Source organism: Agrobacterium sp. a22-2 (assembly GCF_012276985.1).
GTDB lineage: Bacteria > Pseudomonadota > Alphaproteobacteria > Rhizobiales > Rhizobiaceae > Allorhizobium.
The window spans coordinates 1-55325 of record NZ_JAAXMM010000012.1; the positions used below are offsets into that span (position 1 = coordinate 1).

A 55325-nucleotide genomic window follows, 5' to 3' on the forward strand; every position below is an offset into this window, starting at 1 on the left:
CCCCTCATCCCCCTGCCGGGACCTTCTCCCCGTTCTGACGGGGAGAAGGAGGATGGAGCGCCGACTGTGCCACTTGCACCTTCTCCTCGCTTGCGGGGAGAAGGTGGCGGCAGCTCAGGCGCAACGCGTTGCGCTGGGGATGAGGGGCGAAGGCGGACGATAAGGGCGGTCTGTTGACCTCACCCGACCCTGGCAAGCTTCACGGCCTCCGGATCATAGGCACGGCCAAAGCGGTTTTCGAGGAAGGCGGGGAGGGTGATCTGTTCCTGGCGGATGAAGCCTTCTTGCGGAAGGGTGCCGTTGGCGAGCAGGTCGAGGGTGGCGCAGATGCCGGCGGCGGTGGTGATCTGGATGGCGCTCATCTTCTTGCCCGCGATCACGCCGGCATAGACCTTGTTGGCATAGGTGTCCTGCAGGTAGCGGCCGTCCTTCCAGCCGCAGACGGTGACGAAGATCACCACGACATCCTGCATGGTGGCGGGCAGGGCGTTTTCGAACAGGTCCTTCAGGACATCGCGGCGGTTCTTCAGGTTGAAGTCGTTGAGGAGCGCCTTGACGATCGCCTGGTGGCCCGGATAGCGGATGGTGCGGTAGTTCATGGTGCGCACCTTGCCTTCCAGCGTCTTCGCCAGCGTGCCGAGGCCGCCCGAGGTGTTGAAGGCCTCGTAGGTGACGCCGTCGAGCGAGAATTCCTCGCGCTCTTCCATGGCCGGCACGGTGATCAGTCTGCCCTCGACGATCGCCTCGCAGGGCTCGATATATTCGTTGATCAGCCCGTCGGTCGACCAGGTCAGGTTGTAGTTCAGCGCATTGGAGGGATATTGCGGCAGGGCGCCGACCCGCATGCGCACGCTGTCGAGCGTGTCGAAGTGGCTCGCCAGGTCGTGGGCGACGATGGAGATGAAACCCGGCGCCAGGCCGCATTGCGGAATGAAGGCTGAAGGAGCGCCCTCGGCCAGCGCTTCCACCTTGCGGGTGGTGGCGACGTCTTCGGTCAGGTCGAGATAATGGGTGCCGACCTTGGCGGCGGCTTCGGCAATCGTGCCGGTCAGGTGGAAGGGGGCGGCCGACAGCACGGCGAATTTGCCGGTCAGCAGGGCTTCGAGCGCTGCACGGTCCGAGATGTCGACGGTGACGCCCGAGATCGAAGCGTGGCGGTCGAGGGCGGCGATCTGTGCGGCGCTGCGATCGGCCACCGTGACCCGGTAATCGCCGCTGTCGGCCAGCATCAGTGCAATCGCTCCGCCAATCTTGCCGGCGCCCATCACCACGATATCCTTCATGCCCGTCCCCTTTTTGCATTTTGTCAGAGTGGCCATTGTGCGGAGGGCGTATGTCGATTGCTAGTGACGAACTGTGCGGAACGGTTTATCATAATGGACATATAGACGATGGGATTGATCATTATGCAGCTGACGGAGAAGGATCTGGCACTTCTGGCGCTGCTCGGCGAAAACGCCCGGGCGCCGGTGGCGGTGCTGGCGCGCAAGCTCGGCCTGTCGCGCACCACGGTACAGGCGCGCATCGAGCGGCTGGAGCGCGACGGGGTGATATCCGGCTACGGGCTGCGGCTGTCGGAGGCCTATCAGAGCGGGCTGATCCGCGCCCATGTGCTGATCACCATCACGCCGAAGACATTGCCGTCGGTCAGCGCTGAACTGTCGGCGATCCGCGAGGTGACCACGCTGCATTCGGTCAACGGCTCCTTCGACCTGATCGCCATCATTGCCGCTCCGTCGATTGCCGACCTCGACAGGATCATCGACCATATCGGCGCGCTGTCGGGGGTGGAGCGCACGCTGTCGTCGATCATCCTGTCGACGCGGATCGCGCGGTAGGGGCGTAGGTTTCGCCGGTGCAAGCTGGCTTCGTTGGAGCCAGATCGCCCCCCTCTGCCCTGCCGGGCATCTCCCCCACACGGGGGGAGATCGGCAAGACGCACCCGCCCGCCCTGCCAGAAAACCGCATACTTTTCTGGGCAGACTTTCCGCGAAAAATCGTATCAGCGCTGTCAATGTCATCCGACTGGGTGAGTGCGGTCCACGAGTCGATCTCCCCACCTGTGGGGGAGATGCCCGGCAGGGCTGAGGGGGGCGATCTGGCACGATCGGGAGAGGCGGAGCATCGGAAGACCCCACCGCCTCAGAGCGGGGGCCTCAGGTCAAGGCCTCACGCCGCCGCCAGGTCGGCCTTGGCGAGCGCCCGTTGCAGCGCCTCGATACAGGCGGGGTCGTGGCTTTTGTTGGCGCCGTCCCAGAGGATGGCGAGCGCCTTTGCGACCGGCATGGCGGCGCGGTAGGGGCGGTCGGCGGTCAGCGCGTCGAAGACGTCGGCGGTCGAGACGATGCGGGTTTCAAGGCCGATCTGGTGGCCGGTCAGGCCGCGCGGATAGCCCCGGCCGTCGAGGCGTTCGTGATGGGCGCCGCCGATCTTCGCCAGATCGGCAAAGGCTTTGATGCGCGACAGGATGGTTTCGGAATATTCGGCATGGCGCTGCATGGCCAGCCATTCCTCGCCCTCCAGCTTGCCGGGCTTGTCGAGCACGCTGTTGGAGACGCCGAGCTTGCCGATATCGTGCAGCAGGGCGCCGCGCTTCAGCCAGCGCCGGGTGGCGGGGTCGAGGCCCATTTCCTCGGCGATCATGTCGGTGAACAGTGCGACGCGGTCGCTATGGCCCGATGTATAGGGGCTCTTGGCGTCGATCACCCGGGCAAAACCGGCGGCGATATCGTCGAGATAATCGTCATCGGCGAGGATCGCCTGGCGGCCCGGTTCGCTGTCGAGCACGATGCGCTCCAGGTCCGGGCCTCCGAGCGCCTCCCAGAAGCGGGCGTCGGTAGCGATCTGCAGGAAGGCATCGGTCAGAAAGGGGTCGAACCAGGTGCCGGCGCGTTTTTCGATTTCGGCGATGGCCGATGGCGGGCCGGCGCTCATGAAGAAGACGTCGGCCACCTGGGCCAAGAGGGCGATGCGGGCAAACAGCGAGATCTCCTCGCCCTTGCGACCGAGCGGCTTGCCGCCGCCGTCGAAGTGTTCGTCGAGATCGAGAATACCCCTGGCGACCGCTTCGGAAAAGCGCATCTGGCGGGCAATCTCGGCGCCGCGCTCGCAGCGGGTGCGGATCAGGTCGGTGGCGATCTCGCCGCCGTTTTTCAAAATGGTGATGATGCTGCGGAAACGCTCGGCGAGCCCCGCCTGCATGCCGGTATGGGAGAGCACGAAGCGCAGCACCTGCGGCAGGCTGCCGTCGACCAGCTTGAAGTCCTGCTTGAACTTCAGGTCGTCGGCAATATAGAGCTTACAGATGCGGGCGGCATTGCTGGAACAGCCGAGATCTTTGAGGAGCAGGGTGTAATAGAGATCCTGCAACTGCTCGTCGGCCAGGCCGATGGCGCGGCCGATGGCGGTGCCGATATGGCAGCAGCGGATGCAATGGCCCGGCGGCTGGCCCTCGGTCATGTCGAGCGCCCGGCTCAGAGCCTCGATGATTTCCGCAAGCCTGATCCTGGTTGGCATATCCGTTTCCCCGTGCCCGACCTTTATAAGCTGGGACTGTTAATAGCCGGTGTCAGGAACAGGCCGGACGGGGCAATCTTGGGGGACGGTCGGAAAACAGGGCTGGCGGCTATGGGTTCATCAGCTGTTCACCGGTTCCATGCCTTGTCTTTTTATCGCATTGTTTTACGACGTGAGTCGCACTATGTGCGGGTGAGCTAAACGCAAGTGGAGAATTGCCGGATGAACGAAGACGAAGACGACAAGAGCAAGGAACTGCCGCTTGGCAAGGAAACGGAAGCGAACCTTTTCAAGTCGCGTTCGATCTTCATCTATGGTGGCATCACCATGGAACTGGCCCAGAAGGTCTGCACGCAGCTGGTGGCGCTGGCGGCTGCCAGCGACGAGGACATTCGCGTTTACGTGAATTCGCCGGGCGGTCATGTGGAATCGGGCGACAGCATCCATGACATGATCAAGTTCATCAAGCCGAAGGTGTGGATCATCGGTACCGGCTGGGTCGCCTCCGCCGGCGCGCTGATCTATGTCTCGGTGCCGAAGGAACGGCGCCTTTGCCTGCCCAATACCCGCTTCCTGCTGCATCAACCTTCGGGCGGCACCCGCGGCATGGCATCGGATATCGAGATCCAGGCCCGCGAGATCATCAAGATGAACCAGCGGCTGATCAAGATCTTCTCCAAGGCCACCGGCCAGACGGAAGAGAAGATCGCCAAGGACATCGACCGCGACTATTGGCTGTCGGCCGAAGAAGCCAAGGCCTATGGCCTGGTCTCCAAGATCATCGAAAGCCAATCGGACATCTGAGCCGTGGCTGCAGAGACGACCGACATGAAAACCCTCGCCGGACCAAACCGGCGGGGGTTTCTTCGTTACGGGCTGGGCGCGATCGGGGCGGCGCTCGTCGACCCTGTCCTTGCCGGTCCCGCGCCCGGCGCTGCCGGTGATTTGCCCGACGATCGCCGCCAGGCCCTTGCCCCGTTGCCGGAATCGGGGAAGAACTTGCCCATGAGTACCAAGATGAAGCACAATTTTCCCTTCGATCCGAGCTATGGCCTGACGCTGGAGGGCCTGCGGGCGATCGAGCCGCCGCCGGCGCCCCCAGGGTTCGACGATTTCTGGCAGGCGCGCTATAAAAAGGCGCTGGCGGTCGAACCAAAGCCCGTCGTGCGTGCAGCCAAAGCCAGCCATCCGGACTGGCTGGTGCAGGACATCACCTTTACCTCGACCGATGGCGTGACCATCGGCGGCTGGCTGCTTGTGCCGCGGCATGGCAGGATCCGGCGCGGGCTGGTGGTCGGCCATGGCTATGGCGGACGGATTGCTCCGGATTTCGACCTGCCGGTTACGGAGACGGCCGTGCTTTTCCCTTGTTTTCGCGGTATTTCGCGCAGCCTGCATCCGCCGATTTCACCGGAGCCGGCCTTTCACGTGCTGCACGATATCGACCGGCCGGAGCGCTATGTGATCGGCGGATGCGTCGAGGATCTGTGGGGGGCGGTTTCGGCGCTGATCGCACTTTTTCCCGATCTCGGCGGGCGGATCGGTTATAGCGGCATCAGCTTCGGCGGCGGCATCGGCGCGCTGGCGATCCCGTTCGATCCGCGCATTGCCCGCGGTTTTCTGGAAGTGCCGACGTTCGGCAACCGTCCGCTATGGCTCAACCTGCCGACGACCGGCAGCGCCGATGCGGTGCAGCGCTATCGCCGCACCCATCCCGGCGTTCTCGACCATCTCCGGCTGTTCGATGCGGCCAGTGCCGCGACGCGGATCACCGTGCCGATGTTGGTGGCGGTGGCGCTGTTCGACCCGGCGGTGGCGCCGCCTTGCCAGTTCTCCGTCGCCAATGCTTTGCCCCACTCGAAATTTAACGAAATCTTCATTCTTGACGCCGGGCATTTCGACTATCCTACGGACTCAGTACAGCAGGCAGCACTTTCTGAGAGAAACAGGCGGTTTTTCGAGGTGACATGAACCGGGAATATCTACGCTGGTACAGTCCGCGATTGCATCGCGACATGGAGCTGCTGGTGTTCGGCCATGCCGGCGCCAAGGTGTTGATGTTTCCGACCCGCGAAGGGCGGTTTTTCGAATATGAACAGCTCGGCATCGTCGGAAGCCTCGCCGACAAGGTCAATGCCGGCCAGCTGCAGCTCTACTGCATCGAGGGGTTGGCGGAGGAAAGCTTTTACGACCGTCGCCGGCATCCCGCCGACCGCATGGCCCGGCATGCGGCATTCGAAGATTATGTCCTGAACGAAGTTCTGCCGCTGATGGCGGCGAAAAACGACAATGACTGCACGATCGTGCACGGCTGCAGCCTCGGGGCGTTCCAGGCGGCGAGCCTGGTGTTCCGCCATCCGCACCTGTTTCGCAAGCTGGTCGCCTTTTCCGGGCGCTACGACCTGACGATGCAGGTCGAATCCTTCGGCGACCTGCTGGACGGCTATTACGACGACCAGGTCTATTTCCACACGCCGACGCATTTCCTGCCCGGTCTTGACGGCGACTGGCGGCTGGAGAAACTGCGCCAGCTCGATATCGTGCTGGCCATCGGCAATGCCGATCCCTTCCTCGACAACAATCTCCAGCTCAGCCAGTTGCTCGGCCAGAAGGGCGTCCGGCACAGCCTACATCTCTGGGACGGCCGCGCCCACCGGGCCGGCGCCTGGCGCAAGATGGCGGCACTCTATATTTGAGTTACGGTGCCTGGCGCATGTTCAGGCTGCGTGGCCAACTGCCGGGAAGCTCGGTGGGTCGGTTACGGTTGGCAATGTCATCGCCTGATCCGGGTCAAATTGTTCTACGCGGTTTCTTCCGTGCCGCTTGGCCTGATAGAGCGCCATATCGGCGGCGCGCATCAGGTCCTTCATCGGCTGTCCCGGGGTTGCCGTGGCAAGGCCGGCGCTGATCGTGACAGGGATCCTGGCGTCGGCGTGATTGATTTCCAGGGACTGTACGGCATCGCGCAGGGCTTCGGCGACGGCTTGGGCCGATCGGCCGTGCCGGGCAGGGAGGTACAGACCGAATTCCTCGCCGCCTAACCGCGCAAACGCATCCTGTTTCTGCAATCGGCCGGACATTTCTGCAGCGACCCGCACGAGGACTTCATCGCCGGCGGCATGACCGAGTGTATCATTGACGCGCTTGAAATGATCGATGTCGATGATCACGAAGGCATCGCCGATGCTGGGTGCTGGCCGCAATTGCTGGAAGAACCAATGCCGGTTGCGGATCTGGGTGAGCGGATCGGTTTGCAGAAGCGCGGTCAGCCGTGCCTCGGCCCGTTCCTTGACAAAGATCAGGGCGAACAGGGCCACGGCGAACTGCGACAGGATCATCGGGAAAAAGATGTCGGCGATATCGAACGGCGAGCGCTCGGGTGCGATGAGGCTGACAATGACGAGCGCGTGCAGCAGGGCCGAGATGCCGAAAGATGCAGCAAGGGGGTATCGGGCCGGCAACCTTTCCTTCCGGCAATCATGGATTGCCGTGTGGGCATAGGCCAGCATGAACAACCCCGCCGAGGATTGAAAGACCACGGCGCGATAGAGATTGACCAGATGGAAATCCGTGAGGACCGCCACTGCCGAAAGCACAGCGGGATAGACCAGGACCAGCCAATCCCGCCGCCGCGGTGTGCCGCTGCTGAGGCGCCGCAGGCCGATCCAGAACAGACTGTAGGCGAGCTGGCCGAGGCTGAAGGTGGACAGGGTCCAGGCGTAGAGGGGAAATGCCTGGCGTTCGCCCTGACCGGCAATCGTCGAGCCAATCGCCAGCAGGATGAAGGACATGGCCATCAGGCCAAGTCCTTCGCTCTTGCCGGACTGGAACCGTACATAGAGGAAACAGGCCCCGCCGATCAGCAAAGAGGATTTGTGAAGAAGCAGTACGGTGGCAAGTTCCAAAAGAAAGTCATCCCATGCAATCGCGGTTCGATAGGCCATCCTCATACCATTCCCGGCTTACTGAATTCTGAAGTGCCGTGATGTTGGGAAACGTGAAAGGTCACCTTTCGCTTGACCGGGCGTACTGATCCGCGGCGAGCCCGCCTTGCCAAGCCGTTGGCTTTCTGATGTGGGATGGCGATCCTCGTCACTCCTGAGAGATGCCTCATGCTGAAAGATCTTTCCGCGCAAAGCCTGTTCATGGGCGTGCTGACCGCCTTTGTCGGCTTTGCCAGTTCGTTTGCCGTGGTGTTGCAGGGGCTGAAGGGGGTGGGGGCGACGGATATCCAGGCGGCCTCGGGACTGATGGCGCTGTCGGTGTCGATGGGCGTCTGCGCCATTGCGTTCAGCACCTGGACGCGGCTGCCGATCTCGATTGCCTGGTCGACGCCGGGTGCGGCGCTGATGGCGACGGCCGGTGCCGTCGAGGGTGGCTTTCCGGCGGCGGTCGGCGCCTTTGTGGTCTGTGGGCTGCTGATCGTCTTTGCCGGGCTGTTCCGGCCGCTCGGCCGGGCGGTGGCCGCCATTCCGGCGCCGCTGGCCAATGCCATGCTGGCCGGGGTGATCATCACCTTGTGCTTCGCGCCGTTCAAGGCGGTGGCCTTCGATCCGCTGCTCGGCCTGCCAATCGTGCTTGCCTGGGTGGTGGTCGGCGCCTTCCGGCGATTGTTCGCGGTGCCCGCCGCCCTGGCGGCCTTTGTCGGGGTCATGGTGTTCGGGGTCGACATGCCGGATGGCGCCATAGCGCAATGGTCGCAGTCGCTGCTGCCGCCGGTTGAATTCGTGGTGCCGAGTTTCACGCTGCCGGCGCTGATCTCGATCGCCCTGCCGTTGTTCATCGTCACCATGGCCTCGCAGAACATTCCCGGCATCGCCGTGCTGAAGGTCAACGGCTATCAGCCGAACCCCGGTCCGCTGTTTGCCGTGACCGGTTTCTTTTCGCTGCTGTCGGCGCCATTCGGCGGGCATGCGGTCAACCTGGCGGCGATCACCGCGGCGATGTGCGCCGGCGCAGACGCCCATCCCGACCCTGAGCGGCGTTACTGGTCGGCGATCATCGGCGGCATCGGCTATATCGTGCTGGGACTGCTGGCCGGGGCGGTGACGGCTTTCGTGGCGCTGGCGCCGCCGATCCTCATTCAGGCGGTGGCCGGCCTGGCGCTGATCGGCGCCTTTTCCGGCTCGGCCGTGGCAGCCTTCCAGGCAATCGAAAGCCGCGAGGCGGCGGCCGTCACCTTCCTGATCACCGCATCGGGCATATCCATCGGCGGCATTTCCGGCGCCTTCTGGGGCCTGATCGCTGGCGGGCTGATGATGGGGCTGCTGAAGGTCGCGCGCAAGGGGTGAATCCGTGGAAAACGGCCATATTCCGTGCTACAAGACGTCATGGAGTTCGAATTCGATCCCGCCAAGAGCGCCATGAAAAAGGAGAAGCACGGGATCGATTTCGTGCGATCTCAAGATTTGTGGTATGATGATTACGGCGTTGATATAGATGTCGATCATCTGTTTGAGCCGAGGCGTATCAGGGTTGGGCTGATCGACGGAAAGTTGTGGGCCGGTGTCTATACCTTGCGTGGAGAAGCTGTGCGGATCATTTCCGTCCGTCGTGCGAGAATTCAGGAAAGGCGTCGTTATGAAGACAATCAGCGCTGAAGAATTCGACCGAAAGTTCGATGATGGCGAAGACATCAGCGACCATCTCGACTGGAGCAAAGCGACGCGGCCCAATCTGGAGCCGGTTTCGATGGCCGTTGTCGTGACACGCGGGACGATGCTGAGACTGGAAAAGCGCGCCAAGGACCTCGGGCTGTCGCGCGACGCCCTGGTGGAAGCGTGGCTTCGCGAAAAATTGGATAAAGCTTCGGCCGCTGCCGCCGAATAACCCCCTTGCGCGACGCAAAGCTGCGCGCTATCTATCGCCTCATGAAGATTTCGGGCAACCCAAATTCGACGTCCTTTGCCGCTGGCCGCATGCGCGCCGGCGCGATGTCGTTTGCCCCACTCTCGCTTCTTCTCCTCGACCTTACGCGCGGTTGCCGGGTCCATTGAGGAGCGCCCGGCGGCCGGATAGCCGCTCGGCCATAGCTCCTCGCACAATCATTCAAGACCGATAGCGCCCGACAAGGGCAGTATTTGCCATCGCCAAAGCAGGCGCGATGCGCTATGCGCGGGGCAAATGCGGAGAGAGGAAGCCAAGACGATGATCGTAAAGACCCATTCCGTGAAGCAGGGCATGCCGGATGCTTCGCAGAAGTACCGTGCCTATCCGCAGATCGATATTTCCGACCGCACCTGGCCGTCGAAGACCATTACCAAGGCGCCGATCTGGTGTTCGGTCGACCTGCGCGACGGCAATCAGTCGCTGGTCAACCCGATGGGCCACGACCGCAAGGCGCGCATGTTCCAGCTGTTGCTCGACATGGGTTTCAAGGAAATCGAGATCGGTTTCCCGTCGGCCTCGCAGACCGATTTCGATTTTGCCCGCTGGTGCGTGGAAGAGGGCAATGTGCCGGCCGACGTGTCGTTGCAGGTGCTGGTGCAGTGCCGGCCGGAACTGATCACGCGGACCTTCGAGGCGCTGGAAGGGGCCAAGCGGCCGATCATCCATTTCTACAATTCGACCTCCGAGCTGCAGCGCCGCGTGGTGTTCGGCAAGGATGTGCCCGGCATCAAGCAGATTGCCGTCGATGCCGCCAAGATGATCACCGAGATGGCGGCGAAGGCCGCGACGAAGGACAATGGCGGCTTCCGCTTCGAATATTCCCCGGAAAGCTTTACCGGCACGGAACTGGACGTGGCATTGGAGATTTCCAATGCGGTGATCGAGATCATCCAGCCGACGCCTGACAACAAGCTGATCCTCAACCTGCCCTCGACGGTCGAGATGGCGACGCCGAACATCTATGCCGACCAGATCGAATGGATGTGCCGCAATATTCACAACCGCGAAAACGTCATCATCTCGCTGCATCCCCACAACGACCGCGGCACCGGAATCGCGGCGACCGAGCTGGCGCTGATGGCCGGCGCCGACCGGGTCGAAGGCACGCTGTTCGGCAATGGCGAGCGCACCGGCAATGTCGACGTGGTGACGCTGGCGCTCAACATGTATACGCAGGGCATCGACCCGAAGCTGGACTGCTCGGATATCGAGCGGATCAAGGCGGTCTATGAATATTCCAACGAGATGACCATTCCGGAGCGCCACCCTTACGTCGGCGAATTGGTCTATACGGCCTTTTCCGGCTCGCATCAGGACGCGATCAACAAGGGCATGAAGGCGATCCGCAAGGCCAATTCGCCGCTGTGGGAAGTGCCGTATCTGCCGATCGACCCCCAGGATGTCGGACGCTCCTACGAGGCGATCATCCGCATCAATTCGCAGTCGGGCAAGGGCGGCATTGCCTATATCCTGCAGGAGGATTACGGCATCAACCTGCCGCGCGCCCTGCAGGTGGAGTTCCGCGAGGAGATCCAGCGCATTACCGACGACGAGGGCGTGGAGCTGCCATCGAAGCGGATCTACGAGCAGTTCATCCGCTCCTATGTCGACCAGCCCGACGCCCGCCTGAAATATGTCGACCACCACACCTATCCCGATACCGAGCATCGCGGCATGCGGATCGTGGCGGCCGAGATCACCGACCGGGGCGAGACCAAGCGCATCGAGGGCAGGGGCACCGGCCCGATCGACGGCTTCATCAACGCGCTGTCGACCTATCTCGGCGTCGAGATGTCGGTGCGGGATTATTCCGAGCATTCGCTGCAGCACGGCTCGAACGCGGCGGCGATCGCCTATGTCGAGATCGACCATCCGGGCGGCAAGCTGTTCGGCGCGGGGATCAACACCAATATCGTCGCGGCTTCTCTCGAGGCCATCGTCTCGGCGGCCAACCGGGTGCTCGAGACGCGTAACGCCAAGGCTTGAACCGGTGGCGCTTGCCGCGATCATGCGGGGTGACAGCCAGGCGGCAGCGCCTCTGGTGCTGCTGCATGGCTTTGGCGGCGGGGCTCACGTCTGGCGCGAGGTGATGGCCGGATTGCCTAGAGGTGCTCCGGTCATCGCCTATGATCTTCCGGGCCATGGCGGTTCGCTGCGTGAGGACGGTATCGGCGGTGCCGGGCGCATGGCCAAGGCGGTGCTCATCGATCTCGAGCGGCGCGGCGTGGCACGGTGTCATGTCGCCGGCCATTCGCTGGGCGGTGCGACCGCGGCGCTGATGGCGCTTCGCGAACCACAGCGGGTGAAAAGCCTTACTCTGTTGGCGCCGGGCGGCTTTGGACCTGATATCCACCATCGGGCGCTTGCCGATTATGCCTTTGCCGACAGCGCGGCGGCGCTTCAAACGGCGCTGCAGGCCATGACCGATCCCGGCTTTCGCTTTGGCGAGGAGGCGGTGCGGACCCTGTGGGCGGCACGGCAGGTGCCGGGCGCCCGTGAGGCACTTCGGCAGGTATTCGAGGCAATCCTTGCCGGCTCGCCGCCTGACGACCGGCGGCAGGGCACGCTGCCGCTCGCCGAGCTCGGCCGGCTCTCCATGCCCTGCCATATCCTCTGGGGTCTTAAGGATGGCATCCTGCCGGTGGCACAGGCCGACGGCCTGCCGGAGGCCATCACCGTCGAGCGCATCGCCGGCGCTGGCCATATGCTGATCGACGAATGCCCTGATCGGGTCACGCAGATCCTGCGCGCTGCGCTGGCCGTAGGCGACTGATCAGCCGAGGAGCAACTGGTGATGCTGGCGGCTCATGTTGGCGGCCGCATCCATGCCGAAACGCTCCCAGTCCAGCTTCCAAGCATCGGCGTGGCCGGAGATCGAGAACAGGTTGTAGGCGGCGGGAGGCTTGTGGCCGCCGGGTCCCTGCGAGGCCGAGGCGATGCCGACGATTGGAACGCGCTTGCCGTGGCTTTCCAGCCAGTAGAGCGTGTTCAGGTGGGTATGGCCGTGCAGGACCAGTTCGGCGCCGCCGGTCGAGATGGCGGCGGCAAAGCGGCGGATGCCGATCATGCGCTTGTGGCTCGAAGCGGCGCCGCGGATCGGCGGATGATGGATCATCACGACGCGAAACAGGCCTTCCTTGCCGGCGGCCTTCAGCAGTTCGGCGGTCTCGCGGGCCTGGCGGGCGCCGAAATAGCCGCTGGCCGAAAAGGGCGGGGTGGCGATCGAGGTGGAACAGCCGATCATCGCCACGGGCCCGCGCCGGCGGATGGTCGGGAAGAGCTTGAAGTCTTTTTCCCAGATCAGCGGATCGTCGTCGCCGCGCACGAAATCGTACCAGGCGCTCATCGCCTTGTCGTGGGCACCGGGCACATAGGCGTCGTGATTGCCGGGCACCACGGATGTCTGCAAGGGCCCGCCGGTATCCTGCAGCCATTTCGCCGCCATGCGGATCTCGATCCCGGAGGCGAGGTTGACGAGATCGCCGGTAATGGCCAAATGGTCAGGTTCGCGGGCCCGCATGTCGGCGATCAGCAGGTCGAGCGTGTTGGTGATCATGTGCTTGGCGCGATTGCGGTGCCAGTTGACGTAGCCGGTGATGCGCTTGGAAGCCAGTTCGCGGAAGGTCAGGCTGGGGAGAGGCCCGAGGTGGATATCGGATATATGCGCGAGCTTGAACATGGCGCCAGTCTTAAAGATGTGTCCGATGGGGGGCAAGCACAATGAGTGACGACAATCGGAACGACGAGGTCCGCGGCCGCGGCTCGCGCCTTCTGATGGGCGTGCTGCATCGCTATTTCGCCCTGTCGCGCGGCATGACGATGGGGGTGCGTGCCGCCTGTTTCGACGCCGAAGGCCGGGTGTTTCTGGTGCGCCATACCTATGTGCCGGGCTGGTATCTGCCCGGCGGCGGCATCGAGCGGCACGAGACGGCGGGGCAGGCTTTGTCCAAGGAATTGCGGGAAGAGGGTAACCTGGAAATGACCGCCGTGCCCGAACTCTTCCACATTTATTACAACAGCCGCGTCAGCAAACGCGACCATGTGCTGCTCTACCGGGTCAATGTCATCCAGACCGCGCCGCGCCCGCCGGACCGCGAAATCGCCGAATGCGGCTTCTTCGATCCGCTCGACCTGCCGGACGGGGCGACGACCGCGACGCGCAAGCGCCTTGCCGAATTGCGCGGCGAGATCACGCGCTCCGAGATCTGGTAAGCGTCAAGCGGCTGTGCGGCCGATCAAGGTCCAGCAGCGGGCCGGCGGGCACCACACCGGTCGGGTTGATGGTCTTGTGGCTGCGGTAATAGTGATCCTTGATGTGCTGCATGTTGACCGTGCCGGCGACGCCGGGCGTCTGGTAGAGGTCGCGCAGATAGGCCTGCAGGGCCGGATAGTCGGCGATGCGGCGCAGATTGCACTTGAAATGCCCGACATAGACCGGATCGAAGCGCACCAGCGTGGTGAACAGCCGCCAGTCGGCTTCCGTCAGGGCGTCGCCGAACAGGTAACGCTGCGTGGAGAGCCGCTGTTCCAGCCAGTCCAGCGTCTCGAACAGCGGGTAGACCGCGCTCTCATAGGCGGCCTGGGTGGTGGCGAAACCCGCCTTGTAGACGCCGTTGTTGACGGTGTCGTAGATGCGGGTGTTGATCGCATCGATCTCAGCATGCAATGCCTGCGGGTGGAAATCGGCGGTCGATCCGGTGATGCCATCAAAGGCGCTGTTGAACATGCGGATGATGTCGGCGGATTCGTTGGAGACGATGGTATTGGTCTGCTTGTCCCACAGAACAGGCACGGTGACGCGGCCGGAATAGGATGGGTCGGCCTTCACATAGACCTGCCAGAGCGTGGATGAGCCGAACAGATGGTCGACGGTGCCGCCATCGCGCTCGTGGAATTCCCAACCGTTTTCGAGCATCAGCGGATCGACAACCGAGACCGAAACCAGGTCTTCGAGGCCTTTCAGCTTGCGGAAGATCAGGGTGCGATGCGCCCAGGGACAGGCCAGCGAGACATAGAGGTGATAGCGTCCGGCCTCGGCCTTGAAACCGCCCTTGCCGGTCGGCCCCGGCTCGCCATTGGCGGTGACCCAGTTGCGGAAGATCGAGGCGCCGCGGCGGAAATGGCCTTCGGTCGATTTCGTGTCATACCAGACGTCGTGCCAGACGCCTTCCACCAACATGCCCATGGCGCTGTCCTTCGGTTGGTTGTTTTCGTTGCATCTTACATACGGCGGCCAGCGCAGATTGCGAGACGCCAAAGGATGAACAGTGCGTTTTTCCATTGGACGCCAGCGGAATTAGTTGCTATTCGCATCGACGCAAATTTGGAATCCTAGACCGATGCTCGACAACCGGAACCCGCGACGACGCTGAAGCTGCTTGAACGCCTGTCACAACGGCGCTTTCGAGACCCATCCTTCCTGTCCGCATTTCTGGTTCCGGTCCTTTCATGAACAATCACGCGCTTGTCTACCTCACCGAGGATGCGTCCCATGACGCCATCATCGAGCATATCAACGAAGAAGCCTTTGGCCCTGGCCGGCTGGCGCGGGCAGCCGCCCGCATTCGCGAGCAGGGACCGCATGACCGCTCGCTGTCCTTCATCTGTGCCGACGACGGGGAAACCATCGCCTCGGTGCGCATGACGGCCGTCGATGCCGGCGGGGTCAAGGGGCATCTGCTGGGGCCGCTGGCGGTCCGCCCGTCCCACAAGAACCAGGGCATCGGCCGCGAACTGGTGCGCATCGCCGTCGACGCGGCACGTCGCGCCGGCTCCGAGGCGGTGATCCTGGTCGGCGACCCGCCCTATTACATGCCGCTCGGCTTTGAAAAGGTCGCCTATGCGGCGCTGGATTTCCCAGGCCCCGTCGATCCGGCCCGGGTTCTGGTCGTGCCGCTTACCGGCGATGTGCATATCAGGCTGAAGGGCAAGATCGCCTGGCGGCAGCGGTGAGAGTTGAGATAAGCCGGGCGGCCGCGAAGGGCCGCCCGGATTGTCGTTTCAGAGCGTCGAGTCGTAGTTGATCGGCACCCAGTCGAACTGGATGTCGTCGCGCCTGACATGGCCGATGCCGGGAAAGGCGAGATGGGCGCCGGCGACGAGGTAGCCCTCCGCCACTGCCTCATCGAAGGCCTTGGCCCGTGCGGCAATCGCGGCGTCCTTGTCGTGATCGAATTCGATGGCCACATCCGGCTGGTCGAACTGCAGGACGTCGCCATGGGTGATGTCGCCCCAGAAGACGATCTTGCTGCCCTTACTTTCCACGACGATGGCGCTGTGGCCCGCCGTATGGCCGGCCCTGAGGATCGATCCGAAGCCCGGCAGGACATCGCCGTCGTCGGCGAAGGTCTCGAAGCGGCCCGCCTCGATATAGGGCGTCAGGGCGGCATGGGCTTCGGCGAACTGCGTCTTGATCGCGTCCGGCGCCTTCTGCCGTTCGGCAGGATCCTGCCAGAAGGCTGCCTCGCGCTTGTTGACGTGCAGGGTGGCATTCTCAAAGACGCGCTTGCCATCGATGGCCAGACCGCCGGAATGGTCGGTGTGGACATGGGTGAGGATGACGTCATCGATGTCGGCGGCGCGATAGCCGGAGGCCTCGATATTGGCGACGAGATGGCCGAGCGAAGGTCCAAAATAGTTGCCGGTGCCGGCGTCGATCAGGACAAGCTTCTCGCCTGTGTTGACCAGGAAGGCATTGACGGAGGTCTCGGTGGGGCTGCCCTGGAAGGCGGCGGCAAGGGCGGCTGTGGCCTCCTTCTCGGTGGTGTTTTTGTAAAGCTTGGCCAGCGGCAGGGAAATGGTGCCGTCGGACAGGGCCGTCACTTCGACCGCGCCGAGGTTGAGGCGATAGAAGGCCGGCGCCTGGCGCGCCGCAAACGGTGCCTTGGCATGGGCCGACAGGGGCAGGCTGGTCGCGGCGCCGGCGGCCAGCACCGCAGTGCCGGCGGTTTTGAGAATGGATCGACGTGTGTGCATGGTGGCACTCCCGATTGTTCGATGTGACGAGGCGGCCTTGCAAGAACCTTGCAAACAGGTATCTATGACTGGGTCAGCAATCAAATCGATACGGCTCATGGACACTATCGATCATTTCAATCTTCGTTCCTTCGACCTCAACCTGCTGGTCGCCTTCGACGCCCTGATGGCCGAGGGCAGCGTGACCAAGGCGGCGCGGCGGCTGAAGATCCAGCAGCCGGCGATGAGCCATGCGCTCTCCACGTTACGAGTGCTGTTCCAGGACGAATTGTTCCTGCGCAATGGCCAGACCATGCAGCCGACGGCGCGGGCGCGCAGCCTGTCCGGACCGATCCGCCAGGCGCTGAAGCAGGCGCAGACGGCGCTGACAGCGGCGGACATTTTCGATCCGGCGACCGAGCAGCGTGTCGTGCGGATCGGCATGTCGGCGGAGGTCGAGCTGCTGCTTTTGCCGGACCTGACGGCGCGGCTGCGCCGGCTGGCGCCGGGGATCAAGATCCTGGCGCGCGGTTGCCAGCCGGACGAGGTGGATGCGATGCTCGACGGCGGTGCCATCGATCTTGCCGTTGGCTGCACCTATGCCCAGGCGAACCGGCGGATCTGCGAGATGCTGTTCGATGCCGAGGTGGCCTGCTGCTACAATCCTCAACTGCTGGCGCTGGATAATCCCGTGCCGTTCGACGCCTATCTGGCGGCCGACCATGCCGTCATCTCGCAAACGGAAAGCCTGCACGGCTGCATCAAGGAAGCGCTGGAATTTGCCGGCGTGGAGCTGAACATCGTCACGGCGGCGCCCGATTTCATGTCGGTTCTGGTCACGGCGCGCATCAGCCCGGTGATCGCCACGGTCTCGGCGCGCATCGCCCAGCGCTACGGGCCGCTGCTGGGACTTGTCACGAGCCCGGTGCCGCTGACGTTGCGGTTCCGGCCGGTCGCCATGGTCTGGCCGATCCATTCCGACAATGACCTTGCCGGGCGCTGGCTGCGCCAGCAGATCCGCGAGGTGATGAGCGAGACTTTGACCGTGACGCCGGCCATGGGCCTTAAAATCGCTTCATGAGCCAGGTGATGCCGTAGTCGCCGCTGAAATTGTCGATACTCCCGAAGGCCTTGTAGCCTTGCCGCTCATAGGCCCGGCGCGCGGCGGGATTGATGGTGTCGATATAGGCGCCCGTGCAGCCGCGGGCCTTTGCCTCGTCCTCGGCCATTTGCAACAGTTTGCCGGCCATGCCGCGGCCCCGGTAGCGGGCCGGCACGAACAGCATTTCGACGCAGAGCCAGCCGCGGCCGGTATAGCCGATCAGCCCGCCTTCGGTTTTTCCATCACCGTCGCGGATCGGGATGCTGAGATCGCGGCGGTCGGTGGGGCCGAGCATCTGGTTGTTATGGGCGCGCAAGGCGGACAGCACCGCCCGCTCGTCCTCGGGCGGCGTCTGGTCCAGCACTTCGAGTTTGGGATCGTCGTCGGTCATGAGTCTACCTGCCTTCGCGCCACCACATGGCCGAGACCGCGAAGAGCAGGGCGGCTAGCCCGGCGAAGCCGGCAAAGAGCGGCAGGGTGTCGATGCCTTTCAGCACGGTTTCGTCGGTGAGCCTTATCGTCATGCGGCGGTCGTCGGCGACGCGCACCTGGCCGCGAACGGGCAGGATATCCGGCAGGCGTACGCCGCCATTGCCGTTGTCGAGCCTTGCCACCAGACCGCGGCTGGTGGCGGCGAGAGGTGCCAGCGTCTCGGTGGTGGAGATCATCGCCTTGAATTCCGGCGCATCGACGGCGCCGACATGCACGAGGGTAGAGAAGTCGCCATTGCTGACCGTGAACAGGCCGGTTTCGTCCATCTTGCGTTCGGCGCGGAACAGGCCGGGGCCGGTCTCGACCAGCGGCACGGTCTCGGTCTTGCCCGAGGGGTAGCGGATGGCGGCTTCGCCGGGATTGTCGCCGATGGTCTGCCGGCTGATTTCCAAGGTCCGGCCGGCAGCACGGGCGGTCAGTGCCTCTTCCTCGAGCTCCGGCTCCTTCATCAGCCAATGGGCGATGCGGCGATAGAGCGAGACATGCGGGCCGCCGCCCTCGAAGCCGCGCGCCCAGAGCCAGCCCTGGTCCGACAACAGCATGGCGACGCGGCCTTCCTCGGCGCGGTTCAGCACCAGCAGCGGGCGGTTGTCGGCGGCGGTCATCACCGTTTCGCCGTTCGGCGTGTCGACGTCGACGCTGCGGAACCAGCGGCCCCAGCTCGGCGGCTCGATGGCCGATCCGTCGAGGCCGCGGGTAACGGGATGGCGCTTGCCGATATCTGACAGGCGCGGATAGAAGGCGGCCTCGTGCATGTTGCCGGTGGGTGCGGCCGGAAGCACCGAGGACAGCGGCGTCATGGCGATGGAGTCCTCGCCGGCATGTTCGGGGCCGGCGGCGATCAGCAGCGCGCCGCCCTTCTTCACATATTCGGCGATATAGTCGTAATAGAGGATCGGCAGCACGCCGCGATGCTGGTAGCGATCGAAGATGATCAGGTCGAAATCCTCGATCTTCTCGACGAACAGCTCACGGGTCGGGAAGGCGATCAGCGACAGTTCGTTGATCGGCGTGCCATCCTGCTTTTCCGGCGGACGCAGAATGGTGAAATGCACCAGATCGACCGAGGCGTCGGATTTCAACAGGTTGCGCCAGGCGCGTTCGCCGGCATGGGGCTCGCCGGAGACCAGCAGCACGCGCAGGTTCTCGCGGATGCCCTCGATCAGATGGATGGCGCGGTTATTGGCCTCGGTGACCTCGCCGGGCAGGCCTTCGACGGCAAATTCCAGCACGTTGTTGCCACCCCGCGGCACCTTGAAGGAAAAGGGCGTTTCCTGGCCGGGGGTGGCCTGCAGCCTTGCAATTTCCTCGCCATTCATGGTCACGGTGACATTGGCCGAGGCGCCGGGCGAGCGGCCGTCGTCGAACACCCGGAAGGTCAGCTGCTGATCCTCGCCGACGATGCTGAAGCGCGGCGCGCGCAGCACTTCGATGCGCCGGTCGAATTCGTCGGCCTTGCCGGTGATCAGGCCGTGGATCGGCGCATCGACGCCGGCCGTCTGGCCGGCCGCCGGGATGTCGTGGATCTGGCCGTCGGTGATGAACACGACGCCGCCAATGCGGGCCGGCGGCACGTCGGAAATGGCGGTCGACAGGGCTTCGAACAGCCGCGTCGTCGGCGTGTCGGAGGTCTCGGGGTCAGCAACCTCGACGACGCGCGGCTCGATGCTGGCAAAGCGGCCGAGCCGGTCCTTCAGCCCTTCCAGCGCCGCGTCGGTCATGGTGGTACGCTCTGGCGTATCCTGGCTCTGGCTGCGGTCGACGATGATCGGTACGACCGTGCTCAAGGGGTCGCGGTCTTCCTGCAGCAGCAGCGGATTGGCAAGGGCGGCAATCAGGGCTGCCAGCGCCAGCAGTCGGAAGCCGGTGCCGCGCACGCTGCGGCGAAATCCTAGCAGCGCCAGTGCGAGGCTGAGGACCGCAAGGGCGGCCAAAGCTGTCCACGGCAGGAAGGGGGCGAATTCGAGCGTCATGTCATTGTCCCAGCCGTTCGAGAAGGGCGGGGATGTGCACCTGGTCGGCCTTGTAGTTGCCGGTCAGCATATACATCATGATGTTGACGCCGGAGCGGTAGGACATTTCGCGCTGGGTCTCGTCAGGCGGCACGGTCGGCAGAACAGGGGCACCATTGGCATCCATGGCCCAGGCGCCGAGCATGTCGTTGCCGGTGATCAGGATCGGCGAGACGCCGTCGCCCGACGATGTCACGCCGCTGCTCGAGGTGCGGGCTTCCTGGCGGGCCTCGACCCAGAGCGGGCTGCCGGTATAGCGGCCGGGAAAGTTGGTCAGCAGGTAGAAGGACCGCGTCAGCACGTGATCGGAGGGGACCGGTTCCAGAGGTGGAATGTCGATATTGGCGAGGATCGCCTGCAGCCGTTCGCCATTGGCGCTGGGGCCTGCGTCGCCGCTGATATTCGACAGCTGGTCGCGGGTGTCGAACAGGACGGTGCCGCCGGAGCGCATATAGGCATCGATGCGGCTGATGGCGGCCGCACTCGGCATGGGGGCGGTCGCGGAGATCGGCCAGAAGATGATCGGGTAGAAGGATAGTTCATCGCGGGCGATGTCGAGGCCGACCGGCATGCTCGGCTCGAGCGTCGTGCGATAGGTCAGGAAATCGGTGAGGCCGACCAGACCGCGCTCGGAGAGGTCATCGACCTCGGCTTCGCCGGTGCGCACATAGGCCAGATGGGTATTGTCGAGCCTTTCGAAGATCTGCTCGTCACCGGGTTTGGCGTCGTCGGCCATGGCCCGGTCGGGGGCTGCCATCAGCAGGGCGGCAAGGCCGACCAGGACGGCGGCACTTGCCCGCTTCGGCAGGCGGGCAAAGGCGCCGCCCATGAACAGCACGATCAGGCTGTCGAGGACCAGCAGCAGCAAAGCCAGCGTCAGAAGACCGGGCTTCAGCGGCGTCGCCACGGTGCCGGCGAGCGGCAGGCGCTGGACCGGGATCGGCGAGGCCGACACGTCGAGCGGGCGCAACTCGGCATCGGTGGCCAGCAGGTTGAGGGCGGCAAAGCCGTCTTCCGTGCCGTAAAGCCCTGGCGGATTGTCGAAGGTGGAGGCGGAAGGCCGGCGCTCGCCAAGCTCCAGCGGCCGCGCCGCGCCGGTCTCGCCGGTCAGGGCGCCGCGCTCGGTCAGCAGGCGATAGGGCGGCAGGGCGGCGGCACCCGCGGTGCCGTTCTGGCCGGCGCCGCTGCCGACATTCGACAATTGCACGATGCGGCGCAGCATTTCGACGAATTCGCCCGAGATCGGCAGGTCGGACCAGGTGGCCTCGGCGCTGACATGGAACAGCACGGTGCGCCCGCCGCCGGCCTGCTTGACGGTGACCAGCGGCGTGCCGTCGGCAAGGCTTGCCCAGGTGCGCTCGGCCAGATCCGGGGTCGGCTCGGCCAGAACCTGGCGCTTGACCAGGATATTGTCGGGGCGGGCCATGCCGGCAAAGGGGCCGGTCAGCGGAAATTCGGCCAGCGGCTGCGGTTCGGCCCAGGAGAGCGCACCGCCAAGGGCGCGTTCGCCCTGGCGCAGCACGACCGGCACCAGCGGATCGCCGACCGGGGCGGCGGCAAGCCGCGGTCCGGCAAAGCGGATCAGCGTGCCGCCATTGGCGATCCAGCGCTGCAGCGGCTCGTATACGCCGGCCGGCAGGCGGCCGATATCGGCCATGACGATCACCGACGGATTGCGCTGCAGGATTTCCGGAATGCTGATGGCCAGGTCCTGCACATCGGGTGCGATCAGGTCGGCATAGGGGGCGAGCGCCCGCTGGATATAGAACAGCGGCGACAGCAGCGGCTGGAAATCGTCGCCGCTATCGCCCGACAGCAGGGCAACACGGCGGCGGCGGAAACCGTCGTCGAGAAGATGGGTCGAGCCGGCGCTGGCAAAACCGGCGAGGTTCAGCCGGGCAAAATCGTTGCGCAGTTCGAAGGGGGCGGCGATGTCGCCACTCGCCACCGTCTGGCCGGCGGCAAACGCAATCGTGCCGGAGGCGATGGTGCGGCCCTGCTGGTCCTGCGCGTCGACGATCATCTGCTCGGCGCTCAGCCCGTTCAGCCGCGTCGCCTTGACGGTCAGGTTGTCCGCGCCGTTGACGGCTGAGGTAATGGCCACCGCGCTGGCGCCATTGCCCTCGACGAGGCGCAAGTCCCGCGGCTGAAGGGCGGCAAGCCTTGTCATCACCGTATCGTCGTCGCTGCTCTTGATGCCATCGGCGATGAAGGCCAGCGTGCCGGGTACGGTGCCGGCCAGGGCCGCCTCGATGGCGGCAATAGCGCCGTCGCGATCGGGCCGGAGCGGCCTCGAGCTTGCCGCCATCAGCTTTTCGCGGGCCGCCGCCGCATTGGCCGGCACGGCATCGTGCAGCGGTTCGGCGGAAAGCGCGATCGACACGGGCACGCCGCGGTCTTCGGCATCGTCGATCAGCAATTCGGCCGTCTGGCGCCTTCGGTCCCAGTCGGCGGCGGTCGCCCAGCCATTGTCGACCAGCAGCACCAGCGGTCCCTCTGTCGAAAGCGAACTGCCGCGTGGGTTGAGCACGGGGCCGGCCAGCGCAATGATCACCAGAGCGGCGATCGCCATGCGCAGGGCCGTCAGCCACCACGGGCTCTTGGCCGGCGTTTCCTCGCGCTTCATGACGCTGGCGAGGATCTTCAGCGGCGGAAAGATTTCGGCGCGCGGGCGCGGCGGCGTCAGTTTCAGCAGCCACCAGATCAGCGGCAGGGCGGCGAGCGCCACCAGAATGGCCGGGCTGGCAAAGGCGAAGGGCAGGGCGTTCATGCAGCGCCTCCCTTGCCGACATGGGGCGGCGTGCCGGACAGATACATATGCACCGCGACCAGCGCCTGCGAGGCGAGCTGGTCGGTGCGGTGATGGACGAAGCTCCAGCCGAGCCGGCGCAGCGCCTCGCCGAGATTGTCGCGGCGGCTGAGATAGGCCCTGCGGTATTCGTCGCGCAGGCCTTCGGCGCGGCCGGAGACGAGTTTCTGGCCGGTTTCCGGATCGGTGAACTCGGTGCGGCCCGTATAGGGAAAGTTTTCCTCGGCCGGATCGGCGATCTCGACCACATGGCCGCGCAGGCCGCGGCGGGCCAGCGGCGCAATGCGGGCCATGATGCTGTCGGGATCATCGAGAAAGTCGCCGATCAGCACGATATCGCTGACGCCGCGGATCATCTGGGTTTCGGGCAGGCCCGAGGTCAGGGGCGCGTGGATCACGGCGGTTGCCAGCCGTTCGGCGGCATTGCGGGCCGAGACCGGCTCCATGATGCCGGGGCAGCCGATGCGCTCGCCGGAGCGGGCGAGGATTTCGGCCAGCGCCAGCATCAGCACCAGGGCCCGGCTTTCCTTGGAGACGTTTCCGTAGCTCGACTTGTACATCATCGACGGCGACATGTCGGCCCAGAGCCAGACGGTGTGGGCGGCTTCCCATTCGCGGTCGCGCACATACATGTGGTCGTCGCGCGCCGAGCGGCGCCAGTCGATGCGCGACAGGCTCTCGCCTTCGGCATAGGGGCGGAACTGCCAGAAATTCTCGCCGATGCCGCGCTTGCGGCGTCCGTGCCAGCCGGCGATCACCGTATTGGCGATGCGCCTGGCCTCGACCATGCAGTCGGGAACGAGCGCCGCCCGTTGCCGGGCGCGGGTGAGCGCCTCGCTGCCGGAAGTCTGTTCGACGATCTGTCCGATGGACGCCACGCGCGCGCTGCCTCCCTTAGCCCTTGGCCTGGCGAACCAGGCCGGCGATCACATCGCGCACCGACATGCCTTCGGCGCGGGCGGCAAAGGTCAGGGCCATGCGGTGCTGCAGGATCGGTTCGGCCAGCGCATGCACGTCGTCGAGCGACGGGGCAAGGCGGCCTTCGTAAAGCGCGCGAGCGCGGGCGCAGAGCATCAGCGACTGGCCGGCGCGCGGACCCGGACCCCAGGCGACATGCTTGTCGGTGTCGCTATTGCCCTGGCCGGGACGGGCCGAGCGCACCAGCGACAGGATGGCCTCGACGACGGTGTCGGAGACCGGCATCTGGCGGATCAGGCGCTGGATCTCGATCAGCCGTTCGGCGCCGATGACGCTGTCGGCCCGGGATTCGGCAAGGCCTGTCGTTTCCAGCAGGATCTGCCGCTCGGCGGCGAGTTCGGGATAGCCGACATCGACCTGCAGCAGGAAGCGATCGAGCTGGGCTTCCGGCAGGGGATAGGTGCCTTCCTGCTCCAGCGGGTTCTGGGTGGCCAGCACATGGAAGGGAGCCGGCAGGTCGTAGCGCTGGCCGGCCATGGTGATGTGATATTCCTGCATGGACTGCAGCAGAGCGGACTGGGTGCGCGGGCTGGCGCGGTTGATTTCGTCGGCCATCAGCAATTGCGCAAAGACCGGACCTTTCAGGAAGCGGAAGGAGCGCCGGCCGCTGTCGTCCTGGTCCATCACCTCGGTGCCGAGAATATCCGACGGCATCAGGTCGGGGGTGAACTGGATGCGGTTGGCGTCGAGGCCCAGGACCGTGCCGAGGGTTGTGACCAGCTTGGTCTTGGCCAGGCCCGGCACGCCGACCAGCAGCGCATGGCCGCCAGACAGGATGGCGAGAAGGGTGTTTTCGACGACGCGCTCCTGGCCGAAGATGACCTTCGACACTTCCCGGCGGATCAGGGCGATATCAGCAAGAGCTGCTTCGGCAGCGGCGACAATGGCCTGCTCGTCGAGTTCGGTGTCCGGCGTCTTCATCATGCCCATGGTGCTCTCCGTCTGGCTCCGGCTCACGGCGGGCGAATCGCACAACAGGCGCAATCGCTGCCTCTTAAAACAACTTATTCCCTAACGCCCCGCTGACAAGCGCGTTTCAAATGACTATCTCGTGACTATACCGATCCTAAGGGACAAACCGGGACGCAAAGATGGCAGCCGAGGAACTCAGCGCAACCAAAGACGCCGCAGGACTTGCCGCATTGATTTCGCGCGCGGCGGAGCAGACGGCGGGCGGAAAGGGCGGTTTGCCGCCCGTCGAGCGCTGGAATCCGCCGTTTTGCGGCGATATCGACATGGAAATCCGGGCGGACGGCAGCTGGTTCTACATGGGCACGCCGATCGGAAGGGCGCCGCTGGTGCGGCTGTTTTCGACCGTCTTGCGCAAGGACGAGGACGGAAAGACCTATCTCGTCACGCCTGTGGAAAAGGTTGGCATCCGCATCGAGGATGCGCCGTTCCTGGCCGTGGAGATGAGTGTCAGCACAAAGGACAGCGAACCGCTGCTGACCTTTCGCACCAATGTCGGCGATGTGGTGGAGGCCGGGCCGGAGCATGAGTTACGCTTCGTCATTTCCGGCGAGACCCAGCAGTTGAAGCCCTATCTGATGGTGCGGGGCCGGCTGGAGGCGCTGGTGTCGCGGCCGGTCATGTATGATCTGGTGGCGCGCGGCGAAGAGATCGAGATCGACGGCGTCGTGATGTTTGCGGTACGCTCCGGCGGTGCGGTGTTTCCGATGCTGCCGGCCGCCGAGCTGGACGCGCTGTCGCAATGAGCGGATTGCCCCTTTATTCGGCAGCCGAGTTCCGTCACCGGGCGCTGAACCAGATCGGCGCGCCGCTTGAGCATGCCTGGCGCGAGCATGGCGACCATATTCTCAATCCCGACAGCCTGCTGGAGGTCGAGGGGCGCAAGCTGAAGGACGCCGCGGTGCTGATCCCGGTGGTCGAGGACGGCGACGACGCCAAGGTGATCCTCACCCAGCGCACCACGCGGATGCGAAAACATTCCGGCCAGATCGCCTTTCCCGGCGGCGGCATCGACGAGGGCGATCTCTCCCCGGAAACGGCGGCGCTGCGCGAGGCGCAGGAGGAGATCGGGCTTGATCCGTCCTTCGTCGAGACGGTCGGGCGGCTGCCGCAATATCTGGCCGGCACGGGCTTTCGCATCATTCCGGTGCTGGCCGTCGTGCAGCGCGGCTTTACCGTGGTGCCGAACCCGGACGAGGTGGATTCCGTGTTCGAAGTGCCGCTGTCGTTCCTGATGAACCCGGCCAATCACCAGCGCGACAGCCTGCCCTGGCAGGGCATCGTCCGGCATTTCTATGTCATGCCCTATGGCGAGCGCCGCATCTGGGGCATAACGGCCGGCATTCTGCGCACCCTATATGAAAGGCTCTACCGATGACCAATCTCTCCGACCAGGCCTGGTTCGGCCAAGCGGCGCTGCGCACGGTCATGGGACTGCTGAACGCCGATGGAGGCGAGGCGCGGGTGGTCGGCGGGGCGGTGCGCAACAGCCTGATGGGCATGGCGGTCGCCGATATCGACATCGCCACGACGCTGCTGCCGCAGGCAGTGATGGAGCGCGCCAGGGCGGCGGACATCAAGGCCGTTCCGACCGGCATCGATCACGGCACCGTCACACTGGTGCTCGAGGGCCGGCCCTTTGAAGTGACGACGCTGCGCGCCGACGTGGCGACCGACGGGCGGCACGCGGAGGTGGCCTTCGGCACCGACTGGCAGGTCGACGCCGAACGGCGCGACCTGACGATCAATGCGCTTTATGCCGATCAGACGGGCGAGGTGATCGACCTGGTCGGCGGGCTTGCCGATATCGAGACGGGCACCGTGCGTTTCATCGGCGTGGCGGCCGAGCGCATCGCCGAGGATTATCTGCGCGTGCTGCGGTTCTTCCGGTTCTTTGCCTGGTACGGCCGTGGCCGACCCGATGCCGAGGGATTGCGGGCCTGCGCCTCTGCCCGCTCCAAGCTGTCGACGCTGTCGGCCGAGCGGGTGTGGTCGGAGACCAAGAAGCTGCTGGCGGCGCCCGATCCGGGCCGGGCGCTCCTGTGGATGCGGCAATCGGGCGTGCTGACCGAAATCCTGCCGGAGACGGAGAAATGGGGCATCGACGCCATTCCGGGCCTCATTGCCTGCGAACAGGCACTCGGCTGGGCGCCCGATGCGATGCTGCGGCTGGCCTCGATCGTGCCGCGCGATGTCGAGCGGCTGCAGGCGCTGGCGGCGCGGCTGCGGCTGTCCAAGGCGGAAGGTGCGTTTCTAGAGGCGTTCGCCTCGGCTCCGACCCTTGCCGACGATATCAAGGATGTGGCGCTCGACCGGCTGCTCTACCGCCACGGAAAGCCGGGCATAGTCGCTAACCTGAAGCTGAAACTGGCCTCCGTGCGGGCCAAGGCGAACGGCGATCCGGCCGCCATGGGGCCGGCGGCGCGGCTGGGCGTCCTGCTGGCGCGGGCGGAAGGTTTTGCCAAGCCCGTCTTCCCGCTCTCCGGCGCCGACGTGCTGGCCGCCGGCATTGCCGCCGGACCGGAGGTCGGGCGCATTCTGCAGATGCTGGAAACGGAATGGGTGGAGCGGAACTTCACGATCGACCGGGCGACGCTGATCGCTCGGTTGGACGATGTCATCCGGACCTGAGATGCTCTCCGTTTGATCGGCTTTGTGCTGCCAAGGTCAGCCCCTCATCCCCGGCGCAACGCGTTGCGCCTGACCTGCCGGCACCTTCTCCCCGTATGCGGCAGGGCATAGCATATTCGAAAAGACCCTCTCTGGCCTGGCGGCCATCTCCCCCACAAGGGGGAGAAGACCCAGCCGAAACCGCTCGATTCCATTCGTAGACCGTACGACTGGGTTAAGCCCTCCCCCTTGTGGGGAGGCTTTGGGAGGGGACTGTTTTCATATGCGATTGCTCTCCCCGCTTGCGGGGAGAGGTCGGAGCAACTTGTTGCTCCATGGGTGAGGGGCAAGCCCAAGGCTTGTGTTGATCGAGTGGAAACCTGACGTCAGGCGGCCTGGGCCTTGTCGGAAATACGAGCTTTGATGTTTTCGATCATGTTTTCGCGGATGATCGTTTCGCCATGGGCGCTGCGCATGTGCTCGACGGCACGGCGCACCACTTCGGCTTCCTCATCGGCCCGCGTATGCCAGCTGCATCCGGGGACCAGTGAACCGCATTCAAACTGCTTCATAGCATGTCTCCTCTTCGACTGGGTTCTACAGCCGGGAGACTAGCACGAAATGCCGGTATGCCCAAACAGCGGACCTCCCTCCCGCTGCCTTTCGAGCCGGCAATCCGTGCCAGGCGTTGCCTTTATTCGGGCATGGCCCAGGCGTGAAAGACCGAAGCCGGGCCGTTGACCGCGGTCTTGCGGACCTGTCCTGACGTTTCGTTGGCATTGTCGGCGCTCGACAGATCGAGGCCGGCGAGCTGCAGCTTGGCCTGTTCGACGAAATAGGAATGGGGCAGATCGACGTCGCTGGATGCCCGCAATTCTTCAGCCAGTCGGTCGATCAGTTCAGCGGTCCCCAGCGAGCGTTCGCCGGTTGCGCTGCCTGCGGGAATGGGCATTCTGTCATAGGCAACCATTGCAATCCTCCTCCTGAAAATCACCAGAAAACGATACCATGGTCGTAGCCCATTCCCAATGCAATTTGGTGTCGCAGGGCCTGGCGCAGGCGTTTCAGTTAAGATTGCATGAGGTTCTCGGCCATTGCCTGCCACACGGGGTACGCTCTGGTTCATTTATGGGCAGAAAAGGCGGGCCGAAAGGGCCAAACCTTAAGGCCAGCGCACCACCGGCGGCATGGAGGAGAGAATTGATTCGACGTTTCCGCCGGTCTTTAGGCCGAAAATCGTGCCGCGGTCGTAGAGCAGGTTGAACTCCACATAGCGGCCGCGGCGCACCAGCTGCTCGTCACGGTCGTCTTCGGTCCAGGGCGTGTTGAAATTGACGCGGACGATCTTCGGATAGACCAGATTGAAGGCCCGGCCGACATCCTGGACGAAGGCGAAATCCGCGTCCCAGCCGCCGGCTTCCGAGGGGGAGCGCAGCCAGTCGAAGAAGATGCCGCCGACGCCGCGTGCCTCGCCACGATGCGGCAGGAAGAAATACTCGTCGCACCATTGCTTGTAGCGCGGATAATCGGCAACGCCGGCATGCCGGCCGCAGGTGATTTCCATGGCGCGATGGAACAGTTTTGTATCGGCATCGTCCTGGGTGCGGCGGCGATCGAGAACTGGGGTCAGGTCGGCGCCACCGCCGAACCATTGGCTCGAGGTGACCACCATGCGGGTGTTCATGTGCACGGCCGGCACATTGGGATTGACCGGGTGGGCGATCAGCGAAATGCCCGAGGCCCAGAACCGCGGATCCTCCTCGGCGCCCGGCATCTGCTTGCGGAATTCCGGCGAGAATTCGCCATGCACCGTGGAGGTGTGAACGCCGACCTTTTCGAAGACCCGGCCTTCCATCATCGACATGCGCCCGCCGCCGCCGGCCCCGCCGTCGCGCTGCCAGTCCTTGGCGATAAAACGGCCCGGCTGGCGGTTGGACAGCGGGCCGGTCAGGTCCTGCTCGATGGCCTCGAAGGAGGCGCAGATGGTGTCGCGCAGGGTTTCGAACCAGGCGCGGGCCGTCGCCTTCTTGTCTTCGATGTTGTCCGGCCAGCCCTTTGGCAATTCAGGTCGTTCCATGGATAGTCCCTATCTCCGCCGAGCCTCTCGCTTCGACTCGCGGACCCCGCCTTGGAATTATCAGGTCAGGTCTGTCTCGACCAGTAAAGCTAAGGGCTCTCCCCGTTTTTCGACTGGAAAAATGCCGGCTTCGATCGTATCTTGAACGGCCAGAGGTGTGTTCATGACGAAAATGCCCAAAGTTCCGCCGCTCGACGGATTGAAGCGCAGAATTGCCCGGCACCGGCAGGACAATGCCGGGTGGACGGAGGGGCATTTTGTTCGGCAGACCTTCTGCCTCACGCGCGACGAGGCCCGCGCCAAGGCGCGCGAATGGTTCGATGCATTTCCAAAGGCCGCCTACTGGACGGAAGTGGAGAGCTGGCGGCAGCTCGATGGCGACCGTATCGAATTCACCATGCGGCGCCTGCCATCGGCCGACTGACCTGGTCTGACCGATTTTTGAACCGGAAACGCTGGTTTTCCAGGTTTTCGCAGAAATCCCTAAAGTTCTAATGAAAGCTTAAACCGTCGGGCAATGCGGTGGCGCTAAAGGTAGTGTCGTGGCGAAGCTGTCCCCTTGTCTCTCGAGGGCCGGTGCAAGGGCATGAGGCCGGTCGTCACGACCCGGACGGCAATCGCGCCGCCGGTCGATCGGCATCTTTTCTCAAGTCAGGCACTCCATGGTCAGCGTATCCCTGAATTCGACATCTGCCTCGGCCCTGTCCCTGTTGACGGGATCGACCAAGGCGCTGGAAGCAACGCAGACCAAGGTCGCGTCCGGCCGCAAGGTCGACGAGGCGGCCGACAATGCCGCCTACTGGTCGATCGCCACGACGATGAAATCGGGCAGCCTGTCGCTGTCGAGCGCCGAGGATGCGACCGGCCTTTCGGCCGCCATCGCCGATACGGCAGCACTCGGCATGGAAGCGGCGACCAGCATCGTCTCGGACATCCAGGCCAAGCTGGTGATGGCCAAGGCGGTCGGCGCCGACAAGACGGCGATCAATACCGAGATCAGCCAGCTGAAGGAACAGCTGGGCACGATCGCCTCTTCCTCCTCCTTCAACGGCCAGAACTGGCTCAATCTGAGCGAGGGCCAGGCGCCGAAGGTCACCTCCATGGTGTCGTCGGTGACCACGGATTCCTCCGGCGACCTGTCGGTCAATGTCATCGACTTCGACACCGCGCAATCGGCGTTGGTCAGCAAGGAGAATGCCAGCGATGGCGTCTTCACGCGCTCCTATTTCGGGCTGACCTCCAGCGGTTCGACCTACGAATATTATCTGCTCGATGCCGATTCCGCCGTGCCGGCCTCCGCCACAGCCAGCGAAATCGCCATCGACGACAATACCTCGTCCAGCGAGTTGAACGGCATGATCGCCGCGGTCAGCACCATGCTGGCCGACATGACCGATGCGGGTGCCGCAATCGGCGCGACCAAGAGCCGGATATCGGCCGGCACCGAATTCCTCCAAGATCTGCAGGATATCACCGATATCGGCATCGGCCGTCTGGTGGATGCGGATCTCGAGGAAGAGGCGGCCAATCTGAGCGCCCAGCGCGTCCAGCAGCAATTGCAGACCATCGGCCTCAACATCGCCAACAACCAGCCGAAAAGCCTGATGACGCTGTTTACGTGATGGCGTGAAGGATGCGATTGATCGCCCTGCTTGTTGTTGAAGAGCGGGGCATTACCGCATGGGTAGATCAACCGAGCAAACGACAGAGCCAGTTCGCCCCCCTCTGCCCTGCCGGGCATCTCCCCCACACGGGGGGAGATCGACTCGCGGCACGCGCGCGCCTGGCTCGGAACCCTTGAGAGTGCTGAATTGATTATCTGAGCAAAACGGCTGGCCGGTTTGGATTGGCCGAGCCGGCAACCTCTTGCCGATCTCCCCCCGTGTGGGGGAGATGCCTGGCAAGGCAGAGGGGGGTAAACCGCGGATCGAACCGTCGCTATCCGTCTTAAAACAAAAAAAATCAGGCCGCTGTCACGCAGCAAAACCCTGGAAAAGCCCCGGCGAGCGGTTGGCGATGCTGACGCCGGCGGCGGCAAGGCCGGTGCTGGCCTGGAAGGCCCGGTCTTCGAGGCTCGCTTCGTCAAGATCGTCCACGTCCGCCGACAGGTCGGCAACGTCCTGCAGCAGCGTTGCGGCCTCAGGCGTCACGCCGGTCATGCGCTCGGTCAGGTCGGCAAGGCCGTCGATGGCATCGTCGAGGGTTGCGATCATGCGGTCGGTGGCGGCGATCATGCCGTCGAGTGCCTCCGGCGTGGTGTTGTCCGAGACCGTGATCCGGCGGGCATTGGCGGAAGCCGGATTGAGCGAGCCGGCATCGATCAGATAATGGCTGTAGGCGGTGCCGTTTTCGCTGCGTCCGGTGACGGCGCGGGTCAGCATGCCGTCATCGGCATTGCCCCGGCCGACCAGCACAGTCTGCGTGGCCTTCAGCGTGGCGGTTTCGACGGCCAGATTGCCCTCCTCGTCGGTGGAGACCGAGGCGATCAGCTCCCGGTCGCGGGGCGGCTGGCCGAAGCCGAGTTCCAGGCCGTTGCCGCGGCCTTCGATCACGACATCGCGGATCTGCTCGGTCAGATCGGTGATGGTCGCGTCGATCGCGCCGCGTTCGGCATTTTCGTCAAGCGCCTCCTCCAGCTGTTCCTTGACCGTACCGACCAGGCCGCGCACGGTTTCCAGATCGACGACGAGGGTATCGACGCTGGAGCGGTCAAGCTCGGCGGCGTCCGACAGGTTGAGCATCGACGGCTGCCAGTTGCCGGCCTGCGGCACGGGCATGAAACCCTGGGGTGCTGTCGAAGAAGAGGATGGGGAGGTGTTGGAAAGTCCTGCCGGCTGGGCCGGTGCGACCGCGAAGCTGCGGGTCGAAAGGGAAGGAATGGTCGTCATGGCTGCCCCGTTTTCTTGTTTTTGTTGGACACAGCGTCTGATGCGCTGTTCTTGGGCTATATAAGAACATGCAAACGTGTCTGTCTCTTTTTGAGAACCGCTAAAATTTTAGCAAAATGGCATTTTTTTTGGGTAGGCGGGAGAGATGGTGCGGTTCGTTCGCGTGATGCGTGCCATCACCCGCTTCCATGTGCCCCTTACCCTTTCTGCCCTGCCGGGCATCTCCCCCACACGGGGGGAGATCGGAGTGCCGCAATCGCTTTGCCTCAAACCGATGCTGACGTTCCACGTTTCCCTGGCAAACTCTATCGCTTGCCGGCGGGTTTGCCGCGTGGCTTGCCGCGCAAGGGCGGTTTTGATTTGGTAGGGGACGGCGGGGCGAGAATAGGCGCCGGGCTGTCCGGCTCGGAGACCGCCATTGTTACCGCCGCGGTCGCCGGCTGTTCCTCCGCAACAGGGGCGATATCGGCCGGAGCTTCAGCCGCGATCGGTTCGGGCGCAGTCGGCAAGTCCTCCGCCGGCACCGCATCGACGGTCGGTGGCACGAGGGCCGGTTCTTCCACCGGTGGGGCGAGGATGGATGCTGGGCTGTCCGGTTCGACGCTTGCCATTGTCATCGGCGCTGCCGGCACGTCCCCGGCAAGAGATGATGGATCGGCAGGCGCTTCAGCCTCAGCCTCGACTGCTGCCGCTACCGGCTCATCGACAACGGTAACCTCTTCGACGGGTGGTGTCTCCGGGGCAGGTTCCTTGACCAGCCGGAGCGGGGCCGGCGGGAGAGGCGATACGCTAACCGGCGCGGTCTCTTCTGGCGGGGCAGGTTCGGGCATCACGGGAGCCGTGGCTTCGACCGGGCTTTCGTCCGGAGCGGGCTCGGCTGCCGCCTTGCCAGGGCCAAGGATGTCTTTCAGGGTGCGGGTGACGAACAGGCAGAGCGGCAGGTCGGTATTGGTGGAATGGCCGGCGCGCGGTACGCGGATATCGGCTTCGATGCGCGGCCGCGAGTTCATCTCGCCATACCAGTCGAACTCGCCGATGACGTCGACCACATCGGTAAAGGCCGGCGGCATGGTGATGCGTGCGCCGAAGGTGACGATGCGAGCCTTCTGGCCGAGGGTGGCGAGCCGTTCCGGTGCGGTTTGCTTCAGGGCATAGAGCGCTTCCGACAGCACACGATTGCCCTTGGAATGGCCGGTCAACAGGGTGAAGCTGAGATCTGGATGGCCAAGCAGCGTCTCGACCGTATCGGCGTCGAGGCTGGCGCGGCGAGGACTATCGACCTCGAGATGGCGTTCCTGATAGGCGCCGAGATGAGGACGGCCGACCATGTCGTCGATCACTTCGAGGTCGTTGCGCAGGAAGCCGAGCGGCCCGAAGAAGAAGGCGCCGCCCATGGCTTCGGTCAGGATGTCGCCGAGACCGTAGCCGGAGACGACAGCGGCCACCGGAGCGCCAACGGCATCGGCGACGTTACGGGCAAAGGCGGCAGCACCGGCTGCCGAACCGCCGATGCCGGCGACCGCCAGCACATGCACGTCGCGCCCGCCGCGCAGCAGATATTCATCAATGCTGTCGCAGAGCGTCAACATGCCGCCGCCAGTCGGCGGTACGATCATGATAAGGCCTTCGGCGGCGATCGCATCGCTGATGTAGAAGGTCTCTTCGGCAGTCAGCGCCTTGATGTCGTAGAAGAGGGCGTCGAGGCCGGTATTGCGCAGTCGCCAGATTTCCAGCGCCGCATTGCGCATCGGTCGATGCTGCAGGCGCTCCGGAAAAGACAGGCTCCGGGCGAACTGGGTCAAACTCAGGGTGAATGCCGTATCGAACATCAGGCCACCTCATCGTTTTACTGCTGGTTGTGACCGTGCCACAGTTTTGCCGGCCCGCCAAGTGCGGCACTTTAGCAATTGCGTAAAGGTTCTATGACGGCTCGAGCAGGACCGGCCCGCTGCCGGCCTCTGCCAGCGTATCGCCGGGGTTGCGCAGGGGACAGTCGTCCATCGACAGGCAGCCGCAGCCGATGCAGCCGGTCAGGTGGTCGCGCAGTGATTGCAACTGGGCGATGCGCTGGTCGAGCTGATCGCGCCATGTTTCCGACAATCGCGTCCAGTCGGCCACCGTGACCGGCCGATCATGAGGCAGGACGGCCAGGGCGGCACGGATCTCCGACAGCGGTATGCCGGTGCGCTGCGCCACCTTGATGACGGCGATGCGGCGCAGGATGGAGCGGGGATAGCGCCGCTGGTTGCCGGCATTGCGGTTGCTGGCGATCAGGCCCCTGGCCTCGTAGAAATGCAGGGTGGAGACCGCGATGCCGCTGCGCGTGGCCACTTCGCCGACGCTCAGTTCGCGCTTGGCGGCCTCCGGCCGGGAGATTTTCGTCATGCTGTTGACCTCAAGTTTGCTTGAGGTTTTATAGAGGAGCCTTGCCGATTTTCAAACTAGGACAAGGATCTCCCTTCATGGCGTCTCCAATGGCCTCAGTCAAAGCCGGTCTGGCGCAGGGCCTCGCCGGCCATCATCGCCACCGACATGGCGATGTTCAACGAACGCTGGCCCTCGACCATCGGGATCAAAAGCCGGGCATCGGATTTTTCATGCACGGCATCCGGCACGCCGGCGCTTTCCCGGCCGAACAGCAGGATATCGTCAGGCCGGAAGGCGAAATCCGTGTAGCGGCTGGCGGCTTTGGTGGAGGCCAGAACCAACCGTCGGGCGGTGGTGGCGCGCCAGTCCTCGAAGCGATCGAAGTGACGTGGCGGGTCAGCGCAACGCTTGCGAGATAATCCATGCCGGCGCGCTTCAGGTTGCGGTCGGAAATGTCGAAGCCGGCCGGCTCGATGATGTCGACGCCAAACCCCAGGCAGGCGGCAAGCCTGAGGATCGTGCCGGTATTGCCGGCAATGTCGGGCTGGTAGAGGGCGATGCGGATCTGGGTCATGGCTTTGCTTTACGCGATCGCCCTGCTCTTTCTCAAGAGCCCAGGCATGGGGCCTTATGGTTGTGGTCTAACGGCAACAGGTGGCCGACAAAGGCCGACACTTGCTGTTTTCCGGCTTTTCAAGCAGCCGGGAGGCGTCTAAAAGCGACGTCATCTTCAACGCGAACTAGGGAGGCCTTCATGATGTCCATTGCCAAGATGCGCTTCCCGGTGCCGGATTTTTATCCGCAGGCGTGACAGCGATCCCGTCGCTTTTTTCTTGTAATTTCCCCCTCTGATTGTCCGTGCGGCCGAATTGCGGCCTCGCCCCTTTTGGTTCCAGGCCCTTGTGCCGGCGCGCGGCTTGATTGCCGTTCGATGCCGGTCCGGCCGTCAAAGACACGACTGGAGCATGTCCATGTTCAGCTGGTTCGAACAGCGCCTCAATCCCTATCCGGAGGAACAGCCGGAACTGCCGCCGAAGGGCTTGTTTGCCTTTTGCTGGCACTATGTGAAGCCGGCTGCCCCCTGGCTCTTCCTGCTCGGCCTGTGCTCGATGCTGATCGCCGTTGGAGAAGTGTTTCTCTACCAGTTCCTCGGCAATATCGTCGACTGGCTGTCGAAGGCCGATCCGAACACGTTCCTGGAGCAGGAAAGCGGCCGGCTGATGTGGATGGCGGCGCTGCTCTTGATCGGCCTGCCTGTCGTCGGCTTCCTCCATACGCTGACCATGCACCAGGTTCTGGCCGGCAATTTCCCGATGATTGCCCGCTGGCAGATGCATCGTTTCCTGATGCGCCATTCGATGAGCTTCTTTGCCAATGAATTCGCCGGCCGGGTGGCGACCAAGGTGATGCAGACATCGCTGGCGGTGCGCGAATCGACGATGAAGATCATTGACGTCTTCGTCTATGCCATCAGCTTCTTCGTCTCGATGCTGGCGCTGGTTGTCGCGGTGGACTGGCGGCTGGTCCTGCCGCTGGTCGTCTGGCTGGTGATCTATTGCGTGATCCTCGGATATTTCATTCCCAAGCTGCGCCGGCTCTCCAGCGCGCAGGCCGATGCGCGCTCGATGATGACCGGTCGCATCGTCGACAGCTATACCAATATCGCTACCGTCAAGCTGTTTTCCCATGCCGGACGCGAGGAGACCTATGCCAAGGGCGGCATGAACGCCTTCCTGGAAACGGTACACCTGCAGATGAGGCAGATCACGCTGTTGAATTTCTATGTCGACATCAACAATGCCATCGTGCTGTTTGCCATTTCGGCAACCAGCATCGCCTTCTGGCTGAACGGCGCCATCTCGGTGGGTGCGATTGCCATCGCCATCGGCTTGTCGATGCGCATCAACGGCATGTCGCAATGGATCATGTGGGAAGTCTCGGCGCTGTTTGAGAACATCGGCACGGTCTATGACGGCATGGGCATGATGACCAAGCCGCATGACATCGTCGATCTGGCTTCGGCTCGGCCGCTGGCGGCGCCGAAGGGCGAGATCGTCTACGACCGCGTCCGCTTCCACTATGGCAAGGACAAGGGCATCATCGAGGACTTCTCGCTGACCATCAAGGCCGGCGAGAAGGTCGGCCTGGTCGGCCGCTCCGGGGCCGGCAAGACGACGCTGATGAACCTGCTGCTGCGCTTCTACGACCTGGAAAAGGGCTCGATCACCATCGACGGCCAGGACATTTCCACGGTGACGCAGGACAGCCTGCGTTCGCTGGTGGGCGTGGTGACGCAGGATACCTCGCTGCTGCATCGCTCGATCCGCGACAACATCGCCTATGGCCGGCCGGAGGCGACAGATGCCGAGATCATCGAGGCGGCCAAGCGCGCCAATGCCTGGGATTTCATCGAGGGGCTTTCCGACATGCAGGGCCGCAAGGGGCTCGACGCGCAGGTCGGCGAGCGCGGCGTGAAACTGTCGGGCGGCCAGCGCCAGCGCGTGGCGATCGCCCGGGTGTTCCTGAAGAACGCGCCGATCCTGATCCTCGACGAGGCGACCTCGGCGCTCGATTCGGAAGTGGAAGCGGCGATCCAGGAAAGCCTGTTTGCGCTGATGGAGGGCAAGACGGTGATCGCCATCGCGCATCGCCTGTCGACGCTGACCCAGATGGACCGGCTTGTCGTGCTCGACAAGGGCCATATCATCGAGACCGGCACGCACGCCCAACTGGTGGCCCGCGGCGGCATCTATGCAGACCTGTGGAACCGCCAGTCCGGCGGCTTCCTGGCCGACGAAGTGGCAAGCACGGAGGCCGCGGCGGAATAGCTGGTGGCTCAGGCTGTTGATAAATCCGTAGCCGAGGCTTTTGTCGTTTGCAGCCGCGTTGCCTCGTACTCCATCATCCCACACTTGATGCGGGATCCAGTGTGATCAAGTCCTTGATCACGAAAGACTCTTTCACGGCGCAGACGCGCCGTGACTAGATTCCAGCTTTCGCTGGAATGATGGAAGAGTGGGGCTCGCCGATGCTGGAGCTGACTTTGTCAGTCTCAAGACCTACACCCTAAAGCCACGTTTCATTACCGAATTATAATCTCGCCGGGCCCGCATTTTCTTGGATGCGTCGCAGAATCCGCCTATATCGCTTTCCATGTCGTTTCGCTCCATCGCCCGCCTGTTCGAATCCTGGATCAATCCCTTTGCCCGCCGTGACGATCTGCGGCCGCCGGAGAGTACCTGGGCCTTTGTCTGGTTCTATGTCCGCCAGGCCAAATGGGCCTTCGTCGCCATGGCGCTGTTCGGCGGGCTGGTCGCCATGCTGGAGGCGGCGCTGTTCTGGTTTGTCGGGCGGCTGGTCGACGTGCTCGACACGGTGTCGCCGCAGGCCGGCTGGGACGGATTGATCGCCAGCCACGGGCTCGAACTGCTCGGCATGCTGCTGGTCGTGCTGATCGGCCGTTTCGTGGTCGTGACTTTTGGCGCGCTGGTCGAGGAGCAGGTGATCGTCCTCAATTTCTACAATCTCGTGCGCTGGCAGGCCTATGTGCATGTGGCGCGGCAATCGCTGTCCTTCTTCCAGAACGATTTTGCCGGCCGTATCGTCACCAAGGTCTGGTCGGCGGGGCAATCGACCGGCGACCTGCTGACCGCGCTGCTGCAGGTCGGCTGGTTCATGGCGATCTACACCATTTCGACCATGGCGCTGGTGGCACAGCTCGACTGGCGGCTGGCGGCGATCATTGCCGCCTGGGTGGCGGTGTTCGGCGTGCTGGCGCGCATCTTCGTGCCGCGCATCCGCCACCATGCCCGCGACACGGCGGAAACCGCATCCATGCTGAACGGAAGGCTGGTCGATTCCTACAGCAATATCCAGACACTGAAACTGTTCGGACGCGAAGAACAGAACGACCATTATATCCGCGACGGTTTTGACCGGTTTCAGGATTCGATGCGGCCCTTTGCCCGGCTGCTGACCGGCGTGCGGGCGTCGCTGGCCTTGCTGTCAGGCATCATGATCGTGACGATCGCGGCGCTATCGATCGACCTATGGTTTGCAGGCGCCATCACCGCCGGCGGCGTGGCCTTCACGCTAGGCCTGGTGCTCAGGCTCAATATGCTGCTGGGCCGCATGATGACGCAGTTGAACGGCATCATGCGCAATATCGGCACGATCCAGAATTCGGCCGAGCTGATTTCCAAGCCGATCGGCCTGACCGATGCCGAGGGTGCCGCGCCGCTTGCCGTGCGCGAGCCGGAGATCCGCTTCGAGGATGTCTCCTTCCACTATGGCCGCAGCAAAGGGGTGATCGACCATCTGACGCTGACCATCCGGCCCGGCGAAAAGGTCGGCATCGTCGGGCGGTCCGGCGCCGGCAAGTCGACGCTGGTCAACCTGCTGCTGCGTTTCTACGACGTGGAGCAGGGGCGTATCCTGATCGACGGGCAGGATATTTCCAAGGTCACGCAGGAAAGCCTGCGGGCGCAGATCGGCATGGTGACGCAGGATACCTCGCTGCTGCACCGCTCGATCCGCGACAATATCCTGTTCGGCCGCAGCGATGCCTCCGACGAGCAGCTGCGCAAGGCGTCGCTTAGGGCCGAAGCGCTGGATTTCATCGAGCGGCTGGAGGACCAGCGGGGGCGCCAAGGCTTTGCTGCCCATGTCGGCGAGCGCGGCGTGAAACTGTCGGGCGGCCAGCGCCAGCGCATCGCCATTGCCCGCGTCATGCTGAAGGATGCGCCGATCCTGGTGCTGGACGAGGCGACATCGGCGCTCGATTCGGAAGTGGAAGCGGCGATCCAGTCCAATCTCGACCGGTTGATGCAGGGCAAGACGGTGCTGGCCATCGCTCACCGGCTGTCGACCATCGCGGCGCTGGACCGGCTGGTGGTGATGGACAAGGGGCGGATCATTGAGCAAGGCACCCATGCCGAACTGGTCGAGAGCGGCGGGCTTTACTCGGAACTCTGGGCGCGCCAGTCCGGCGGCTTCCTGGCCCTCGACGAGGAGAGCGACGAGGACGCTCCGACTGAAACGCCAGAGCATCTTTCGGGTCTCAGGCGGCCGGCGGAATAAGGATTTCGGCGATCAGGCCGTAATGATTGGATCCCAGACTGTCGTCCATGCGCTGCAGGGAAAGCGGGACGATCGCCGGCGAGACATAGATATGGTCGATGGCAAGCCCGAACGGACCGGCGGCGATCGGCCAGGTCGCGGGCTCCCAGCCGGTGGTGGTCATGCCGGTGACGTGAAGGAAATCCTGCATGTCGGGGGCGATGGTCGCTGCGTTGAAATCGCCGGCCAGCACGAAGGAGCCGCCGGTATAGCCAATGATTTCTTTCAGGATTTCCAGCTCGCCGCCGTGATAATCGTCGAAATAGGGTTTGGTCAGATGGGCCGCGGCAAAGTGCACCGTGCGGCCGTTGATGTCGATATCGGCCATGGCGAATCGATCCTTGCGCAGGTCGCTGAGGGCGGCGACGAGCGGCTCACGGATCGGCAGCTTCGACAGCAGCATCAGGTCGCAGGTGTCGGTACGCTCTCCACAGCCGATGCGATAGGGATAGGCGGCCGACAGTTCGTTCAGGAGCGGCTCCAGCGGGCCGGCCTCCATGATGAAGGCGACATCGGCTTGGGAGGCAAGGATCGTCTCTACGATTCGGTCGGCATTCTCGTTGTTGTTGCCGAGCACGTTGAAGGACAGGATCCGCAGCGTCCGGGCGCCGGCGAGCGCCGGTGCGACGGCCGATGGCAGAACCTGCCATTGCATGACAAGCGCATGCAGGGTGACCAGCAGGGCGGCGGCAAAGATCGCGACGGGGTAGGGGCCTCGGCTAAGAGCGTAGCACAGGGCGGCTCCCACGATTACGGCCACGCCGATATGGACCTGCAGGCTGTGGACAAAGGCGAACGGCCAGAGGTTCACGGCATAACGCAGGCAGATGACCAGCAGGCAGAGGGAAAGAATGGCGCCAAGGGCGCAGGAGGTCTTCTCTCTCATCGTGCTCCGATAATCGTTTGCCGCGATGCCGCTTCATCGCGGGCCGACCATGCACGAGATATGTGTGCGTTGCAACATGAGCGGACTTTCCTCGACGCACCGTGCACAGGCGACGACAAGTGCCGTCAAACGCAGAGTGATCCAATGGCTGCAACGCCGAAGTTTTTCCGCGACATTGTGCCCCCATCCCCCTGTGAAGACTGGACAGAATTCGATATCAAGCTTAGAACGCGCCCAATTGGCGGGGAATCTGTGGCACCTTTAAGGCTGCCCGCAGATTGGCCGTTTACGGGGGTAATGCGGTTTATCGCAGCACTTTGCGAAGAGGATGGTTTAGCGGTGAGCGAACACGACATGAATAGCGAAAGCCTGGGCGAGCCCACTCGCCGCGATTTCCTTTATTTGACGACCGGCATGGCCGGCGCGGTGGGCGCGGTCTCTGTTGCCTGGCCGTTCATCGACCAGATGCGGCCGGATGCCTCGACGCTGGCGCTAGGCTCGATCGAAGTCGACGTTTCGGCGCTGGAGCCGGGCATGTCGCTGATCATCAAATGGCGCGGCAAGCCGGTGTTCATCCGCAACCGCACCGACAAGGAAGTCGAGGAGGGCAAGCAGGTCCCGATCGCCGATCTCAAGGACCCGGTCGCTCGCAACGCGAATGGCGACGCTGCCGCTGAAGCGACGGATCTTGCCCGCTCGGCTGGCGAAGGCAAGGAAAACTGGCTGGTGATGATCGGCGTCTGCACCCATCTGGGCTGCGTGCCGCTTGGCCAGGCTGGTGATTTCGGTGGCTGGTTCTGTCCCTGCCACGGCTCGCACTACGATACCGCGGGTCGTATTCGCAAAGGTCCGGCACCGGAAAACCTGCATATTCCGAACTACGGATTTGTGTCCGATTCTGTGATCAAGATCGGTTGAGGGGATAACTGAATATGAGTGGTCATTCTAGCTACCAGCCGTCGACCGGCCTGGAAAAATGGGTCGACGCGCGGCTGCCGCTGCCGCGTCTGGTGTACGACAGCTTCATCGCCTTTCCGGTACCCCGCAACCTGAACTATGCCTATACCTTCGGCGCCATGCTGGCCGTCATGCTGGTCGTGCAGATCCTGACCGGCGTCGTTCTGGCCATGCACTATGCCGCCGAAACCACGGTCGCCTTCAATTCCGTCGAAAAGATCATGCGCGACGTCAACCACGGCTGGCTGCTGCGCTACATGCATGCCAACGGCGCGTCGTTCTTCTTCATCGCCGTCTACCTGCACATCGCCCGCGGCCTCTATTACGGCTCCTACAAGGCACCGCGCGAAATCCTCTGGATCCTCGGCGTGGTCATCTACCTCCTGATGATGGCAACCGGCTTCATGGGCTATGTTCTGCCCTGGGGTCAGATGTCCTTCTGGGGTGCGACCGTCATCACCGGCTTCTTCACCGCCTTCCCGCTGGTCGGCGAGTGGATCCAGCAGTTCCTGCTCGGCGGCTTTGCAGTCGACAATCCGACGCTGAACCGCTTCTTCTCGCTGCATTATCTGCTGCCCTTCATGATCGCGGGCGTCGTCATCCTGCACATCTGGGCGCTGCATGTGACCGGCCAGACCAACCCGACCGGCGTCGAGGTGAAGTCGAAGACCGACACCGTGCCGTTCACGCCCTATGCGACCCTCAAGGACGCGTTCGGCGTGTCGATCTTCCTGATCGCCTATGCCTGGTTCATCTTCTACATGCCGAACTATCTCGGCCATCCGGACAACTATACGATGGCGGATCCGTTGAAGACCCCGGCCCATATCGTTCCGGAATGGTACTACCTGCCGTTCTACGCGATGCTGCGCGCCATCACCTTCAATATCGGCCCGATCGATTCCAAGCTCGGCGGCGTTCTGGTGATGTTCGGCTCGATCATCATCCTGTTCTTCCTGCCCTGGCTCGACACCTCCAAGGTTCGTTCGGCCGTCTACCGTCCCTGGTACAAGCTGTTCTTCTGGCTGTTCGTCGTCGACTGCATCCTGCTCGGCTGGCTCGGCTCGCGTCAGCCGTCAGATCTCTACACGCTGATGGCGCAGCTCGGAACGCTTTACTACTTCGGCTTCTTCATTGTGATCATGCCTCTGCTCGGCCTTTTCGAGACGCCGCGGCGCGTTCCCAATTCGATTACCGAGGCAGTGCTTGAAAAAAGCGGCAAGTCTGCCGGCGCAAGCGCCTGATTGTTGCGATAGAGGGAAAACTAAGATGAAAAAGCTTGTTACAAGCATCGCTCTGATCGCGGCTCTTACCGGGTATGGCGCCTCTGCGGCGGTTGCCGAGGAAGGACATGATCTCGCTGCCGCCGCCGAACATGCGGCGGCCGCGAGCCACTATCCGATCTTCAAGCCGCACAATGTCGAATGGAGCTTCGCCGGCCCGTTCGGCAAGTATGACAAGGGCCAGTTGCAGCGCGGCCTGAAGGTCTACAAGGAAGTCTGCTCGGCCTGTCATTCGATGAACCTCGTGCCCTACCGCATGCTGGAGGAGCTTGGCTATTCGGAAGACCAGGTGAAGGCATTCGCTGCGGAGTATGAGGTCCAGGACGGCCCCAACGCCGATGGCGAGATGTATACCCGCAAGGCTGTTCCGTCCGACTACTTCCCGTCGCCCTTCCCGAACAAGGAAGCAGCGGCTGCGGCCAATGGCGGCGCTGCGCCGCCGGACTTTTCGCTGATTGCCAAGGCGCGTGGCGTGGAACGCGGCTTCCCGCTGTTCATCTTCGACATCTTCACCCAGTATCAGGAAGGTGGCCCGGATTATATCTACTCGTTGCTGACCGGTTACGTGGAGCCGCCAGAAGGCGTCGAAGTGGCTGAAGGAACGCATTTCAACCCGTATTTTGCGGGTGCTGCCGCTCTTGCGATGGCGCAGCCGATCACCGATGACCAGGTCACCTACGACGACGGTACGTCGCAGACACTGGACCAGTATGCCAAGGACGTCGCCGCCTTCCTGATGTGGGCTGCAGAGCCGCACCTGGAAGAGCGCAAGCGCACCGGCTTCATGGTCATGGTGTTCCTGGTGATCTTCTCGTCTCTGGTCTATCTCACCAAGAAATCGGTCTATTCCAACAAGGAACACTGATTTTTTGAACGGACTACGGAAGAAGGCGGCCTTCGACGGCCGCCTTTTTTGTTGGTGGGTATTATCAGACTTGATAGGGTCCGGCCAAACAGAGTCATTTTTTGACGATCACCACGGATATCTCAATGAGCAAAATCGTCTCCGAACTCGAAGCCTCCATCCGCTCCATTCCCGATTATCCCAAGCCTGGCATCGTGTTTCGCGACATCACTACGCTGCTGGGCAATGCGCGGGCGTTTCGCAGGGCGGTGGACGAGCTGGTGCAGCCCTATGCGGGTCTGAAGATCGACAAGATCGCCGGCATGGAGGCGCGCGGCTTCATTCTGGGCGGGGCGGTGGCGCATCAGCTGTCGGCCGGTTTCGTGCCGATCCGCAAGAAGGGCAAGCTGCCGCACACCACCGTGCGCATTGCCTACAGCCTGGAATATGGCGTCGACGAGATGGAAATGCATGTCGACGCCGTGCAGCCGGGCGAGAAGGTCATCCTGGTCGACGACCTGATTGCGACCGGCGGGACGGCGGTCGGCGCCGTGCAACTGCTGCGGCAGATCGGTGCCGACGTGGTCTCGGCCTGCTTCGTCATCGACCTGCCGGATCTCGGCGGTCGCAAGAAACTCGAGGCGCTCGGTGTCGAGGTGCGTACCCTGGTCGAGTTTTCCGGCCACTGAGTTTGAAGGCCGGATTCTGCCCCTAACAGGGCAGGCAACCAGGCCTTACGGTTTCGAGCCGCACTGGTTCGTCTTGTCCGCTTTTTCGGTCTTTGCCGGGCGAGGGGCTTCGCCCTTGCTTTCGCGGGCGTGAGCTTCCGGCCCGGCCACGATGATGCGGTGATCGGTGTCGCGCTTGGCGTCCGCTTCGGCCTGTCGCTTGTCCTTGTGCATGGTCTTCTCCCGTTTTTGAGACAGGGATAGAACGGCAGCGAGCTCGAACAGTTCCATGGCGGATCTTATCGCCCGGCCAGGGCCAGACGAATGCCAAGCAGCAGGAAGCCGGCCGCAAACGCCCGGCGGATCAGCACGGTCAGCCGGGGACGGGACAGGACCCTGTCGCGTGCCATGGCGGCGAAAGCACCGTAGAGAGCGAAGATGATGAAGGTCATCACCATGAAGGCGAGGCTGTAGCCGGTCATGGCGGTAAGGGCGCCCGGATCGTCCGGATGGACGAATTGCGGCAGAAGCGCCAGGAAGAAGATCGACAGCTTCGGGTTCAGCAGGTTGATCAGCACGGCATGACGGACGATCTCGGCGGCACTTTGCCGTCTGGTTTGGCCCGCAGGCGACAGCAGCGAGGTGTCGCGCCAGACGCTGATGGCCATCCAGATCAGGTACAGTGCGCCGGCGAGTTTCAGGATGTTGAAGGCGGCATCACTGGTGGCCAGAATCGCCGCCAGTCCGACCATGGCGGCGGCCATGTGCGGCACGATGCCGAGCGTGCAGCCGAAGGCGGCGACGATCGCCGTGGCCCTACCATGCGCGAGGCCCATGGCGATGGTGTAGAGGGCGCCGGTTCCGGGCGTGGCGATGACGATCAGGGATGTGAGGGTGAATTCCAAAAGCATGCTGCGCGCTCCGTTTTCCTTGCGGGGACGATAGCGGGCGCCGCAGCACGCCGTCTTGAACGCAATTGCAGTGTCACCGGAGGCCGGCGAAGGCCGACGGTGTCAGGCCGTAACGGCGGCGGAAATCGCGTGTCATGTGGCTCTGGTCGGCGTAACCGGCCTCAAAGGCGACCGATGCAAGGGAACTGCCCGAACGGATGAGGTCGCGAGCAAGGTTGGCGCGGCGCTGCATGAGATAGGCATGCGGCGTCAGGCCGTAATGGGCGGCGAAGGAACGCAGCACCTGGAAGCGGCTGAGGCCCGCCTCGTCGGCCAGCAGGGTGAGGCTGATATCCGTGTCGGGAGCGTCGTCGAGCATTGCCTTCACCCGTCTGAGGCCGGGATGCAGCGGGTCGGCGAGCCCGGCTCTCCTGGCGGACAACAGGCCGGCCGTCAGGGTCAGCAGGTCTTCTTCGCCGGCAAGGGACGAGCGCTCGGACAGCCCATGGAAGGCCTTGGCGAAGCGCAGGGCGATGCGGCGGTCGGACAGCACTGGTGCGCTGAATTCAACCTCGCCATCGGCCTCGGGATCGATGCCGTGCGCCAGCGAGCGCATCAGTGACGGCTCGAGATAGAGCATGCGCCAGCGGCGGTTTTCGTTGCGCAACGGGGCACCGTCGTGGACCTCGCCGGGATTGACGGTGATGATGTCGCCGGCGCCGGCCGTCACCTGGCCGCGGCCGGAGGCGGACAGCTGGCCACCGGCCTCGATCAGGCCGATGCCGAATTCGTCATGGCTGTGGCGCGGAAAGGCGTGGGCGGTGTCGGCCAGCACGGCGCGCAGGCCGGGCTGAAAGGTGTCGACAACACGAAAGCCGGTCTGCGCCGCCATGGGTCTCAGGCGCCGATCGCCTTGACGACATCCGGCTCGATGGCGGCCGGTGTCGTGGTCGGGGCGTAGCGGGCGATCGGCATGCCGTCGCGGCCGACCAGGAATTTTGTAAAATTCCACTTGATTGCCTCGGTGCCGAGAATGCCGGGCTCTTCGTGGGTCAGGTATTTGTAAAGCGGATGGGCGCCGTCGCCGTTCACCTCGATTTTCGAGAATAGCGGGAAGCTGACCTTGAAGTTCAGGTCGCAGAAGGTAGCGATTTCGTCTTCGCTGCCTTTTTCCTGGGCGCCGAACTGGTTGCAGGGGAAGGCCAGCACGGTGAGATCGTCCGGATATTTGTCCTGCAGTTCCTGCAGGCCCTCGTATTGCGGGGTGAAGCCGCAGGCGCTGGCGGTGTTGACGATCAGCAGCACCTTGCCGGCGAACTCCGACAGGTCGCGGTTCTTGCCACGGATATCGATGGCCTGGAAATCATAAACGCTCATGGGTCTGTCCTTGCCTATTCGAATTCCAAAAGCGATGCGGTGAAGCGCATCACCGGTTCGCCATTCTGGTTGGTACCCTCGTTGCGGCTGTGGTTGAGGATCCAGCCCGGCCGGGAGGCGAGCGGGCGGCTCTCCAGCATGGTCACCGTATAGGTGATGGTGTCGCCGGCATAGACCGGTTTCAGCCATTGCAGATCCTTGAAGCCGGGCGAGGGACCGAGTTTGGGCGGTGCCACGCCCTCCTGCATCATGCGGGCGCTTTCCGCGGCCCAATAATCCACGAAACAGCGCATCCATTCCGCGCAGGTCTGCCAGCCTGAGGCGCAGAGTGCGCCGAAGACATAAGATCTGGCGGCCTCCTCGTCCATATGGAAAGGCTGCGGATCGAATTTCGTCGCGAAGCGGATGATGCTTTCGGCGGTGAAATGCTTTTGGCCGACGGTGAAGCTCTGGCCGGCGGGGTAGAGTTCGATCATTTTCACGCGGCGTCACCCTCCACGGCCCGGCGGCGGAACATGATGGCGTTCTTCGACATCAGCACCGTTTCACCGCGCTGGTTTTCCAACTCGTGACGAAAATTGACGATGCCGATCTGCGGGCGCGAGCGCATCGGCCGGGCGGCCTCGACGATCGAGCGGCCGGACAGGGTATCGCCGGCGAGAACGGGCTTTTTCCATTCCATGACATCGATGCCGGGGGCGCCTTCCGAGGCGGAGGCCAGCAGATAGGCATCGATCATCATGCGCATGAACATGGCGCTGGTGTGCCAGCCCGAGGCGGAAAGGCCGCCGAGAATGCTGGCCGCGCCGGCTTTTTCCGATAAATGCATCGGCTGAGGATCGAATTCCTCGGCGAATTCGATGATTTCGTCCACCTGGGCGGTCTTCGGGCCAAGACCGAAGACCCGGCCTTGGTGGAAATCCTCGAAATAGAGGGTGGGCATGGGCATGCGGCGTTTCCTCGTTTGCTTTTCTGTGCAGAATGACCGCCCATGGGGCCAAATTCAAGGAGTGCCGATGAGCGGTTCGCTGCAAAGCGCATCGACCGGCATAAACGAAAAACGCCGCGATCGGATCGCGGCGTTGCTGTTTAGGGCCGGCTGTCGCCGCTCAGGTGTTGAAGCGGAAGTGGATGACGTCGCCGTCGTGGACGACATATTCCTTGCCTTCGTCGCGGCCCTTGCCGGCTTCCTTGGCGCCGACTTCGCCCTTGTAGGCGATGTAGTCGTCATAGGCGATGGTGAAGGCGCGGATGAAGCCGCGTTCGAAATCCGTGTGAATGACGCCGGCCGCCGCCGGTGCCTTGGTGCCGCGCACGATGGTCCAGGCGCGAGTCTCCTTGGGGCCGACGGTGAAATAGGTGATGAGGTCGAGCAGGTGGTAGCCGGCGCGGATCAAGCGGTCGAGGCCGGCTTCCTCCAGGCCGAGTGCGGTGAGGAATTCCTTGGCTTCCTCTTCCGGCAGCTGCGCCACTTCCGATTCGATGGCGGCCGAAATGATCACGCATTCCGCACCCTGTTCCTCGGCCATCTTGGCGACGGCCTTGGTATGGGCATTGCCGTTGACCGCGTCGGCTTCGGCGACATTGCAGACATAGAGCACGGGATGCGAGGTCAGGAGGTTGAGGCCCTTGAGGATCTCGATATCGTCGGCGGCCAGGGTCTTCAGGAGCAGGCGGGCCGGCTTGCCCTCGTTCAAGAGCTTGAGGACGGCTTCCATGACCGGCAGCTGGGCCAGCGATTCCTTGTCGTTGCTCTTGGCGCGCTTGCGGGTCTGGTCGACGCGGCGCTCCAGGCTTTCGAGGTCGGCGAGCATCAGCTCGGTCTCGATCGTGTCGGCATCGCCGACCGGATCGATGCGGCCTTCGACATGGGTGATATCGTCGTCCTCGAAGCAGCGCAGCACATGCACGACGGCATCGACTTCGCGGATATTGGCGAGGAACTTGTTGCCGAGGCCTTCGCCCTTCGAGGCGCCACGCACCAGACCGGCGATGTCGACGAACGAGATGCGGGTCGGGATGATTTCCTTGGAGCCGGCGACCGAGGCCAGCTTCTGCATGCGCGGATCGGGAACCGCCACTTCGCCGGTGTTCGGCTCGATGGTGCAGAACGGATAGTTGGCGGCCTGCGCCTGCGCCGTCTTGGTCAGCGCGTTGAAGAGAGTGGACTTGCCGACATTCGGCAGTCCGACGATACCGCATTTGAAGCCCATGGCCTGAAACCCTGTCCTGGTAGAATTCGTTTGCAGTGCCTATGGGATAAGGGCGTGGCAAGGTCAAGGCTTGTGGGCCGAAAGGTGCGGATTCGAGGGTTGAGAGACAGCGGGATTTGCCCTAAACTTGTGAGTGCGACCAGTCACCGTTCTTGAAGGGCGATCTGGTACGACTCCTGACAATTCCGTCCGGTCCGTCTTGCCATGGCTTCGTCATGCGCCTGGGTTAAGGACCGTTGGCCCGTTTGGTCCTTTGTTTCCCTGTCATCGCGGAGCATCCGATGAGAGACAACGATACTGTCCTGAAACCCAAGAAGCAGACCGAGCTGAAGCTCGACAAGCCCAAGCTCTACAAGGTCATCCTCCACAATGACGATTACACGCCGCGCGAGTTCGTGACGCTGGTGCTGAAGGTCGTCTTCCGCATGAGCGAGGAGACCGGCTACCGCTTCATGATGACCGCCCACAAGCTTGGGTCCTGCGTCATCGTCGTCTGCGCCAAGGACATTGCCGAGACCAAGGTGACCGAGGCGATGGATCTCGCCAAGAGCAGGGATTTCCCGCTGATGTTCACCGCCGAGCCGGAGGAATGACGGCATTTCGGGCTGCTTCCTTCGCCGTCGGCGCCTACAGCCCTGGCGCGAACGGATCTGCATCTTACTCTTGTCTTTCGTCAGTTTCTTAATCTAAGGTCCTCGCACGGAGATTCTCCGATCCGCGAAGAACCTGCTCTCGCTTTCAGCGAGGCTGGTGTTCTTCGGGGCGGCGGGAACGCGATAACGTGAGGGAAGGGTAAGGCATGAAAACAAGACTTCTGGCGGAGTTTCTCGGGACATTCTGGCTGGTGTTCGGCGGTTGTGGCAGTGCTGTTCTTGCCGCGGCCTTTCCTGAACTCGGCATCGGCTTTCTCGGGGTTGCACTGGCCTTCGGCCTGACGGTCTTGACCATGGCCTATGCAGTCGGTGGCATTTCCGGCGGCCATTTCAATCCGGCCGTGTCGGTCGGGCTGGCGGTCGCCGGTCGTTTCGAAGCGGCCAAGCTTCCGCATTACATCGTGGCGCAGGTCGCGGGCGCCATCGTGGCGGCGGCCGTCCTTTATGTCGTCGCAACGGGCAAGGCCGGGGCCGATGTGGGTGGCTTCGCCGCCAACGGATATGGGGAACACTCGCCGGGCGGCTATTCGCTGTTGTCGGGCCTGGTGATCGAAGTGGTGCTCACGGCTTTCTTCCTCATCATCATTCTGGGCTCCACGCATGGGAAGGCTCCTGCGGGCTTTGCACCTATCGCGATCGGTCTGGCGCTGACGCTCATCCATCTTATTTCGATCCCTGTGACCAATACGTCGGTCAATCCGGCGAGGTCGACGGGGCAGGCGCTGTTCGTCGGCGGCTGGGCTTTGCAGCAGCTCTGGCTGTTCTGGCTGGCGCCGATCCTTGGCGCTGCTTGCGGAGCCCTGCTGTGGCGGGCGCTTGGCGAGGAACGTTGAGGGGAACTGCCTGACGGGGCCGCGCTTGCCGGTGTGAGCCGCAAGCCAGCCCCGGGGACGTTCGGCTACTCGTCTTTCCTGGCGAACATGCGCTTCAGCATTTCCGCCATAGGGCCGGTTTCGGGAAGCTTCTTCGGCTGGGCATTGTTGCGAGCCTGGTGAATATGCGACTTGCCGGCAGGCTTCGGGGCTGGGGTGGCCTTGTCTTCCTCGGCCTTGCCGCCTGTCGCCAAGGCCAGCTTGTTCAACAGTTGCGACTCCTCGCCCCTGACCAGCATGGCGGCATTGTCGGCCAGGGCCTCGATCAGCGGGTCCAGCCAGTCGCGGTCGCTCTTGGCGAAATCACCGAGCACATGGCCATGGACGCGGTCCTTGTGGCCGGGGTGACCGATGCCGAGCCGCAGGCGGCGGTAGTCCTTGCCGCAATGGGCGTCGAGCGACTTGATGCCATTGTGGCCGCCATGGCCGCCGCCGGTCTTGATGCGGGCCTTACCGGGCAGGAGATCCAGCTCGTCATAGATGGCGATCAGGCTTTCCGGGCCGAGCTTGTAGAAGCGCATGGCCTCGCCGACGGATTCGCCCGACAGGTTCATGAAGGTCTGCGGCTTGATCAGCAGCACCTTTTCGCCGGCAATCTCGCCTTCGGCAATCTCGCCCTTGAACTTCTTCGACCAGGGCGAAAAGGAATGGCGGCGCTGGATGGCATCGACCGCCATGAAGCCGATATTGTGGCGGTTGGTGGCGAATTTTGCGCCGGGATTGCCGAGGCCTGCAATGATGATCATGGCGGGATCCGCTTTCTGTCACGATTTTCCGCCCTGTCACGACAGCGAAACGGGCGGGAAGTCAAGCCGTTGCCGGCGATTTTCGGCAAGGGCCCGGCCTGACGGTCTGCTAGAATCAAAAAATCCCGCCTCCTTTGTGGGGAGACGGGATGCAGTAGTGTGTCGATAGACGGCGCAGATTACTCTGCGGTCGTTTCTTCTTCTTCGGTCGTGCCGCCAGCCGGAGCAACGATCGTGGCGATCGTGAAGTCGCGGTCGGTGATGACAGGGGTCACGCCAGCCGGCAGCTTGACATGCGAGATGTGCAGGCTGTCGCCGATCTTGTGACCTGCGAGGTCGACCGTGATGAATTCCGGAATGTCGTTGGCCGGGCAGTGCAGCTCGACTTCGTGGCGAACGATGTTCAGCACGGCACCGGTCTTGATCGACGACTTGTCTTCGTTGATGAAGTGAACCGGGACTTCGACGGTGACCTGGCTGTCGGCAGAGACGCGCAGGAAGTCGACATGCATGGTGAAGTCGCGGACCGGATCAAGCTGGTAGTCCTTCGGCAGGACGCTGATCTTTTCGCCGTTGACGTCGATCGTCGCGACGGTGGTCATGAAACCGCCGGCGTGAATGCGCTTGGTCACCTCATTGGTGTTGAGCGCGATGGAAATCGGGGCCTGCTTGTCACCATAGATGACAGCGGGAATAAAGCCGTTGCGGCGAAGTTCACGGGAGGACCCCTTACCAACCCGTTCGCGTGCCTCGGCCTTGAGCTCATAAGATGCGTGGCTCATGGTTTTACCTTTCGAGATTATATGGAGAGTTTAGCCATGACCCGGTAAAGGGTCAGGGCGAAACTGGAGCTCTCTTTGCAAGAAACCCATCCGCATTGCCTCCAAGGGTGTCTGCGCGGACCGGGGCGCTATAGTACAAGCGGCAGTGAAAGGCAAGATTGTCCGGCCATATTCCGCATTTTCAGGCGCAATGGCGCCGGATACGTGAGCTTATGCGCGTCCTCGATGGTCGCGAGGCCACGACATTCCATCAGCAACCGTTTATGCACGCGCCTTCACTACCCATATTGATGCAGTTAGCTGCACCTTGGCCGGATCACCAAGGCTTGCCAATGCCTTCCGTAACTTTGGCTCGACCGTCGAGTGGGTGACCGGGTTCTCTCGAATGATCTTACCGAGCGGGCCTACTTTGAGTAAGACCCGCGTCATCGCTTCGACATCACCGCTCGTAACGAGTTCCTCGTGGGGCGTCATAACAATGTCATTCAATCCGGCGGCAGCGAGGATACCTTGGACATGCGTCGGGTCCGCGAAACTGAACGGGCTTTCGTTCGAGGCTGATCGAAACCCCGCCGCAACCAGCGGAAACCGATCCAATTCGTTCTTTTGCAGAGCCTGCCAACAGATGAAGGCAAGTCTTCCGTCGGGTTTCAGCAATCGGCGGAAATTCGAGAATGCGGCGACCGGGTCATCGAACGACATCACGCCAAATCGAGAAAATAAGGCGTCCACGCTGTCAGGCGGCAAATCAAGCGTCTGAGCATCGGCTTCGATCAGTTTAACCTGCCCGAGTTCCTTGGTCCGTCGTGCGGCAACCTCAAGAAGTCGCCCAGCGATATCCACGCCGATAACCAGGCCTTTGTCGCCGACCCGCTCGGCCAGTTGCAGAAGCGTTTGTCCGGTGCCGCAGCCGACGTCGAGCACGGTCTGCCCGCAAACCAGCTGCAACTCCTGCATGGCCATTAGCCCAAGCGAGGAAAGCTGACGGTCAATGAGTTCGTATTCTTCGGCCCACGCCTTTGCATGCAAGGAGCCGGGATCGTCGTCGATCGCCTTTGCGTTCGTCACATCTGCACCCTCTGATTTCAGGAACTATTCTTATCTCGGCGTCCGCAGTGACAGCAATTGTCCGGGTGCGATTTGTTGCCTGTCCGCGAAAGCCCGCGACCGTGGCGTGACGCGTCATCGCAGTTTGGTCGCCGGCACTTGCCATTTGTCGCAGATCTGCGACAGTTCCCCGGATCAAATGACCACGGCGCTAGGCCGACCATTTCCGTTCAGGCGTTTCTGCCCGAAGGATCATGGACGGGTACATGCTTTGGGAGGAGCACATGCGCAACGATCCGAGCCATTCCGACAGGGTCTATTCCGTGGCGCTGCAGAATTCTGCCGCCGCGAGTTCGCCGATTGCCGCATCCTGGCGGCGCTGCCTCGACGTGCACCAGCTGGCGCCGGACGAGATCCGCAAGCCGCAGGTGCTGGAGAATGCCGAATTCCGCCAGGCCCGCGAGCGCATGGAGCATCTGGTGGTGGCCGGCGCCGATGAATTCGACCGTCTGTTCCAGACCGTCGGGCGTTCGGGCTGCTGCCTCATTCTCTCCGATCGCAACGGCGTGGTGCTCGACCGGCGTGGGGCGGCTGGCGACGACGCGGATTTCCGCAGTCTCGGCCTCTGGCAGGGCACGGTCTGGAGCGAGGCGAGCGTTGGCACCAATGGCATCGGCACGGCGCTGGCCGACGAGCGCACGGTGGTGATTCATCGCGACCAGCATTTTTTAAGCTCCAATATCGCGCTCAGCTGCGCCACGGCGCCGATCCGCGACCATCTCGGCCGGGTGGCCGCCGCCCTCGACATTTCCACCTGCCGCCACGACGTCACCGACATGACGCTGACCATCCTGTCGCAGGCGGTGCGCGACGTGGCGGGCCGCATCGAGGCGAACCTGTTCCGCATGGCCTTTCCGACGGCCCGCATCGTCATGGTTCCGGCAACGGGCTTCTCAACCGCCGCCTTGCTGGCGGTCGATGCCGACGATCTCATTTTAGGCGCGACCCGGGCGGCGCGCATGGCACTGAAGATCGACGATGCGGTGATCGCCCAGGGCATGCCGGCGGCCGATGCTTTGCGCGAAGAGCGCAGCGATGGCGGTTCGGATCTGGCCGAAGCCGAGCGGGCGGCGCTGCGCCGCGTGCTGTCGCGCACCAACGGCAATGTCTCGCAGGCAGCCCAGGTGCTCGGCATCAGCCGCGCCACGCTGCACCGGAAGCTGAAGCGGCTCTCGGTGCACTGACAAGCCTCGTATATGTCGCACAACTGAAACAGTGTGCGCTGCGGCATTGAAATGCTGCACTACCGCTACGCCCCATTCGCAGCGATCTTCCTCCCATCGGCCCGGTCGGGCCTTTCATCAGGGAGGATGATCACATGAATATCCAGGTCCAAGCCATCGCCAATACGCCGTTCAAGCTGCGTTACGGCAATTACATCGGCGGCCAGTGGGTCGAGCCGGTCAATGGCCGCTATTTCGACAACACCACGCCGGTGACCGGCGGCAAGCTCTGCGAAGTGGCGCGCTCCGACGAGCACGACATCAACCTGGCACTCGACGCCGCACACGCCGCCAAGGACAAGTGGGGCCGTACCTCGACCACCGAGCGCTCCAACATCCTGATGAAGGTGGCGCAGCGCATGGAGGACAATCTCGAACTTTTGGCGCGTGCAGAAACCTGGGATAATGGCAAGCCGCTGCGCGAGACGATGGCGGCCGACATTCCGCTGGCGATCGATCATTTCCGCTATTTCGCCGCCTGCATTCGCGCCCAGGAAGGCACGATCGGCGAAGTCGACCACGACACCATCGCCTATCATTTCCACGAGCCGCTCGGCGTCGTCGGCCAGATCATTCCGTGGAATTTCCCGATCCTGATGGCCGCCTGGAAGGTCGCTCCGGCGCTCGCCGCCGGCAATTGCGTGGTGCTGAAGCCGGCCGAGCAGACGCCGGCCTCGATGCTGGTGCTGATGGAACTGGTTGGCGACCTACTGCCGCCGGGCGTGCTGAACATCGTCAACGGTTTCGGGCTCGAGGCCGGCAAGCCGCTGGCCACCAGCCCACGCATCGCCAAGATCGCCTTTACCGGCGAAACCTCGACCGGCCGGCTGATCATGCAATATGCCAGCCAGAATCTCATTCCCGTCACGCTGGAACTGGGCGGCAAGTCGCCGAACATCTTCTTCGAAGACGTGATGCGCGAGGACGACGACTATCTCGACAAGGCGCTGGAAGGGTTCGCGATGTTCGCGCTCAACCAGGGCGAGGTCTGCACATGCCCGAGCCGCGCGCTGGTGCATGAAAAGATCTACGACCGCTTCATG

At 63.4% G+C, this 55325-nt stretch carries 55 protein-coding genes and 1 pseudogene (1 of these 56 running past the window's edge); 27 read left to right on the plus strand and 29 right to left on the minus strand.

Features of this window, described 5'->3' with window-relative positions:
• Nucleotides 1-179 precede the first annotated feature (179 nt).
• On the minus strand, nt 180-1283 hold the full coding sequence (locus HFC70_RS18430; RefSeq protein WP_168474753.1) for a saccharopine dehydrogenase family protein: 1104 nt from the start codon (nt 1281-1283) through the stop codon (nt 180-182).
• A 123-nt stretch (nt 1284-1406) separates the two neighbouring features.
• Here HFC70_RS18430 and HFC70_RS18435 point away from each other — a divergent pair, with 123 nt between their 5' ends.
• Nucleotides 1407-1838, plus strand: coding sequence for an Lrp/AsnC family transcriptional regulator (locus HFC70_RS18435; RefSeq protein WP_168474923.1), 432 nt, complete (start codon nt 1407-1409; stop codon nt 1836-1838).
• A gap of 331 nt (nt 1839-2169) precedes the next feature.
• On the opposite strand, the gene HFC70_RS18440 is transcribed toward HFC70_RS18435, so the two are convergent.
• On the minus strand, nt 2170-3516 hold the full coding sequence (locus tag HFC70_RS18440; RefSeq protein ID WP_168474754.1) for an HD-GYP domain-containing protein: 1347 nt from the start codon (nt 3514-3516) through the stop codon (nt 2170-2172).
• Nucleotides 3517-3738: 222 nt separating this feature from the next.
• Between HFC70_RS18440 and HFC70_RS18445 the strand changes: the two genes are divergently transcribed.
• From HFC70_RS18445 to HFC70_RS18455, 3 genes are all read left to right on the plus strand, one after another.
• Nucleotides 3739-4320 (plus strand): ATP-dependent Clp protease proteolytic subunit, encoded by a 582-nt coding sequence (locus HFC70_RS18445; protein ID WP_168474755.1) that lies wholly within the window; start codon nt 3739-3741, stop codon nt 4318-4320.
• Between the two features lie 201 nt (nt 4321-4521).
• Complete coding sequence (locus tag HFC70_RS18450; protein WP_168474756.1) at nt 4522-5487, plus strand: acetylxylan esterase; 966 nt, start codon at nt 4522-4524, stop codon at nt 5485-5487.
• Nucleotides 5484-6212 (plus strand): esterase family protein, encoded by a 729-nt coding sequence (locus HFC70_RS18455; RefSeq protein ID WP_168474757.1) that lies wholly within the window; start codon nt 5484-5486, stop codon nt 6210-6212. Before HFC70_RS18450 ends, HFC70_RS18455 begins: the two co-directional genes overlap by 4 nt.
• A gap of 21 nt (nt 6213-6233) precedes the next feature.
• On the opposite strand, the gene HFC70_RS18460 is transcribed toward HFC70_RS18455, so the two are convergent.
• Complete coding sequence (locus tag HFC70_RS18460) at nt 6234-7460, minus strand: GGDEF domain-containing protein (RefSeq protein ID WP_168474758.1); 1227 nt, start codon at nt 7458-7460, stop codon at nt 6234-6236.
• 135 nt (nt 7461-7595) lie between these two features.
• Between HFC70_RS18460 and HFC70_RS18465 the strand changes: the two genes are divergently transcribed.
• The 5 genes from HFC70_RS18465 to HFC70_RS18485 all read left to right on the plus strand — a co-directional run bounded on the left by HFC70_RS18465 (nt 7596) and on the right by HFC70_RS18485 (nt 12178).
• The gene (locus HFC70_RS18465; RefSeq protein ID WP_256368935.1) at nt 7596-8807 is read left to right on the plus strand and encodes a benzoate/H(+) symporter BenE family transporter; all 1212 of its coding nucleotides are present in this window, start codon (nt 7596-7598) and stop codon (nt 8805-8807) included.
• Nucleotides 8808-8846: 39 nt separating this feature from the next.
• A complete protein-coding gene (locus HFC70_RS18470) occupies nt 8847-9116 on the plus strand; it encodes a BrnT family toxin (protein WP_168474760.1) in 270 nt (89 codons plus the stop codon).
• Complete coding sequence (locus HFC70_RS18475) at nt 9097-9345, plus strand: CopG family transcriptional regulator (RefSeq protein ID WP_168474761.1); 249 nt, start codon at nt 9097-9099, stop codon at nt 9343-9345. Before HFC70_RS18470 ends, HFC70_RS18475 begins: the two co-directional genes overlap by 20 nt.
• A 318-nt stretch (nt 9346-9663) precedes the next feature.
• The gene (gene leuA, locus HFC70_RS18480; RefSeq protein ID WP_168474762.1) at nt 9664-11391 is read left to right on the plus strand and encodes a 2-isopropylmalate synthase; all 1728 of its coding nucleotides are present in this window, start codon (nt 9664-9666) and stop codon (nt 11389-11391) included.
• Nucleotides 11392-11395: 4 nt separating this feature from the next.
• Nucleotides 11396-12178 (plus strand): alpha/beta fold hydrolase, encoded by a 783-nt coding sequence (locus HFC70_RS18485; protein WP_168474763.1) that lies wholly within the window; start codon nt 11396-11398, stop codon nt 12176-12178.
• On the opposite strand, the gene HFC70_RS18490 is transcribed toward HFC70_RS18485, so the two are convergent.
• Nucleotides 12179-13084 (minus strand): metallophosphoesterase, encoded by a 906-nt coding sequence (locus tag HFC70_RS18490; protein WP_168474764.1) that lies wholly within the window; start codon nt 13082-13084, stop codon nt 12179-12181.
• A gap of 41 nt (nt 13085-13125) precedes the next feature.
• Between HFC70_RS18490 and HFC70_RS18495 the strand changes: the two genes are divergently transcribed.
• Nucleotides 13126-13617: an NUDIX domain-containing protein gene (locus HFC70_RS18495; protein ID WP_246735864.1), complete on the plus strand. Its 492-nt coding sequence runs from the start codon at nt 13126-13128 to the stop codon at nt 13615-13617.
• Here HFC70_RS18495 and HFC70_RS18500 read toward each other — a convergent pair.
• Entirely contained in the window at nt 13595-14590 is a 996-nt protein-coding gene (locus HFC70_RS18500) for a glutathione S-transferase family protein (RefSeq protein WP_168474765.1), read from the minus strand. The genes HFC70_RS18495 and HFC70_RS18500 overlap by 23 nt on opposite strands.
• Nucleotides 14591-14853: 263 nt before the next feature.
• On the opposite strand from HFC70_RS18500, the gene HFC70_RS18505 reads away from it, so the two are divergent.
• Nucleotides 14854-15357 (plus strand): GNAT family N-acetyltransferase, encoded by a 504-nt coding sequence (locus tag HFC70_RS18505; protein ID WP_168474766.1) that lies wholly within the window; start codon nt 14854-14856, stop codon nt 15355-15357.
• A 48-nt stretch (nt 15358-15405) separates the two neighbouring features.
• Here HFC70_RS18505 and HFC70_RS18510 read toward each other — a convergent pair whose 3' ends face one another.
• Nucleotides 15406-16380: an MBL fold metallo-hydrolase gene (locus tag HFC70_RS18510; RefSeq protein WP_168474768.1), complete on the minus strand. Its 975-nt coding sequence runs from the start codon at nt 16378-16380 to the stop codon at nt 15406-15408.
• Between the two features lie 97 nt (nt 16381-16477).
• Here HFC70_RS18510 and HFC70_RS18515 point away from each other — a divergent pair, with 97 nt between their 5' ends.
• Nucleotides 16478-17440 (plus strand): LysR family transcriptional regulator, encoded by a 963-nt coding sequence (locus HFC70_RS18515; protein ID WP_168474770.1) that lies wholly within the window; start codon nt 16478-16480, stop codon nt 17438-17440.
• On the opposite strand, the gene HFC70_RS18520 is transcribed toward HFC70_RS18515, so the two are convergent.
• Genes HFC70_RS18520 through HFC70_RS18540 form a run of 5 tightly spaced genes read right to left on the minus strand, consistent with a single transcriptional unit; the run spans nt 17424 to nt 24682 of the window.
• Nucleotides 17424-17852, minus strand: coding sequence for a GNAT family N-acetyltransferase (locus HFC70_RS18520; protein WP_168474772.1), 429 nt, complete (start codon nt 17850-17852; stop codon nt 17424-17426). The two genes, HFC70_RS18515 and HFC70_RS18520, sit on opposite strands and share 17 nt — an antisense overlap.
• 4 nt (nt 17853-17856) lie before the next feature.
• Complete coding sequence (locus HFC70_RS18525; protein WP_168474773.1) at nt 17857-19926, minus strand: hypothetical protein; 2070 nt, start codon at nt 19924-19926, stop codon at nt 17857-17859.
• Nucleotide 19927: 1 nt separating this feature from the next.
• Nucleotides 19928-22735: a DUF4159 domain-containing protein gene (locus HFC70_RS18530; RefSeq protein WP_168474774.1), complete on the minus strand. Its 2808-nt coding sequence runs from the start codon at nt 22733-22735 to the stop codon at nt 19928-19930.
• A complete protein-coding gene (locus HFC70_RS18535) occupies nt 22732-23652 on the minus strand; it encodes a DUF58 domain-containing protein (RefSeq protein WP_168474776.1) in 921 nt (306 codons plus the stop codon). The genes HFC70_RS18530 and HFC70_RS18535 overlap by 4 nt, the downstream gene beginning before the upstream one ends.
• Before the next feature lie 16 nt (nt 23653-23668).
• Entirely contained in the window at nt 23669-24682 is a 1014-nt protein-coding gene (locus HFC70_RS18540) for a MoxR family ATPase (RefSeq protein ID WP_168474778.1), read from the minus strand.
• A 161-nt stretch (nt 24683-24843) separates the two neighbouring features.
• On the opposite strand from HFC70_RS18540, the gene HFC70_RS18545 reads away from it, so the two are divergent.
• The 3 genes from HFC70_RS18545 to HFC70_RS18555 are packed head-to-tail and all read left to right on the plus strand — an operon-like array spanning nt 24844 to nt 27352.
• A complete protein-coding gene (locus HFC70_RS18545) occupies nt 24844-25467 on the plus strand; it encodes a DUF1285 domain-containing protein (RefSeq protein WP_168474779.1) in 624 nt (207 codons plus the stop codon).
• Entirely contained in the window at nt 25464-26099 is a 636-nt protein-coding gene (locus HFC70_RS18550; protein ID WP_168474780.1) for a CoA pyrophosphatase, read from the plus strand. Before HFC70_RS18545 ends, HFC70_RS18550 begins: the two co-directional genes overlap by 4 nt.
• Nucleotides 26096-27352: a CCA tRNA nucleotidyltransferase gene (locus HFC70_RS18555; RefSeq protein WP_168474782.1), complete on the plus strand. Its 1257-nt coding sequence runs from the start codon at nt 26096-26098 to the stop codon at nt 27350-27352. The genes HFC70_RS18550 and HFC70_RS18555 overlap by 4 nt, the downstream gene beginning before the upstream one ends.
• Nucleotides 27353-27717: 365 nt before the next feature.
• Here the strand turns inward: HFC70_RS18555 and HFC70_RS18560 are convergent, their stop codons facing one another.
• The 3 genes from HFC70_RS18560 to hemF form a co-directional block, all read right to left on the minus strand.
• Nucleotides 27718-27903, minus strand: coding sequence for a DUF1059 domain-containing protein (locus tag HFC70_RS18560; RefSeq protein ID WP_168474783.1), 186 nt, complete (start codon nt 27901-27903; stop codon nt 27718-27720).
• Nucleotides 27904-28025: 122 nt separating this feature from the next.
• Nucleotides 28026-28301, minus strand: coding sequence for a hypothetical protein (locus HFC70_RS18565; RefSeq protein WP_168474785.1), 276 nt, complete (start codon nt 28299-28301; stop codon nt 28026-28028).
• A 192-nt stretch (nt 28302-28493) separates the two neighbouring features.
• Nucleotides 28494-29408, minus strand: coding sequence for an oxygen-dependent coproporphyrinogen oxidase (gene hemF / locus HFC70_RS18570; protein WP_168474786.1), 915 nt, complete (start codon nt 29406-29408; stop codon nt 28494-28496).
• A gap of 163 nt (nt 29409-29571) precedes the next feature.
• Between hemF and HFC70_RS18575 the strand changes: the two genes are divergently transcribed.
• Together HFC70_RS18575 and HFC70_RS18580 are read left to right on the plus strand one after the other, a co-directional pair.
• Nucleotides 29572-29832, plus strand: a complete 261-nt coding sequence (locus HFC70_RS18575) for a hypothetical protein (protein ID WP_168474787.1) — start codon at nt 29572-29574, stop codon at nt 29830-29832.
• A gap of 238 nt (nt 29833-30070) precedes the next feature.
• The gene (locus HFC70_RS18580) at nt 30071-31030 is read left to right on the plus strand and encodes a flagellin (protein WP_168474788.1); all 960 of its coding nucleotides are present in this window, start codon (nt 30071-30073) and stop codon (nt 31028-31030) included.
• A 351-nt stretch (nt 31031-31381) separates the two neighbouring features.
• On the opposite strand, the gene HFC70_RS18585 is transcribed toward HFC70_RS18580, so the two are convergent.
• The 4 genes and pseudogenes from HFC70_RS18585 to HFC70_RS18600 form a co-directional block, all read right to left on the minus strand.
• Nucleotides 31382-32296: a hypothetical protein gene (locus HFC70_RS18585; RefSeq protein WP_168474789.1), complete on the minus strand. Its 915-nt coding sequence runs from the start codon at nt 32294-32296 to the stop codon at nt 31382-31384.
• Nucleotides 32297-32601: 305 nt separating this feature from the next.
• On the minus strand, nt 32602-34125 hold the full coding sequence (locus tag HFC70_RS18590; protein ID WP_210259334.1) for a cell envelope biogenesis protein OmpA: 1524 nt from the start codon (nt 34123-34125) through the stop codon (nt 32602-32604).
• Nucleotides 34126-34216: 91 nt separating this feature from the next.
• The gene (gene soxR, locus HFC70_RS18595; protein ID WP_168474790.1) at nt 34217-34681 is read right to left on the minus strand and encodes a redox-sensitive transcriptional activator SoxR; all 465 of its coding nucleotides are present in this window, start codon (nt 34679-34681) and stop codon (nt 34217-34219) included.
• 95 nt (nt 34682-34776) lie between these two features.
• Nucleotides 34777-35237: pseudogene (locus tag HFC70_RS18600) on the minus strand (tRNA (cytidine(34)-2'-O)-methyltransferase).
• A gap of 397 nt (nt 35238-35634) precedes the next feature.
• On the opposite strand from HFC70_RS18600, the gene HFC70_RS18605 reads away from it, so the two are divergent.
• Nucleotides 35635-37491: an ABC transporter ATP-binding protein gene (locus HFC70_RS18605; RefSeq protein WP_168474791.1), complete on the plus strand. Its 1857-nt coding sequence runs from the start codon at nt 35635-35637 to the stop codon at nt 37489-37491.
• 325 nt (nt 37492-37816) lie between these two features.
• Nucleotides 37817-39742 carry an ABC transporter ATP-binding protein gene (locus tag HFC70_RS18610; RefSeq protein ID WP_168474792.1) on the plus strand — a complete coding sequence of 642 codons (1926 nt, stop codon included), beginning with the start codon at nt 37817-37819 and terminating at the stop codon, nt 39740-39742.
• Here HFC70_RS18610 and HFC70_RS18615 read toward each other — a convergent pair.
• A complete protein-coding gene (locus HFC70_RS18615) occupies nt 39723-40667 on the minus strand; it encodes an endonuclease/exonuclease/phosphatase family protein (RefSeq protein WP_168474793.1) in 945 nt (314 codons plus the stop codon). The two genes, HFC70_RS18610 and HFC70_RS18615, sit on opposite strands and share 20 nt — an antisense overlap.
• 339 nt (nt 40668-41006) lie before the next feature.
• Here HFC70_RS18615 and petA point away from each other — a divergent pair, with 339 nt between their 5' ends.
• The 4 genes from petA to HFC70_RS18635 all read left to right on the plus strand — a co-directional run bounded on the left by petA (nt 41007) and on the right by HFC70_RS18635 (nt 44440).
• Nucleotides 41007-41585, plus strand: a complete 579-nt coding sequence (gene petA, locus HFC70_RS18620) for a ubiquinol-cytochrome c reductase iron-sulfur subunit (protein ID WP_168474794.1) — start codon at nt 41007-41009, stop codon at nt 41583-41585.
• Nucleotides 41586-41599: 14 nt separating this feature from the next.
• Nucleotides 41600-42868 (plus strand): cytochrome b N-terminal domain-containing protein, encoded by a 1269-nt coding sequence (locus tag HFC70_RS18625; RefSeq protein WP_168474795.1) that lies wholly within the window; start codon nt 41600-41602, stop codon nt 42866-42868.
• Between the two features lie 25 nt (nt 42869-42893).
• Nucleotides 42894-43772 (plus strand): cytochrome c1, encoded by an 879-nt coding sequence (locus tag HFC70_RS18630; protein WP_168474796.1) that lies wholly within the window; start codon nt 42894-42896, stop codon nt 43770-43772.
• Between the two features lie 125 nt (nt 43773-43897).
• Nucleotides 43898-44440: an adenine phosphoribosyltransferase gene (locus HFC70_RS18635; RefSeq protein ID WP_168474797.1), complete on the plus strand. Its 543-nt coding sequence runs from the start codon at nt 43898-43900 to the stop codon at nt 44438-44440.
• A 45-nt stretch (nt 44441-44485) separates the two neighbouring features.
• Here the strand turns inward: HFC70_RS18635 and HFC70_RS18640 are convergent, their stop codons facing one another.
• From HFC70_RS18640 to ychF, 7 genes are all read right to left on the minus strand, one after another.
• Nucleotides 44486-44653, minus strand: coding sequence for a hypothetical protein (locus HFC70_RS18640; RefSeq protein WP_168474798.1), 168 nt, complete (start codon nt 44651-44653; stop codon nt 44486-44488).
• Between the two features lie 65 nt (nt 44654-44718).
• A complete protein-coding gene (locus HFC70_RS18645; protein WP_168474799.1) occupies nt 44719-45330 on the minus strand; it encodes a LysE family translocator in 612 nt (203 codons plus the stop codon).
• Nucleotides 45331-45403: 73 nt separating this feature from the next.
• Nucleotides 45404-46201, minus strand: a complete 798-nt coding sequence (locus tag HFC70_RS18650) for an AraC family transcriptional regulator (protein WP_168474800.1) — start codon at nt 46199-46201, stop codon at nt 45404-45406.
• A gap of 5 nt (nt 46202-46206) precedes the next feature.
• Nucleotides 46207-46686 (minus strand): glutathione peroxidase, encoded by a 480-nt coding sequence (locus HFC70_RS18655; RefSeq protein ID WP_168474801.1) that lies wholly within the window; start codon nt 46684-46686, stop codon nt 46207-46209.
• 14 nt (nt 46687-46700) lie between these two features.
• Complete coding sequence (locus HFC70_RS18660; protein WP_210259338.1) at nt 46701-47162, minus strand: MaoC family dehydratase; 462 nt, start codon at nt 47160-47162, stop codon at nt 46701-46703.
• Nucleotides 47163-47164: 2 nt separating this feature from the next.
• Nucleotides 47165-47629 carry a MaoC family dehydratase gene (locus HFC70_RS18665; protein ID WP_168474925.1) on the minus strand — a complete coding sequence of 155 codons (465 nt, stop codon included), beginning with the start codon at nt 47627-47629 and terminating at the stop codon, nt 47165-47167.
• 166 nt (nt 47630-47795) lie between these two features.
• Nucleotides 47796-48899, minus strand: a complete 1104-nt coding sequence (ychF, locus tag HFC70_RS18670) for a redox-regulated ATPase YchF (protein WP_168474803.1) — start codon at nt 48897-48899, stop codon at nt 47796-47798.
• A gap of 281 nt (nt 48900-49180) precedes the next feature.
• Here ychF and clpS point away from each other — a divergent pair, with 281 nt between their 5' ends.
• Together clpS and aqpZ are read left to right on the plus strand one after the other, a co-directional pair.
• Nucleotides 49181-49492 (plus strand): ATP-dependent Clp protease adapter ClpS, encoded by a 312-nt coding sequence (gene clpS / locus HFC70_RS18675; RefSeq protein WP_168474804.1) that lies wholly within the window; start codon nt 49181-49183, stop codon nt 49490-49492.
• Between the two features lie 206 nt (nt 49493-49698).
• Nucleotides 49699-50385 carry an aquaporin Z gene (aqpZ, locus tag HFC70_RS18680; protein ID WP_168474805.1) on the plus strand — a complete coding sequence of 229 codons (687 nt, stop codon included), beginning with the start codon at nt 49699-49701 and terminating at the stop codon, nt 50383-50385.
• Between the two features lie 65 nt (nt 50386-50450).
• On the opposite strand, the gene pth is transcribed toward aqpZ, so the two are convergent.
• From pth to HFC70_RS18695, 3 genes are all read right to left on the minus strand, one after another.
• Nucleotides 50451-51170 carry an aminoacyl-tRNA hydrolase gene (pth, locus tag HFC70_RS18685; protein ID WP_168474806.1) on the minus strand — a complete coding sequence of 240 codons (720 nt, stop codon included), beginning with the start codon at nt 51168-51170 and terminating at the stop codon, nt 50451-50453.
• A gap of 179 nt (nt 51171-51349) precedes the next feature.
• Complete coding sequence (locus tag HFC70_RS18690; RefSeq protein WP_168474807.1) at nt 51350-51952, minus strand: 50S ribosomal protein L25/general stress protein Ctc; 603 nt, start codon at nt 51950-51952, stop codon at nt 51350-51352.
• A 261-nt stretch (nt 51953-52213) separates the two neighbouring features.
• Complete coding sequence (locus tag HFC70_RS18695) at nt 52214-53020, minus strand: class I SAM-dependent methyltransferase (RefSeq protein ID WP_368669727.1); 807 nt, start codon at nt 53018-53020, stop codon at nt 52214-52216.
• Nucleotides 53021-53283: 263 nt separating this feature from the next.
• On the opposite strand from HFC70_RS18695, the gene HFC70_RS18700 reads away from it, so the two are divergent.
• Nucleotides 53284-54243 carry a helix-turn-helix domain-containing protein gene (locus tag HFC70_RS18700; protein WP_168474808.1) on the plus strand — a complete coding sequence of 320 codons (960 nt, stop codon included), beginning with the start codon at nt 53284-53286 and terminating at the stop codon, nt 54241-54243.
• 134 nt (nt 54244-54377) lie between these two features.
• Nucleotides 54378-55325 carry the 5' portion of an aldehyde dehydrogenase gene (adh, locus tag HFC70_RS18705; RefSeq protein ID WP_168474809.1) on the plus strand. 567 nt of this gene lie beyond the right edge of the window, so only the first 948 of its 1515 coding nucleotides appear in the window; its start codon is at nt 54378-54380; the stop codon falls past the right edge of the window.

Coding starts and splice junctions, on each gene's coding strand:
- HFC70_RS18690 (WP_168474807.1), bottom strand. CDS start 51,952: ATGAGCCACGCATCTTATGAGCTCAAGGCCGAGGCACGCGAACGGGTT.
- HFC70_RS18475 (WP_168474761.1), top strand. CDS start 9,097: ATGAAGACAATCAGCGCTGAAGAATTCGACCGAAAGTTCGATGATGGC.
- hemF (WP_168474786.1), bottom strand. CDS start 29,408: ATGGAACGACCTGAATTGCCAAAGGGCTGGCCGGACAACATCGAAGAC.
- HFC70_RS18500 (WP_168474765.1), bottom strand. CDS start 14,590: ATGGGCATGTTGGTGGAAGGCGTCTGGCACGACGTCTGGTATGACACG.
- HFC70_RS18650 (WP_168474800.1), bottom strand. CDS start 46,201: ATGGCGGCGCAGACCGGCTTTCGTGTTGTCGACACCTTTCAGCCCGGC.
- HFC70_RS18610 (WP_168474792.1), top strand. CDS start 37,817: ATGTCGTTTCGCTCCATCGCCCGCCTGTTCGAATCCTGGATCAATCCC.
- HFC70_RS18550 (WP_168474780.1), top strand. CDS start 25,464: ATGAGCGGATTGCCCCTTTATTCGGCAGCCGAGTTCCGTCACCGGGCG.
- pth (WP_168474806.1), bottom strand. CDS start 51,170: ATGATCATCATTGCAGGCCTCGGCAATCCCGGCGCAAAATTCGCCACC.
- HFC70_RS18505 (WP_168474766.1), top strand. CDS start 14,854: ATGAACAATCACGCGCTTGTCTACCTCACCGAGGATGCGTCCCATGAC.
- HFC70_RS18630 (WP_168474796.1), top strand. CDS start 42,894: ATGAAAAAGCTTGTTACAAGCATCGCTCTGATCGCGGCTCTTACCGGG.
- HFC70_RS18430 (WP_168474753.1), bottom strand. CDS start 1,283: ATGAAGGATATCGTGGTGATGGGCGCCGGCAAGATTGGCGGAGCGATT.
- HFC70_RS18435 (WP_168474923.1), top strand. CDS start 1,407: ATGCAGCTGACGGAGAAGGATCTGGCACTTCTGGCGCTGCTCGGCGAA.
- HFC70_RS18545 (WP_168474779.1), top strand. CDS start 24,844: ATGGCAGCCGAGGAACTCAGCGCAACCAAAGACGCCGCAGGACTTGCC.
- clpS (WP_168474804.1), top strand. CDS start 49,181: ATGAGAGACAACGATACTGTCCTGAAACCCAAGAAGCAGACCGAGCTG.
- ychF (WP_168474803.1), bottom strand. CDS start 48,899: ATGGGCTTCAAATGCGGTATCGTCGGACTGCCGAATGTCGGCAAGTCC.
- HFC70_RS18560 (WP_168474783.1), bottom strand. CDS start 27,903: ATGAAGCAGTTTGAATGCGGTTCACTGGTCCCCGGATGCAGCTGGCAT.
- HFC70_RS18440 (WP_168474754.1), bottom strand. CDS start 3,516: ATGCCAACCAGGATCAGGCTTGCGGAAATCATCGAGGCTCTGAGCCGG.
- soxR (WP_168474790.1), bottom strand. CDS start 34,681: ATGACGAAAATCTCCCGGCCGGAGGCCGCCAAGCGCGAACTGAGCGTC.
- aqpZ (WP_168474805.1), top strand. CDS start 49,699: ATGAAAACAAGACTTCTGGCGGAGTTTCTCGGGACATTCTGGCTGGTG.
- HFC70_RS18555 (WP_168474782.1), top strand. CDS start 26,096: ATGACCAATCTCTCCGACCAGGCCTGGTTCGGCCAAGCGGCGCTGCGC.
- HFC70_RS18635 (WP_168474797.1), top strand. CDS start 43,898: ATGAGCAAAATCGTCTCCGAACTCGAAGCCTCCATCCGCTCCATTCCC.
- HFC70_RS18645 (WP_168474799.1), bottom strand. CDS start 45,330: ATGCTTTTGGAATTCACCCTCACATCCCTGATCGTCATCGCCACGCCC.
- HFC70_RS18575 (WP_168474787.1), top strand. CDS start 29,572: ATGACGAAAATGCCCAAAGTTCCGCCGCTCGACGGATTGAAGCGCAGA.
- HFC70_RS18465 (WP_256368935.1), top strand. CDS start 7,596: ATGGCGATCCTCGTCACTCCTGAGAGATGCCTCATGCTGAAAGATCTT.
- HFC70_RS18605 (WP_168474791.1), top strand. CDS start 35,635: ATGTTCAGCTGGTTCGAACAGCGCCTCAATCCCTATCCGGAGGAACAG.
- HFC70_RS18540 (WP_168474778.1), bottom strand. CDS start 24,682: ATGGGCATGATGAAGACGCCGGACACCGAACTCGACGAGCAGGCCATT.
- HFC70_RS18455 (WP_168474757.1), top strand. CDS start 5,484: ATGAACCGGGAATATCTACGCTGGTACAGTCCGCGATTGCATCGCGAC.
- HFC70_RS18520 (WP_168474772.1), bottom strand. CDS start 17,852: ATGACCGACGACGATCCCAAACTCGAAGTGCTGGACCAGACGCCGCCC.
- HFC70_RS18490 (WP_168474764.1), bottom strand. CDS start 13,084: ATGTTCAAGCTCGCGCATATATCCGATATCCACCTCGGGCCTCTCCCC.
- HFC70_RS18615 (WP_168474793.1), bottom strand. CDS start 40,667: ATGAGAGAGAAGACCTCCTGCGCCCTTGGCGCCATTCTTTCCCTCTGC.
- HFC70_RS18655 (WP_168474801.1), bottom strand. CDS start 46,686: ATGAGCGTTTATGATTTCCAGGCCATCGATATCCGTGGCAAGAACCGC.
- HFC70_RS18625 (WP_168474795.1), top strand. CDS start 41,600: ATGAGTGGTCATTCTAGCTACCAGCCGTCGACCGGCCTGGAAAAATGG.
- HFC70_RS18590 (WP_210259334.1), bottom strand. CDS start 34,125: ATGTTCGATACGGCATTCACCCTGAGTTTGACCCAGTTCGCCCGGAGC.
- HFC70_RS18515 (WP_168474770.1), top strand. CDS start 16,478: ATGGACACTATCGATCATTTCAATCTTCGTTCCTTCGACCTCAACCTG.
- HFC70_RS18700 (WP_168474808.1), top strand. CDS start 53,284: ATGCGCAACGATCCGAGCCATTCCGACAGGGTCTATTCCGTGGCGCTG.
- HFC70_RS18450 (WP_168474756.1), top strand. CDS start 4,522: ATGAGTACCAAGATGAAGCACAATTTTCCCTTCGATCCGAGCTATGGC.
- HFC70_RS18495 (WP_246735864.1), top strand. CDS start 13,126: ATGAGTGACGACAATCGGAACGACGAGGTCCGCGGCCGCGGCTCGCGC.
- HFC70_RS18460 (WP_168474758.1), bottom strand. CDS start 7,460: ATGGCCTATCGAACCGCGATTGCATGGGATGACTTTCTTTTGGAACTT.
- HFC70_RS18660 (WP_210259338.1), bottom strand. CDS start 47,162: ATGATCGAACTCTACCCCGCCGGCCAGAGCTTCACCGTCGGCCAAAAG.
- HFC70_RS18510 (WP_168474768.1), bottom strand. CDS start 16,380: ATGCACACACGTCGATCCATTCTCAAAACCGCCGGCACTGCGGTGCTG.
- HFC70_RS18525 (WP_168474773.1), bottom strand. CDS start 19,926: ATGACGCTCGAATTCGCCCCCTTCCTGCCGTGGACAGCTTTGGCCGCC.
- HFC70_RS18565 (WP_168474785.1), bottom strand. CDS start 28,301: ATGGTTGCCTATGACAGAATGCCCATTCCCGCAGGCAGCGCAACCGGC.
- HFC70_RS18470 (WP_168474760.1), top strand. CDS start 8,847: ATGGAGTTCGAATTCGATCCCGCCAAGAGCGCCATGAAAAAGGAGAAG.
- leuA (WP_168474762.1), top strand. CDS start 9,664: ATGATCGTAAAGACCCATTCCGTGAAGCAGGGCATGCCGGATGCTTCG.
- HFC70_RS18640 (WP_168474798.1), bottom strand. CDS start 44,653: ATGCACAAGGACAAGCGACAGGCCGAAGCGGACGCCAAGCGCGACACC.
- HFC70_RS18585 (WP_168474789.1), bottom strand. CDS start 32,296: ATGACGACCATTCCTTCCCTTTCGACCCGCAGCTTCGCGGTCGCACCG.
- HFC70_RS18530 (WP_168474774.1), bottom strand. CDS start 22,735: ATGAACGCCCTGCCCTTCGCCTTTGCCAGCCCGGCCATTCTGGTGGCG.
- HFC70_RS18665 (WP_168474925.1), bottom strand. CDS start 47,629: ATGCCCACCCTCTATTTCGAGGATTTCCACCAAGGCCGGGTCTTCGGT.
- HFC70_RS18445 (WP_168474755.1), top strand. CDS start 3,739: ATGAACGAAGACGAAGACGACAAGAGCAAGGAACTGCCGCTTGGCAAG.
- HFC70_RS18580 (WP_168474788.1), top strand. CDS start 30,071: ATGGTCAGCGTATCCCTGAATTCGACATCTGCCTCGGCCCTGTCCCTG.